Origin of the sequence: Roseibium album, assembly GCF_965233825.1 — a bacterium.
Classification (GTDB): domain Bacteria; phylum Pseudomonadota; class Alphaproteobacteria; order Rhizobiales; family Stappiaceae; genus Roseibium; species Roseibium album.
In genome coordinates this window covers 5321355-5375935 of sequence record NZ_OZ247583.1, presented here as the reverse complement: position 1 = coordinate 5375935, position 54581 = coordinate 5321355, and the positions used below count along the sequence as shown (strand labels likewise).

The following is a 54581-nucleotide window of genomic DNA, read 5'->3' as shown; positions in this document are numbered from 1 at the left end:
GCCTCGGCAATCGGTGTGAAGTGAGCCTTCAGCTCCGCGTCCTTGTCCTGGGCGGCAAGCGCCTTTGCCCAATAGAGCGCGATGTAGAAATGACTGCCCCGGTTGTCGAGGCCGCCGACGCGGCGCGCGGGCGACTTGCCGTTGTCGAGCAGGCCTTCAATCGCCGTATCGAGAGCATCTGCCAGGACCTGTGCCTTGGCGTTGTCCTTGGCATTGGCGAGATGTTCGAGCGACGCGCCAAGGGCACAGAATTCACCGAGTGAATCCCAGCGGAGGTAATTTTCCTCCTGAAGCTGCTGGACGTGCTTGGGTGCGGAGCCACCGGCACCGGTCTCGAACAGGCCACCACCGTTCATCAGCGGGACGATCGACAACATCTTCGCCGACGTGCCGACTTCCAGGATCGGATAAAGGTCGGTCAGGTAATCGCGCAGGACATTGCCGGTAATTGCAATCGTGTCCTCGCCGCGGGCAATGCGTTCGGTGGTGTATTTTGCCGCTTCCGTCGGAGCCATGATTTTCAGGTCCAGACCGGACGTGTCGTGCTCCGGCAGGTAGGTGTTGACCTTCTTGATCAGCTCCGCGTCATGGGCGCGGTTCTCGTTGAGCCAGAAGATGCCCGGCATGCCGGAAAGACGCGAGCGGGAGACGCCGAGCTTGACCCAGTCACGGATCGGCGCATCCTTTGTGCGGCACGCGCGCCAGACATCACCTTCCTCGACTTCGTGTGAAATCAGCGTGTTGCCGGCTTCATCAACAATGCGGATGGTCCCGTCGGCAGGCGCCTTGAAGGTCTGCGGGTGAGAACCGTATTCCTCGGCCTTCTGGGCCATCAGGCCGACATTTGGCACTGTCCCCATCTTGGATGGATCCAGCGCACCGTTTTCACGGCAGAAATCGATGACGGCGGAATAGACGCCGGCGTAGGAGGAATCTGGAATGACGCATTTGGCGTCTTGTTCCTTGCCGTCCGGGCCCCAGCCCTTGCCACCGGCGCGGATCAGCGCCGGCATGGAAGCGTCGATGATGACGTCAGAAGACACATGCAGGTTGGTGATGCCCTTGTCGGAGTTCACCATGTAGAGGTCCGGGCCGTTGTCGAGTGCTGCCTTGATATCGGCTTCAACCTCGGCGCGCTTGTCCGCCGGCAGCGTCGCGACCTTGGCTTCCAGGTCGCCGACACCGAGATCCGGGTTGACACCGAGTTCGGCAAAGGTGGCGGCGTGTTTTTCAAAGACGTCCTTCAGGAAGGCCTTGACGCAATGGCCGAAGAGGATCGGGTCGGAGACCTTCATCATGGTGGCCTTGAGGTGCAGCGAGAACAGGACACCCTGGTCCCGGGCGTCCTCGATTTCCTTTTCAAGAAACGCTTTCAGCGCCTTGACGCTCATGTAGGTCGCGTCGATGACGTCGCCTTCTTCCAGCGGCCAGTCTGTTTTCAGTACCGTCAGGTCGCCACCTTTTGCGTCGAACTCGATCTTGGCGGCACCGGTGGAAACGGCCGGGACCGTGACCGACTTTTCGTTCGAGCGGAAGTCATTTTCGCCCATCGTGGCGACATGTGTTTTTGAAGATGTCGCCCATGACCCCATGCGGTGGGGGTTCTTCTTGGCATATTCCTTGACTGCCTTGGGTGCGCGGCGGTCGGAATTGCCTTCGCGCAGAACCGGGTTAACGGCGGAGCCCTTGATGGCGTCGTATTTCGACTTGATCGTCTTTTCTTCCTCGTTCGCCGGGTCAGACGGATAATCGGGCAGCTTATAGCCTTGCGACTGGAGTTCGGCGATCGCGGCATTCAGCTGAGGCTGGGAAGCGGAGATGTTCGGCAGCTTGATGACGTTGGCGTCCGGCTGCTTCACCATCTGGCCAAGTTCCGCAAGAGCATCGGACTGTTTCTGAGTGTCGGTCAGATACTCGGGGAAATTCGCCAGGATGCGGCCTGCGAGAGAAATGTCCCGGGTGCCGATAGTGAGCCCGGCCGCCTTGGTGAAGGTGCGGATGATGGGCAGGAACGAGGCGCTTGCCAGTTCGGGCGCTTCGTCGACCTTGGTGTAGATGATATCGGCCATGGTGCTCACATTTCCCAGTGTTCGAAGTGGGGTCGGCGAGGACTTTTCGGCGTCCCCGGACGGAATTTCGACCAGCGTATACAATTGTACGCAATCAAAAGCCAGCCCTTCTAAAGACAAAGGCCGTTGATCGGGCACGTTCTAGCAAACGGGCGGGAAATGTCTATCGACAACGTTCAGAGCGGATGGCTGCATGTTGTCTGGCGGGTGGCGCCAAGCGGATGAATATTGATCAAGAAGAAAACCTAACTTTTCGCGATCAAAGGCCAACCCGTCGAGCGGATAAGAACCACTGGCACCAGGCCCTTGATTGAACCACGTTTTGAACAGTATCCGGTAGCGCGGAAGAAGATAAATCCTATCGGTTACTTCGATAAAAAGGGCACCAAAAAATCCAAACTCATCAACACGTATTTCAGTTATTTCGTGCCAGGGAACTGCTTTCTCGAATACGCGCTTATCGAAAAAACCGGCCGGGCCGATCATGATGACTGGTCTGTCCGCATTCCACAGTTGCGTAATACTGAAAAAAGCAATCGCACCAAAAAAGAGAGTTCCAAACGCCGTAGACAGTCCTCCTTTGGTTAGAAATTCTCCTGTTGCAATTGAGTGATAACAAGCAAACGCACACAGTATTGATAAAGGCAACGATATTACAAAGCCAAGTAAGAGATATCTGACTGAACGTCTGATCTTGATGGTCTCGCTGGGATCAATTTGCATTTTCGGAGTTCATGTTGGGGCGATTGTGGTCGATGTGCCATATAAACTCCAAGTTTTAATTGTGCGTTACGGTCTCGTGGAACGAATCCAAAATGGTTTTGCCGTCAATTTGCTTAGATAGTCTTCCTACAGCATTTACAGTATGAAAGCGCCAAACTCCGGACGCGATTTTTCAATGCCAACTTCATGGTTTGGTGTCTACTGGATCCCTGCCTGCGCAGGGATGACAAATTGGAGAGAGTTGTTGTCTTGAATTGGAGCAAATAGTCTTTTCGATTGTTGTCATCCCGGCCAAGCGCAGCGCGAGCCGGGAACCAGTAATCTCAGTAACCCGCAGAGTTTTGGTTCGAAGCGATTTGTGTTTACTCGATGCCTGCTTTCGCAGGGATGACAAATCTGGGTATTCTGAGACATTCTGGCGAAGAAGCGAGGCAGGCTTGCATCTCGATCAGCAGTACTAAGTTTACATTCTGGCGAGCGACCTTGGCGGAACGCTTTATGTTGGTGTTACCAATGCCTTGTTAAAGCGCCTTTATGAGCATCGTGAAGGAAGAGGCAGCGCGTTTACCGCGAAATACGGTGCCCATAGGCTCGTTTATTTCGAAATCCATGAGGAGATCGAGCAGGCGATCAAGCGTGAAAAGCAGATCAAGCGCTGGAAACGGGCTTGGAAGATAAGCCTGATCGAAGAACGCAATCCCAACTGGGATGATCTTTCATTAGGGCTTTCGTGAAAGTCCTTGTCATACCGGGAACAGTGTTTTTTAGACGCGGTCCTTTATCGGGCCAAATCCTTGATGAGCCTTGAGGTTGGTGTCTTCTGGATTCCTGCCTTCGCAGGGGTGACAAGATTGGGTCCAGGGGCATTCCTGAACTCAAGGGAACGGCTCCTTCCCGGGTTGTCATCCCGGCCAGGCGCAGTGCGAACCAGTAAATCGACGGGATTTGGTTCGAAACGAAGGGTCCATGTCTTCTGGATTCCTGCTTTTGCAGGGGTGACAAGATTGGGTCCAGGGGCATTCCTGAACTCAAGGAAACGGCTTTTTCCCCGGTCGTCCTGGCCAATCACAACGCAAGCCGGGAACCAGTGACCCGTGAGGTTTCGGTCTGAAAAGGAGGTTCTGCGTCTACTGGACCCCTGCCTGCGCAGGGATGACAAGACAGGATCTTGTTTTTTTGCTGGAGTATTTCGACCTCGCGATTGTTGTCATCCCGGCCAAGCGCAGCGCGAGCCGGGAACCAGTATTCCGTGGGGTTTCGGATTGAAACGGTGAATCCGTATTTAGTTGACCCTAGCCTTCGCGGCGAAGACAAGCTTGGTGAAGGTTATTTTATCAAACTGAAGACAAAAATGCCGACCCTTTTCCCTTCGGGCACAGCAGTGCAGTGATGCTTGGTCCGGGAAATACCGGTGTCGCCGGCCAGAGGCGGGTGCTGCGCGTTTCGGTTTTCGGCCTTGGCATCGCTGCGCCGGGATGACTAAATGAGTTTCGCGGAGGTTGCGTCACCTGGAGCCGTCGATGCCAGACACACAAAAACTCGAAGATCTGTTCTTGTGGATGCTCGATGGTGCGCGGCCGAGTGCGGATGCGCGGGAGATCGTCTCCGGGATCTGTGAAGGGTTGCTGGCGGCCGGTGTACCCGTCGAGCGGTTTGCGCTTTTTATCTATACGCTCCATCCCAACCTTCAGGGACGCCGGTTCCGATGGCTGAAAGGCGAGGGGGTTGACCAGTCCGATGCGGACCTCAAGGCCTTTGACGGGGCCGAATACCACGACAACCCGCTACCGACAGTTCTGCGAACGGGCAAGCCCTTGCGGCGAAAACTCTGCGATCCGGGCAGTCCGGATGATTTTCTCATTCTGAAGCAGTTCCGCGAGGAAGGCGTTACCGACTATGTCGTTCAGCCGCTCTTCTTCACGACCGGTGAAACGCATCTGGTCAGTTGGGCGACAAAGGCCGATGGCGGCTTTGACGAAGAGATGATAGCGGCGCTCGAAAAGGTCCGCCTGCCACTCGCCCGTCTGGCCGAAACCTACATGCTGCGTCTCAACGCCGCCAACCTCCTGTCCGCCTATGTGGGCCGGGACAGCGGCAACAGGATCCTGTCGGGCCGCGTGCATCGCGGCGACATAGAGGAGATTTCCGCCTGCGTCGTCTTTGCCGACCTGGTCTCGTTCACGCGTTTCTCCAACGATGCGTCTGCCGAAGAGGTCCTTGCACGTCTCAATCTCTTCTACGACTGTCTTGTACCGCCGATTGTCGAAGGTGGTGGCGAGATCCTGAAATTCATGGGCGACGGCCTGCTCGCGATTTTTCCGATTTCCGATGAGGTTGACGAGAAAACGGCTTGCGAACGTGCCCTGGAGGCGCTCAGCGTTGCCTCTGGCGGTGCGTGGACGCCGGTCTTTTCCGAGACCGTTCCTCCTTTCCGGGCTGCCGTCCATATCGGACCGCTGCAATACGGCAATATCGGAGCGTCCGACCGGCTGGATTTCACGGCCATAGGGCCGACGGTGAACCTTGCCGCGCGCTTGCTCGCCTCTGCGGTCCTTGTCGATGGTCAAACAGTTGTCTCTGAGCGGGTTGCGGATCTGGCCGGACTATCAAAGGCCGGAGCGCCGTCCTTCGAACTAAAGGGTTTCGACAGGACGCAGGTGATCGTGCCGGTCCGGGAGATGCCGAAATCATGAAAGCCGAGCCCGGCAAGACGTATGGGTGTCTTGCCGGACGGTCTACAGGTTCGGAAAGCGGCCGGTTCTAGCGCCCGCTGACGGCGTCGCTCAGGGCTGGGAAACGGACAATCCGGTAGGTCCCGAGCGAGGCGTCCTCGCCGCCGTTCAATACCGGCGAGCGGTGCAGTTCGTTGATGGTCGCATAGACATAGCCGTCCGCACCGATCGAGAACCCGTCCGGCCAGGGCAGGTCTTCGTCGGACTGGAACAGTACCTCGTAGCTGCCATCCGGCTTGGTCACGCCGATAGCGTTGTCGGTCATAGCCGTGATGTAAACATTGCCTCCAGTGTCGACCGTGGAGCCATCGGAGATCGGCTTGTCACCATACCGTTCGACGCGCGCGGCAAGGTCCTCATCGCCCAACTCTTCATTGAGAAGATCGGATGTCCTGACCCGGTACATCGCACTTGCGGTCATCGGCGCGAAATAGACCCAGGTATTGGTCGGGTCGACCGTGATCGGGTTCACGCCGATCTTTGCCGGATTGCCGCCGAGCAGGATTTCACGTCCGTCGATCACCATGGGTGTGTCTTCAGGCGTTGTGAATTCGGAGCCCTCCAGAACACGACGGGCGCGGCCCGTTTGAAGGTCGACGACGATGAGCGCGGAATTCACGCCGTCTCCGGTGTCGGAAATGTAGATCGCCTCATGATCCCGGTCGACGGCCAGATCGTTCAGGAAGGAGGTCGGCCGGGAAACCGGTGCACCGATATAGTGGATTGCGTGCAGCTGTTCAGTTTTCGTGTTCCAGCCGACGATGCGGCCCGTTTGGTTCTCGCCCTGGCCGTCGAGCATCCATAATATGCCGTCACGGTCCGCACGCAGGCCGAGAACCCCGTTGAGGCCATTGCCGTCTTCCTTTGGCGCATGTGCCCAGCTTTCATTTGGATAGGGCCGGGTCGACCCATCCTTCAGGACTTCGACGACGCGCAGTTCTGGGCCATAGAATTCATGGACGGACATGAACATGCGGCCGTCCGGAGCAATCGCCAGGTTTCCCGGCGGCATTGACTTGTCAAAGCTGAGATAGGTTTCCAGTCCGTCTGCGGTTGCTGGAAAAGCCAGCGCGGTGCTGATGCCGACTGCAGCCAAAAAGCGTTTCATGGGGTCCTCCGGATGTTGATCAGGAGGGTTTAGTTGTTCTAGATTTCGAACAGAACTCCCTGAAATTCGAAAGCAGCGTTAGAAAAATTCGAATGTACAGTATTCCGGATCTGCAGACCTTTGTCTCTGTTGCCAAAACCGGTGGCATCACGTCCGCCGCAAGACATCTCGGTATCTCGACAGCAACGACCAGTCACCGGATCGCAAAGCTGGAACGGGTTCTGAAAGTGACCCTCTTTCACCGCAACAGCCGCACGTTTCGCCTGACGGACGAGGGGCAGGTATTCCTGGAGCGCGTGGATACCGTTCTGGAGGACCTGCAACAGGCGGAACTCGATGTCGGCAGTGGAACTGCATCCTTACGCGGCCATCTGCGTGTGACGATGTCGCCCTGGATCCTGTCGCGCTTCATCATGCCGGAGATGCGCGAATTTCGTGAGCACCATCCTGATCTCACAATCGAGTTCCTGGCGGTCGATCGGTTTGTGCCGCTGGTTGAGGAGGGTCAGGATTGCGCAATCAGGGTTGGCCAGCTGGATGACAGTTCCCTGGTTGCCCAGAAGCTCAGCGACAACGAGCGGATCATCTGCGCATCCCCGGATCTTTTGTCGAGCTCGGGAGACCCGAAATCCGTGGAGGACCTCAAAGATGCACCCTGGGTCTGCCTTCCCTGGCAGACACGTTTCGATGTCAACGACGCAAGAGGCCGAAAGCGTTCCTTTTCGGTTGGCCGGAGTGTTGCCGTTTCCAATTCAGACATGCTGACAGCCGGTGCGGTCGAAGGACTCGGTCTTGCGATCAAATCCCGCATGGCCGTCAAGGACGAACTCGACAAGGGTATCCTGGTCGAAATTCTGCCCGGATGCCTTCATTCTCCCGAAGCACCTGTCTGGTTTGTCTTTGCGCCGGAAAGCCGGGCGGGGCGCAAGACGAAAGCGTTTCGGGATGTGGCAAGGCGTTCATTCCGGCGTTGAAATCGAACGCGGCCAGCTTTTCATTTTCAGGAAGACGGGCTAAACCCCGGCATTATGAGCAAAAACGCAAAAATCAGGGACGAAGCCAGGACGGTGACTGCCCGGCCGCCAGCAGTGATCCTGTGCGAGCCGCAGCTGGGTGAAAACATCGGAACCGCAGCGCGGGCAATGGCGAATTTCGGTCTGGTCGACCTTCGAATTGTCAACCCGCGCGATGGCTGGCCGAGTGAAAAGGCGCGTGCTGCGGCAAGCCGGGCAGACCATGTGATCGACAAGGTGCAGGTGTTTGACAGCGTTGAGGCGGCGATTGCGGACCTGCAGTTCGTCTTTGCAACGACCGCGCGGTCTCGCGAAGTGCCGAAACCCGTTCGCGGCCCTGATGATTCTGCAAGGAAATCGGTCGAGTTCGGAGAAAAGGGTCAGGCTACAGGCTATCTCTTCGGACGCGAGCGTTGGGGTCTCAACAATGAGGAAGTTGCGCTGGCCGACGAGATTGTCACGCTGCCCGTTGACCCCGATTTCGCGTCTCTGAACATTGCCCAGGCTGTGCTGGTGTGCGCCTACGAATGGCGCAAGACGGCAACGTCCGGCGCGTTGCCTTTCATCCTGTCGAAGGATGAACATCCGCCGGCGAAAAAAGACGATCTCCTGAGGTTTTTCGAGCATCTGGAAGGTGCGCTCGACGAAGCGACATTTTTTCGTCCACCGGAGCGGCGCCCGCATATGGTGCGCACGCTTCGAAACATTTTCCAGAAGGCGGAGCTGACGGAACAGGAGGTCCGGGCGTTGCGAGGTGTTGTCGCGTCCCTGGAAAAACGGCAAACCCGGGTGCGCAAGGAGCGCAGCACTGACGGCGGCGAAGAGTAGGAGAGGGCATTTGGGCTCGAACGGTCCGGTTCTGATTTTCGATTCCGGCCTTGGCGGGCTCACGGTGCTGCGCGAAGCGCGCTATCTGCTTCCCTACGAAACCCTGCTTTATGTCGCCGATGACGCGGCCTTTCCGATCGGCCGCTGGCCGGAAGCGGACCTCAGGGACCGCATGCTGTCGCTTTTCGGTGAGCTTATCGCCATCCAACGGCCCAAGGCGATCGTCATTGCCTGCAATACGGCCTTTACGCTGGCAGGCGATGCGCTTCGCAAAGCCTACCCGGATGTGCCCTTTGTCGGCACAGTGCCTGCGATCAAGCCGGCGGCAGAACGAACGTCTTCAGGTCTCATTTCGGTGCTGGCAACACCTGGAACCGTGCGCAGGACGTATACCAGGAGCCTGATCGACAGCTTTGCCAAGCAATGCCACGTGCGTCTTGTCGGTTCGGATAACCTCGCGGAACTTTCTGAACGTCATTTGCGCGGCGAGACTGTTTCCAACGAGGAGCTGCTCACCGAGATTTCGGGTTGTTTCCTGGAACGCGACGGGCGGCGGACCGACATTGTCGTGCTGGCCTGCACGCATTATCCGTTTCTGGCAAACCGTTTCCGCAGGATCGCGCCCTGGCCGGTCGACTGGCTTGATCCCGCAGAAGCAATCGCGCGTCAGCTTGTTCGTGTGCTTGGAGCAAAGGCTGCAAGCAGCCCGTCGAGTGATCCGGATCGCGCTCTGTTCACATCAAATCCCGATGATCCGGGGCTTTCGCGGTTGCTGGCAGGTTTCGGCCTGATGCTCAGCGCGGCAAACGGAGCTTAGGCGGCCAGTTTCTTGACGACTATTCCGTCGTCGGCCCGCTTTGCTTCCAGTTTCAATTCGCTGATCTCGTCGTTCAGCGTGTCGGGGTGAATGACCATGCCTCTTGGCAGGCTCAGGATCGAAATCGAGCATTGCAACAGTGGAAACTGGCGGGTCGTTCCGAAGCGGTCCTGCGCCTCGATGTAACCCAGTTCCCTGTGCCCCGTTTCGTAAAAGCTCTCCACATCGACACGAAAGGCACGTTTGAGGGCGAGCATGCGGGTGGCCACATCCGTCTGGTCGGTGTTTTGAAATCCGGCGAAGAAATCGTCGCCACCGATATGCCCGTGAAATGTTCCGGACCCGGAGACATGGCGCTGCAGCAATTCACTGAACAGGATAATCGCCCGGTCCCCCTGGCGATAGCCGTAGGTATCGTTGAACGGCTTGAAGTTGTCGAAGTCCAGGTAACACAGATGACGGTCGTGTGTGCCTTTCCGGGCGGTTTCCGAAATATAACGCGAGATTGCGCCGTTGCCCGGCATACGGGTCAGCGGGTTCTGGTCCTGGGCTTCCTGAAGGCGTTTTTCGTGAATGATCTTCAGCAGAGACGTGGCTGAAAGGAAACCGGCGTAGCGGAAATTCTCCGTTATGATGATGCCATCGGAGTTGATCGAGGAGGCAAAGGTTACCAGCAGCATGTCGGCGTTGGAATCTATGTCGGCGATCGGGCAGGCGCGTACGAATGAGCGCAAGGGGAAATCGAGTGCGATCCGCGTATCGGTGTCGTCATCCTTGCCACCGGCATAAAGATACGCCTTCAGATCGCGTTCGTGGATCAGGCCGCGCGGTTCCTGGTTTTCGTCCAGGACGGGAATGACGTTTCCTTCCTGGTTGTGAACGACCATGTCGAGCAGTTCGGTCATGGTTGCGCCGAAGCCGATGGTGGGAAGCTGCAGCAATTCGTTCCGAATCCTGTCCTGTTCCGCGCGCCGTTTGTGTCCGGCGCCCGGCTCCCGGACATGATCGTAGAACAGCTTTGCCGACGCCGCCTTGTGAAAGGGCCGGGCAACGAAGGAGCCCTGGACCAGGTCACAGCCAATATTCCTGCAGGCCTTGAATTCCCGCTCGGTCTCCACCCCTGAAGCAATCACGCGTGCACCAAGAACATGCGCAAGATTGGCAACGGTTGTGACGAACAGGTTCCGGCGCGGATCGCTGTCGACGCCGTTCAGGAAAAACCGGCCGATCTTGACGTAGTCCGGAGAGACGTCGTGCAACAGGCGCAGCTCCGACGATCCACGTCCGAAATTGTCCAATGCGACGAGAAAACCCATCTGGCGCAGATCGCTGATGGCGTGCTGCGTTGCGTCGGCGATGGAGTGCTGATTGCGTTCGGAAAATTCGATGCAGACCTGGTTGTTCTGCAAACCGGCCGCTGCAACGAGCTCTGTCAGGTGCATGCGTGGATCCGCCTGCAGTCCGAGATCGCGTCCGTCAATTCTGAAAAAAAGCTTGGTTCCCTGTGCCGTGCGGAGCTTCCCGAAACGGCTCAGAGCCTTTGCGAACAGACTTGCTTCGAGATCGGGCAGGAATCCTTCCGCATAGGCATCATCAAGCAGTTCATCAATCGTGGGTGCGTCTTCACAGTCGCCATTATCAAGCTGTGCTTCATAACCATAGACGACGCCTGTACCAATGTCGGTAATCGGCTGAAGCGCGTAATCCAGACCTTCAAGAATGGCGTCGCGAGACCGCGGAAACGGTTTCACACTGTCCTTGCCAGTCTCTGGTTCTGAATTGCGTTGTGATGACATGCTTGATCCTTAGTCCAAGTCGGGCTTCCATTTTGATGCTGAATGGATGGGAATAATGCTCACTATGGCCACTGGTATTATTATCCATAGTTGTGGCGCGGATTGCATAGTGAAAAGCTGCAATTAACATTTTCTAAATGTATGCATTGTTTTTCCGCAAATGTGAACTTTTGAAGCAATTCGTGTGGTGAGTCCGCCAAATTTCGTGCAAATTTGGCGAATTTCTGCCAATTCTTACGTGTTTTCACTTAGGCTATGGGATTGGTGCCGAGCAAAGCGCAGCAGTCCGAATCGCAACTGCCACACACGCGGAGTTGCCGGAAACCCGTTTCTGATAAGATCGGTCACGAGTTGTCCGGCACTTGGTTGTGTCGTCCGATTGCCCGAAATGGCCGGTTTCTATTGCTGACGCTGGCGCAAAAGGAGATGCCGGCGTTGACATTCTGAAGTGCACGCTGTATCTCCGCGCGATCCGGCAGGCTCAGGCCTTCCGGGTCTACGCACCCGTGGGTATTCAGCCGGCGCCGTCTAGCTGGGTCCCTGTCGATCCGAGCAGGAGCTTAATCACTTCTGCAACGATAAAGGAGGGCGCGTTTCCTTTTAGAACAACAACGCGAATTCAAAGGAAACCGCGATGTCAAAGCGCCACAGCGTTAAGTACAAAATCGACCGCCGGATGGGCGAAAACATCTGGGGTCGTCCGAAGAGCCCGGCCAACAAGCGTGAATACGGCCCGGGCCAGCATGGCCAGCGCCGCAAGGGCAAACTGTCCGACTTCGGTGTTCAGCTCCGCGCCAAGCAGAAGCTGAAGGGTTATTACGGCAACATCTCCGAAAAGCAGTTCCGCAAGGTTTATTCCGAAGCATCGCGCCTGAAAGGTGATACTTCCGAAAACCTGATCGGCCTGCTGGAGCGTCGCCTCGACGCGGTTATCTACCGTGCCAAGTTCGTTCCAACCGTGTTTGCGGCCCGTCAGTTCATCAACCACGGCCACATCAAGGTCAACGGCAAGCGCGTGAACATCCCGAGCTACCAGTTGCGCCCGGGCGATGTCATCGAAGTTCGCGAAAAGTCCAAGCAGCTCGGACTGGTGCTGGAAGCTATCCAGTCAGCAGAACGTGACGTGCCGGACTATGTCGACGCCGATCATTCCAAAATGTCCGCGACCTACAACCGTATCCCGGGTTTTTCCGATGTGCCCTATCCGGTACAGATGGAACCGAACCTGGTTGTCGAGTTCTATTCGCGCTAATCAGCGTCGAATATTGTTCAAGGAAGGCCCGCCATTCGGCGGGCCTTTTCTTTTTCTGGGCAATTTTCGCAACGGGCGCGTTTCGACGAAGTGGTCAGATGCGCAAAAGACGTTTCAGAAAGGAACGCCGGCGCTTGGGTTGTGTTTCCCTGAAAATGTCGGACCGGCTTTCAAATTGCTCAAATTTGTCCGAAAGCAGGCATGAGACGATACGCTCGGCAAAATCAACTATTTCGCCATTTTCACTGCTTGCGAGCTCTTTGTAGATTGCAATGTCGTCTACAAAAGCTGAATGGAGCGCGTTTCGCCATTTCAGATCATTTGCAGCTGTAACGGGTACATCGGGCATTGAACAAATCGCGAAACCTAGAAGTATGTCGAGGATTTCGACTTTTAGCGTGTCGCAAGCGTCGGCCAGAAACTCGACGAGAAACGGATAGGCAGGCATGGCTGCCGAAGAAACGGATGCATGCTGATGACAAAGTCCACACCATAAATCGTGCGACGCATCCATCGCCGCATGGTGATTAGCCGAGTTTAGGGCCAGAAGCTGCGAACCGACTCTCTCAGCTCATCCGTAGGCTGTTTAGTAACCGGCCCAATCGACGCTCATTACTCTATCGTAAAATGAATCTGTCACGTGGCAAAACTCGATTGGGGGATTGGCATAAGGCATGAACTGCGAACTTAGCAATCACTTTCCGGTCATGCTATCACTGATTGCATTCCGATTTGTAAATGGATTCTGAACGTGACAAAAGATGATTATGCAGCTCTAAGAAAGAGGATGCTGCGCTATTCCGAAGCAAATGGCTATCCCATTTCCCGCTACGAAAATATTCGCTGCAAATGCGGCCAATCGGAGCTGCGGCTTTTCAGCGACGACACGCAAGGCGGAGCCTATGCAGAGTGTCCAACATGTCAAACGCAGATCGATATAATGGACAGTCGTGAGTATGTGGAAGATCTCTTTCACAATGTGTGTAGCTGTTGCCAAAAGGAATTGTTGCTCAACATTGGCGTCGCCGTCTACGACGACGGTTCTGATGATGTCAGATGGGTTTATATCGGCGGGTTATGTAGGAAATGCAATCTTGCCGGCGTCTATGTTGACTGGCATGAAAGATAAAAAACCTTCGGCGTCAGTCCCTTATCGGATTACCCTTCTCTCTCCACCCGGTTCATCAATCAGGACAGAAGAGGCGCCGCGTTCTCCGGCTTTCTTTTGCTGAATTTCGCCAGTGAACAGGTGCTGGAATTCAAGAACCGTATAGGGGCGTTGCCAGAGCCATTCGCGGTTTTCGACAGCATTGACGTCTGTGTCCGGTGGTGTGTCTTCTGTATAGGCAAGGAAATAGAGGCAAAATCCAAGATCGGCCAGGTCCTGCCGGGACAGATACCTCATGCCGAGTGTGTCGTGGCAGTTCATGAGCTCCGAATCGATGTCATCAGTCCGCAGAGTGATCAGTCCAATGCGGGGCCCTCCGCCGAGGGGAAGTTCCACATTGCCTTGTTTCGTCTTTGGTTTTCCGTGAAAGGTGTGCTGGATCAGCTCGATGACATGACCTTCAGGGTCGGCGAGATGGCTCATATAGGCGATGTCGCGAAACTGCGCCGGTTCAGTGAGGTCGATACCGGTGCTGCGCAGCTGGGCAAATGCAACGTCAAGGTCCGGCAGCGTGATGGCAATCTTCCAATAGCGGTCGTTCCGGTCCGGTTGATAGGGAGTGGACTGGTCGCGGCGCACCAATTCCAGTCGAGCGTCTTCGCCTGCGTATCCAAGTGAGACAGCTCCTCCGGCATTCGCGAGCAAGTTCATGCCGAGGACATCACAATAGAACCGGGAAAGACCTGATGGGTCGGAAACATTGAGGGACAGGGCAGATATCCGGGGCAGGGGCATGGGATCATGTTTTCCTGGAATATGATGACGCGGTGTCTCAGTCAGAGTTGCAATCGCCACACACAGACGCTTTGCTCTGATAGCCGACAATGTTTCCACGGCTATCAAGTGAAAAGTCGCAGCAATTCTGAAACAATGCCAAAAGCTTGGCACGGCTGCTTTGAACGCGGGACTTGAGAGTGGAATAGCTGATCCCGAGCTGTTCGGCGGTGTCCTTCTGGGAAACACCTTCCAGTTCGATCTTGCGCAGCAGCTGTCCCGCCTCTTCGGGCAGCGCGTCGATGAAGGGCGCCACACAATCTTCAAGAATGTGCCGTTCGTCATCCTCCATGGCTTCGTACCAGAGGTCCACAGTCGGCAATGATCGATCGTTCTTCTTCATGCGATAAAAATCGATGATGGCGTTGTTGGCGATCTGGAACAGCCAGGATTTCAGGCTGCTTCCGTCCTTGAGTGTGCCCAGGCTGCCGTGGGTCTTGAGAAGGATCTCCTGGAGCACTTCTTCCGCGTCAGAGGGATTTGAAATCCTCGAGTGAAGAAATGCGGAAAGTACTGAACGATAATCGGTCCACACGGCATTGAAATCCGGGGAGGATTCCGGGTCAGCGCGGTCCGTGACTGCCGTCATGATCATCTCCGAAGTCAAATTTTAATGTTGTTTTCCAATGAGTTGTAATTTTTTTGCCCAGCAGCTTCGTCTTTTTTCCACTCTCAACGTCTAACAGGTCGAACACCTCAAGAAAAGGATCGACACCATGATCAAGATTGTCAGTTTCAAAATCTGTCCCTTTGTGCAGCGGGTCACTGCCATGCTCGAAGCGAAAGAAATGCCTTACGAGATTGAATATATAGATCTCAAAAACAAACCGGACTGGTTCCTGGAAATTTCGCCGGTCGGGCAGGTCCCGCTCCTGATTACGGAGGAGGGGATACCCCTTTTTGAATCCGATGCAATCGTAGAATATATCGACGAAATCTCCGAAGCGCTGCAGGATGGCCTTTCCCCGGAAACGCGGGCGATCCACCGGGCGTGGAGTTATCAGGCTTCCAAGCACTATCTGGTCCAGTGCAGCACAATGCAGAGCGTCGACCGGAATGTGTTGAATGAACGGATTTCGAAACTCGACAAATCATTCGATCGTGCGGAAAAGCAGTTAAGCGACGGCCCTTATTTCGCCGGCGACACTGTGGGAAATGTCGATCTGGCCTGGCTGCCGTTGCTGCACCGTTCGGCAATCTTGGAAAAGGCCAGCGGTTACGACATGCTGGAAGGTTTTCCGAAGGTCAAGGCCTGGCAAACAGCGCTGCTGAAGACTGGCATCGCAGAAAAGTCCGTTCCTGAGGATTTCGTCGAAAGGTTTTCCGATTTCTACCTCTCGGAGCGAACCTGGCTCGGACGGGGAGCGAATGAAAACGAGGAAGATGCAGACGCTTCAAATTCGAAGAGCGGTGGCTGCTGCGGCTGACGCGGACGGACGAAGCCCGACCGATAGAGATCGGTCGGGTTGCTGTCGCAACAGCAGGTCAGATGTCGTTTCGCGGGATGCGAAGCAGTTGGCCGGGGAAGATCACGTTCGGATCACTCAGGATATGCCGGTTGGCCTCGAAAATCGGCTGATAGTCTGAGTTGCCGTATTGTTGTTGCGCAATCTGGCTCAAAGTATCGCCGGACTTGACCGTGTAGGGCTGCCAGCCACCGTAACCTGGCAGGATCCGGGGACCAAAGAGAACCGGGATCACGACGGATGGACCGTTCTCGTTGCCTGAATCGTCTGCCAGTGTCAGGAATAGCCGATTCAGCTGGAATGTGTTGGTGTCCGGAATATCTATTGAGGCCTGAAATTGCTTCAATCCAAGGGATCCGACATTTGTAAAGGAAGCGTATTCATCGTGACCTTCAGAAACGCGAATGCTCAATGTTCCTTCGAATGCTGCAGCGTTTCCGGCGATCATGATTGTCGACCCGACCAGATCGAAAGGCTGGGGCTGCTGTATGTCCAGTGTAATCGTCATTGCGAACGTCCTCTTGTGCGCGACCGACCTCGGATATGAGTTCGAGGTGGACTATCTAAAGACCGCATTGTCCTGACTGGATAAAAAATGTTGCAACTTATTATGCAATCTGTCGTTGTTTAATTCGGATTTGAATTTCTATTACACCTTCTAGTTATTCCTATTATTGACGTTTTGGCTATCGTTTTATAAAGTTTAGATGATTAAACTAATATTCCTCTGCGTCATCTTCCGGTTGTTGTTTAGGTTGAATTTGATTTTTTTGCCATTTTTCTGCCTTGTTGATCGAACTTCCGCCACAAAGTTGACGCCGACTTGAGCGCTTGTCGTTCGTTGATTTCAGAAAGTTTCTTCATTGACTGAAGTCGTTGTCCTCATGTCTGCCCTGCTTTTTTCCGACTTGCAAAAAAGCGATCCGTCAGAAAGCACGGGCTCGGTGCTGGCAGCAAAAAGCCGGGATTTTAACGCGCGTTCCAATATTGATCTGGCAACGCCCAATTCCGATGCGAGCGGCAGTTTTTTTGTGACGTTCATTTTAGACGAGCGGGCCGGTGAATTTGCTGAGAGTGTTAAGTCAATCGACGGAGTTTTATCCGTTGATGTGAAGCCGGAACTCGGGCTTCCATAATATTACCGGTCGGCGCGTCTCCTATTCAGGAGGAAAGCCAATGGCCCGGAAGACCAGGAAAGTAACTGCACCACAATCACGTCAGCCGGAACTCATCGCTGTCGCGAAATCCGATGTGGGTTTGCGCATGGCAGGCGTTGCGATGCGCTCGCTTGCCGGGGCAAAAACCACAAAGGCTGAAAAAGCCCTGAAGAAGCACAATTGCATCGCTACACCTCTGTTCGGCCCTTCGGAAGAAAGGGTGGAAGCAGCAGTAGCCGCTCAGGCTCCCTTTGCGATGGCTCCTCTGGAAAACCTCTCCGGTTTTTACAAGCTGTCGGCGCCGGACGCAGATATTGAAGATCTTCAAAAGGAGCTTCTGGACAACGATCTTTTTGACGGGGTGTTCGTGAAACCCCCGGTCGAGTTGCCGGAAGAGGCTGTCGATGTTGCCTCGCTGAATGAGATGGTGGCGGTGCCGGATGTTCCACCACCAGCAACTCCGGACTTTGTCGCAAGGCAGATCTATCTGGATCCCGCACCTGCGGGTATCGATGCGCGCTGGGCCTGGAACCAGGCTGGCGGACGTGGAACCGGCATTCATATTACGGATATCGAAGGCGCCTGGCGCTTCAGCCATGAGGACCTGATCGAACGGCAGGGCGGGGTTGTTGGCGGTGTGGAATTCAACGACGTTGGCTGGCGTAACCACGGGACGGCGGTTCTGGGCGAATACGGAGGTGACGTCAATCCCTTCGGCGTGACAGGCATTTCACCGGAGGCGATCTGTACGGCGGTGTCGCACAGAACACTGGGATCGGCGGGTGCGATCAATCATGCTGCTGCCCGGTTGAACGCCGGGGATATCCTGCTTCTGGAAATGCACAGACCGGGACCACGGCACAATTTCCGGCTGAGGCCTGATCAGCGAGGTTACATCGCGGTCGAGTGGTGGCCGGATGATTTCGCTGCCATTTTGAATGCCTCCAGGCGTGGCATCATCATTGTGGAAGCGGCCGGGAACGGGGCCGAAGATCTTGACGACGCGCTTTATGAAACGCCCGGCTTCGGTTTTCCGGCAGCATGGACCAATCCTTTCCGGCGGGCCAATCGTGATTCGGGAGCGATTGTGGTAGGAGCCGGTGCACCTCCTCCCGGCACACACGGGCGCAACCACGGTCCTGACAGATCCAGGCTCGGCTTTTCCAACTACGGGTCGATCGTCGATGCCCAGGGGTGGGGGCGCGAAGTCACGACGTGCGGCTACGGTGACCTGCAGGGAGGTGGTGACGAGGACCTGTGGTACACGGACACCTTTTCAGGAACCTCGAGCGCATCACCGATCGTGACCGGCGCCCTTGCTTGTCTTCAAGGCATGGCGCGCGCCCGCAACCTGCCTGTCTTCACACCGGATGAGTTGCGCAACGCGCTCAGAACGACCGGTTCTCCTCAGCAGGATGCTCCGGGTCGTCCGGCAACACAGCGCATCGGGAATCGGCCGGACTTACCGGCTTTGTCAGGGGCATTGTTCGGAGTGGGCGGCAACAGGCGGTCTGTTGCCTTCCGGCGCGAAGTGGAACGGTGGCGGCCGCTCGAAGTCAGGGCACTCATTGATATCAGTCCTGAGCTGGTCGCCTCTCATTCGACATTTACCTTGCAGCAGGCCCTGGTATCGGCGCAGCCGGTAAGAGCCGATGCGGACGGGATCTTGTCGAAAATGGCGATCATGTTCCGTATCTCGTCGCTTGCCGGTCAGGCAATCGAGATTGCCGGCCCGGTTGGCGGCTCACGATATCGCTGGTGGGGCAGCATCGCGGCGGACGGACTTGGCCAGCTTTACGTCGATGAAGGCTATTCCTCAACCGGCAGCGACAATTTCGATCTGATTGCGGAAATCAGGGGAGTCGATACGCGGTTCGCATTTGACACGGTCGCACAACGATATCGCGCGGTCTGAGCAAAGGGAGCGGCGCGAGGTGGCCTGTCCAGCCAGAAACTCGCGCCGCGCCCGTGCAAGATACGGATCAAGCCGCAAGCCGCAATGCATTTTTTTGCTCGCCCCCACTCATTGGAACTTCGCTCCGGGCTGGTGAAAAGGGCTCGGAACTGATTGTGAATTGTCATCCCGGTTTGGCGGAGCCTGGACGGGATCGGCGAAACACAAGCGCTATAGATCAAGTGGAAACATCAGTGTTTGCTGGTTCTAGGATCTCCCAATGGTGGTCCGGGATGACTAAAGGTGAACAATTGCTTCTTTTGCGACCCTGACGAGTGAAGATGTCACGAGTCTTGCTGGAGCAGCAAAGTTCAAGAAATTCAGCGTTTGCGACGTTCCTACCGATTTCTGGATTCTTGCGTGCGGAAAGGCAGTAAATTTGGTCGTGTAAAAGGGGAAGGCGTCGGGGTGCAGATTTCAGCAAATACCGGACTCCTGAAACTGTCAGGTCTTTTCAATTCCGGCCCGTTCAGCTGCAGGCAATCACCAGCACCTCTCGAACCCGGACCCGCCGAGTGAACGACATTGCCGACAGTACCGATAGGGATGTTCCGGCGCTCCCGCGCAATGTATTCTCCAGCGTCGAGTTCAGGAAACTGCTTGGTCGATTGTTGTGCCAGGCGCATGAGGCAATTGAAGATTTCGGCATGCTGCCGGAAAGTGCGACACACGAAATCAGGCACAAATAGCTGGTGTGTTTGTCGGGCGGCAAAGACAGCAACACGCTGCAGGCTGAGTTGACCGACGGGGATTGACGTGGCCCCTTGCCGATCAGCCTGAACCGCATCTGAAATCCGTACCCGGATCGCGATTTAAGTTTCGCGCTTGTTGAAAAAGCCACGGATCTTCGTGCTCAACGAAGTTCAGGGACAGGAAACTCCAGTGGTGATCCCAGCCCCTTCCATCAATATGAAGCAACAGATAAGGGCGCTTGATCTGTTCGTGCCGGTTTCCGAAAAGCAGATCATATTGCAATCAATAAAACGAGCGCACCTATGTAAGCTGGCAATATCATTAGGTGCATGATTGGATGTGTGGTTGGTTTAATTGTGGCGCTGCGGGCAACTTCGAGTGATTTTGGTATTGCCCCGGTTTCCGCAGGTGGCCGTGCTAAACATCCGAATTTGTTTGATCGGTGGATGTGCGGCGCGTTCGCGGTGCGGCGGCAGACCTTTTCAAACCCTTTAGGTTCCTTTAAACCCTCGCGTCGATGCGAAGACAATTTGAACTGGGTTAATTGTGTGAACGATATCGCCGACAGCACCGATACGGACGTACCGGCTCTTCTGCGCAATGCGCCTTCCAGCGTCGAATTCAAGAAGCTGCGCAAGCGTCTTTTGCGGCAATCTCGCGAGGCGATTGGCGACTACGGCATGATGCCCGGTGATGCGTCGCCTGAAAGCAGGCCGAAATGGCTGGTCTGTCTGTCCGGAGGCAAGGACAGCTACACACTTCTGTCGGTCCTGATCGAGCTGAAATGGCGCGGGCTTCTGCCGGTTGAACTGATCGCCTGCAATCTGGACCAGGCACAACCGGGTTTTCCGACCGACATTCTGCCGAAATTCTTCGAAGACAACGGCATCGAGCACATCATTGTGCGCGAGGACACCTATTCCATTGTCACCGACAAGATCCCGGAGCACCGGACCTATTGTTCGCTATGTTCTCGGTTACGCCGGGGAATTCTCTACCGGATTGCCCGGGAGCAGGGCTGTGAGGCGATTGTGCTCGGCCATCACCGGGAAGACATTCTGGAAACCTTCTTCATGAACCTCTTCCACGGCGGCCGTCTGGCGTCGATGCCGCCGAAGCTGATCAATGACGAAGGCGATCTTCTGGTGCTGCGTCCGCTGGCCTATTGCGCCGAGAGTGACATCGCCCGATTTGCCAGTGGTATGCAGTTTCCGATCATTCCCTGCAATCTCTGCGGTTCCCAGGACGGGCTGCAGCGTGAGGAGGTCAAGCGCATGCTCCAAGGCTGGGAAAAGGCGTCGCCCGGACGCCTCGGCGTCATGGCACGTGCTCTCGGCCATACGAGACCTTCTCATCTCCTGGACAGGTCACTTTACGACTTCGCCAACCTGCGGCCTGCGGAAAGCGCGGCAGAAGACCCTGGCGGGGAGGCAGAGGAACCCTGCGGCGCCAGCCTTGCGATGACGGCGAAGCTGTTCGCGGCGGAATGAGACTGGTTCGCCTTCAAAACGCTATTCGGGGGTCGCAAACAGCTGTCTCAGCCACACCTCAACCGTCTGTGCCGCCGGTTTCTGAGGCCCCGAAGTTTCCCGGTGCAGAAGAAAGTGTGTCTGGGCGGATGGAATTTTCGTCTCAAACGGGATGGTCAGGCGTCCATTTGAAACCAGCCTCGAGGCAACACGCTCGAGCAGCAAGGCAACGCCGCCTTGCGAGGATGCCCATTCCACTGCCGCTAGGGAAGTGTCAACAGTGATGCTGGTGGACAGGCGTGGTGTATCGAGACCGAGCGCTTCAAAATACCTTGCCCAATGGTCGTCAAAACCGAGCGTGTGAATACGGGCAACGTCGGTCAGGTCTTTCGGCTTCTTGAGTCTCTTCGCGAGAGTGGGATGGCACACCGGCACAATGAACTCCGATCCGAGAGATTCGCTGCGAACGCCAGGCCAGTTGCCCGACCCAAGCCGGATTTCGATATCGATCCCTGTTTCCAAAACCGTGTCGGCCCAGATAGCAGAGAGCAGCCTGACATTGACCCCCGGATGCTCCCGCTGAAAATCGGCGAGGGCGGGGCCAATGATCAACGTCCCTTCGGAGATCGGTGCGCGGATTGTGACCGATCCTGAGCTGCGGTTGCCGAACAGTCCCTCCGTCGAGACAGCCAGGTCCTGGAGCGCCTTTCTGACGGCGGGCAGATAGGCACGCCCGCTTGCTGTCAGATCCACCTTGCGCGTGGTTCGTTCAAAGAGCTGATGGCCAAGTTGTTGTTCGAGTGCGCTGATGTGATTGCTGACGGCTGCCTGGGTCAGTCCGAGCTCGTTGCCGGCAGCGGTGAAGCTGCCCAATCGGCTGGAGGCTTCGAAGCTTCTGAGCCAGAGCAGGTTGGGTAGAGCTTGCATTGCTCCAATTAATAAAAAAAATCACGTAATGTCCACTTATTATATCGTTTCTCTTCTCTTTCAGTGAGGCGCAAAGTGATGTGAGTGAAACAATTCGCGTCTCGGGAGGAGCTTGCGATGCATATCGGATTCATCGGTCTTGGAAATGTCGGCGGAAAACTGGCGGGCAGCATCCTGCGCAACGGCTACGACCTGACAGTTCTGGATCTCGATCCGGGTTTGATGGACCATTTCGTGGCCTCAGGTGCCAATCGTGGCCAGAGCCCTAGGCAATTGACGCAGGTCTGTGACATCGTCATAACCTGCCTGCCCAGCCCGGCGGCCTGTTCGGCCGTGGTCGAGGGACACGACGGGATCCTGGAAGGCATGGGTCCCGGCAAGATCTGGGCTGAAATGTCGACCACCGATTCAAACGAAACGCGGCGGCTGGCCGAGCTTGTCATCGCGCGGGGCGGCGAGGCGATCGAATGCCCGGTATCGGGCGGTTGTCATCGCGCGGCAACCGGCAACATCTCCATTTTTGCCGGCTGCACCCGCGCTACGTTCGAAAAGGCCCTGCCACTGCTGACGGTTCTCGGGCGCCGCGTATTGCACACCGGGGAAATCGGCTCCGCTTCTGTCTTGAAAGTGGTGACCAACTATCTTGCGACAGCAAACCTGGTTTCGCTCGCCGAGGCGCTGGTTACCTGCAAGGCTGCGGGTATGGATCTCAACACTTCCTACGAGGCGATCCGCATTTCGTCGGGGAATTCCTTCGTCCATGAAACCGAAAGCCAGGTGATCCTCAACGGTTCGCGCGACATATCCTTCACGATGGATCTGGTCGCCAAGGACATCGGCCTGTTCCAGTCACTCGCCGAAGCGCATGACGTTCCGCTGGAACTGTCGCCCTTACTCAACAAGCTGTTTGCGGACGCCATCGGGCGCTACGGTCCGCGTGAGCTGTCTCCAAACATTATCCGAAGGCTGGAGGAAGCGACCGGTCTGCTTGTCCGTGCTCCCGGTTTCCCGCCGGAAATGTCTGACGACGAACCGGAAGAAGCCGGATATGAAGTCGTTCCGAAGCGCGATGACGCCATCGTGCCGGGGATTCGGGAAGCGACAGGCCGATGATCGAAAAACGGAAATTCCATATCGGCGGACATTGGGTCGATCCGGTGGAAGCGCGGGACCACCAGGTGATCAATCCGGCGACGGAGGAACCCGTCGCAGTCATTTCTCTTGGAAGTGCCGCCGATGTGGACAGGGCAGTCGACGCGGCGACAGCTGCGTTTCGCTCGTGGTCGGAAACGTGTGTCGACGAGCGGGCCACGTTGCTGGAGCGGATCATCGAAATCTACGAACGCCGTTCGGATGAGATGGACGAAGCCATCCGGTTGGAAATGGGCGCGCCAGTCGATTTCGCAAGGGAACAGCAGACCCCCTCGGGAACCGGCCATCTGCAGGCGACACTTGAAGCATTGAAAACGCATGAATTCGAGCGTCCGAGTCCGCGCGGAGGAAGTCTGCTCCGGCACGAGCCTATCGGGGTTTGCGGTCTGATCACCCCATGGAACTGGCCGATCAACCAGGTTGCCGCAAAGGTCGCACCTGCGCTTGCCGCCGGATGCACCATGGTGCTGAAACCGAGCGAGATCGCTCCTCTTTCAGCGTTGCTCTTTGCCGAGATACTGCACGAGGCGGGATGCCCCGCGGGTGTTTTCAATCTGGTCAATGGTGATGGCCCGGGCGTCGGTGCGGCGATGTCCGCTCATCCAGGCATTGACATGATGTCCTTTACCGGGTCGACGCGGGCGGGTGTTGCGGTGACGCAGAACGCGGCTGCGACTGTCAAGCGAGTGGCGCTGGAACTTGGAGGCAAGTCACCCAACCTGCTCTTTGCCGATGCGGATCTTGAAACGGCGATCCGGTTTTCTCTGGAAAGCTGCTTTTCCAATTCCGGCCAATCCTGCGATGCACCGACCCGGCTGCTGGTCGAAAGGAGTGCTTATGAGGGCGCGGTTACAGCAGCGGAGCGGATTGCAGCGGAAACCACGGTCGGCGATCCGGCCGAGGAGGGAGATCATATCGGCCCGGTGATCAGCAACCTGCAATATGAGCGTATCCAGGGGCATATCGAACGAGGCATCGCCGACGGTGCGCGTCTTGTGGCCGGAGGACCCGGCAGGCCGGCGGGATTTGAAAAGGGTTACTTCGTCAAGCCGACGGTCTTTGCGGATGTCACCAACCAGATGTCCGTGGCTCGCAATGAAATCTTCGGACCAGTGCTGGTGATGATCCCGTTCGAAACGGAAGATGAGGCCATTGAAATGGCCAACGACACACCTTACGGCCTGGCTGCCTACATTCAGACCGGAAGTCCCGAGCGTGCCAAACGCGTCTCCCGGAAACTGCGCGCGGGCAGTGTTTACATCAACGGGGCAGCTCCGGACTGGGATGTTCCCTTCGGCGGATACAAGCAATCTGGCAATGGACGCGAATATGGCGAATTCGGCCTGGAGGACTTCCTCGAACTGAAGTCCATCACAGGATGAAATGAGTAACGAATGCGTTGCAGGAGATATGCTGCCAGAAATTTTAAAGCCGCGCTAACACAATAATTTTGCACGCAGACTGGACCTGCCGCTCATATCAGGTGAGGTTAGACCGAATGAATTCTGGGAGAACTTCATGCGGGATCTTCGCATCTGCTTCGTCGGCGACAGCTACATCAATGGAACAGGGGATGAACGCTGTCTTGGATGGACCGGCCGCCTGTGCGAGCGACGGTTTTCCTGGGACTACCGATTGTCCTTCTATGATCTCGGCATCCGCGGAGAAACGACGGCGGAGGTTCGCGCCCGCTGGAAAGCAGAATGTGAAGCCCGCTTTCCCGAGACTGCCGACAACCGGGTCGTCGTCCAGTTCGGCATAAACGATATTGGTGTTGTGACCGGGGAAGGCCGTCAGATCGAGGAAGATGAAACGGTGGAAGAAGCGGAAGCCTTCTTGAAGGAAGTTTCAGATCTCTATCCGGTCCTGTGGGTCGGTCTGCCTCCGGCAAACGAGGCTTGTTCGCCCATGAAACCGAGTGAGGGGCTGGAGATTTCGTTTTCGCAAGATGCCGCCACAGCACTGAACGAACGGTTCAAGACATGTGCCGAAAAACTGAATGTTCCCTATTTCGATCTTCAGGCGCCGCTGCTGGCCAATCGGGATTACATGAGCAGTCTGACCCGGGGCGACCGGATGCACTGCGACGGAACCGGGTATGCGATGATTGCCAATCTTGTGAATAACTGGGAGGCTTGGGACGGCTGGTTTTCCGAATAGGCCCTTCAACCGCCGAAAGCCTTTCGATCCGGCATCGATGTCAATCGGCTGGACAGTTGCCGTCCGTTTACCTATCTCTTCGCCATGACCGTGCGCGTACAACAGACCTCGAACGACTACGGGATCGTGGTGGAGCCACTGTCGGGCGAAGTGATCGCCTGGCGGGGCGACCAGATGATTGCACGTTCAACGAGAGCGCGTGTCATGTACGAGACCCGGCTCTCCCCTGTGGTCTATTTTCCAGTAGAAGACATTCTGGCCGAACTTGAACCGGCTCCGGCGCACAAAACCTTCTGCCCGTTCAAGGGGACGGCTTCCTATAGCCATGTTCGCCTTGGCGAAGACCTGTCGGAAAACGGCGCCTGGCATTATCCCAAGGCCTTGCCGGAAGGGCAGGCCGTTGATGGGTGCTTTGCTTTCATGCCGGGGGTCGCGACGCGGATCGAGCACCAGGGCGCCGCGATCGATGATCTTCCCGCCGGCAATATATCCGGACCGGTCGTCGACTGGCTGCTTCGGGAAGCCTGGTTGGCAAAATCTCCCGAAGAGCTTTTGGCCGCTCTGGGCAGCAAGCTGGTTGAAGACGGCATTGCGGTCAGCCGGATGAGCATTCTCATCTGGTCCCTTCATCCGATGATTGCCGGACAGAACTGCCTCTGGCTCCGGGACGAAGACGAGGTAACCAGCCGCTACCCCTCTTATGAAATCCTGGAAAGCCCGATCTTCAAGGAAAGCCCATTCCAGCATGTTGCCGACGGACTGGGAGGTGTGCGGCAGAAACTCGATACCAATCCGGATGAGTTCAATTTCCCGATCATGGAAGATCTGAAGGAGCAGGGTGTCACCGACTATGTAGCGATGCCGCTGCCCTTTTCCGACGGACGCATTAACGTATTGACGCTGGCCTCCGATCACCCCAACGGGTTTACCACGGCCAATCTCGGCCTGATATTCGAATGCTCCGCGCTGATCAGCCGATTGTTTGAGGTTTTCGCGCTGACCTCCAACGCAACGACGCTGCTGGAGACCTATCTTGGCAAGCGCACCGGCGCACGTGTCCTGGGCGGCGAAATCCGTCGCGGTGACGGGGATGTCATCGATGCGGCGATCCTGTTTTGCGATCTGCGCCATTCAACGCGGCTGGAAACCGAACTCGGGCGGGACAGGTATGTCGCCGTGCTCAACCGCTTCTTTGAAACTTCGACCGATATCGTCAATGCTCACGATGGTGAAGTCCTGAAATTTATCGGTGATGCGGTGCTCGCCATATTCCCTGCCAGTGCAGGGCATGCGCAGGCCTGCAGTCAGGCGGTTGCGAGCGCGGAGGAAATTGTCGCTGCGCTGGCGGAGCCTGACCCGGAAATGGAGGACACGTCGCTCTCCTGCGCGATCGGCGTTGCTTACGGCGACGTGACCTACGGCAATGTCGGCTCTAAGGAGAGGCTGGATTTTACGGTGATCGGCAGTGCCGCCAACGTTGCCGCCCGTCTGGGCGACCACGGCAAGATCAACGGCAAATCAATTGTCGTCTCCGAAGAGGTGGCAAAGGTTACCGATTTTCCCGCGGAGAGTCTCGGCAGTTTAAGTCTGCGCAATGTATCGGAACCGATCGAAGCGTTCGCAATCACTCCGGAAACGACCGAGCGTCAATAAGCGCTGGCAAGACAGCCAGCCTAGCGAACAGTTTTTTCTCCCAGGAAACCACCCATGGGCTGATTTCGAACCAGGATCACCAGGCCGGACTTGCTCGGCTCAGCCCCGGTTTCGGCCACGCCGCCATAGTTGGCGCAAAGCTCTTCGGCACTCTTTCTCTGGGCTGGTGTGAACATGGTGATCGCCTGACAATCGACGCGGCGCAATTCGCTGTCGGTTCCGGGGCCGCCGGATACGACGATTCCAAAACCGGCCAGAGCCAGAGCGAAAGTAGAGGTGGTTGCAATAGCAAACTTGTTCATTGTCCCCGGTCCCATTTCCCGGCCCGTCTTCATGTCGGGCCCTGCGATATGGTCGGAGAATGGCGGAACGCACCTGTACTGACTCTGAAATCCGCATTCACCTGCTATTCATGTTAGGCGATTCGCAGTGAATTGCCGAGCCCGTGCCCCATTTCAGCCAGAATTGATTCGGCTTAACGTTGGATAACCGCAAATTCTGGCCGATTTTGACATCGCGAGTATCTCGTTCGCTCGTGATCACGCGGAAACAGAGAGTGTCAAATTCAGGGTGCCCTGGACCACGAGGCAGGGCGGGAACGAGGCATTTGATCTTCGGTTCGGGTCAAATCAGGCACAGCATTCAAATATCCCGTGCCTGTTTTCGACTGCAGTGCCGGCCACGCGTATCCCGGGCCTGGGGGCAGGACTTTGAAAATTGTTCCTTTGGAACACCTGTTTGGGACTACTGCATGCCTGCTGTTGTGAAGATGTTCATCTGAAAACCGAAAAGGGGCGGAAAAACCGCCCCTTAACGTCAAATGTTCAAAAATTGAGTCCGCGCGTCAGGCGGATTGCTGAGCGGTCTCGATACCCTTGTCGGTGAGCAGGCCCTGCAATTCCTTGTTCTGGAACATTTCGCGGATGATGTCACAGCCGCCGACAAACTCACCCTTCACGTACAGCTGGGGAATGGTCGGCCAGTTGGTGAATTCCTTGATGCCATTCCGCAACTCGTCGTCTTCCAGGACGTTGATACCCTTATAGGGCGCGCCGACATAGTCGAGTATCTGGATTACCTGTCCGGAGAACCCGCATTGCGGAAAATTCGGTGTGCCCTTCATGAACAGCACCACGTCGTTGGTGTCGACTTCGTTCTTGATCCAGTCCTGGATGCTCATGGATTTCTGTCCTTGTGTTTCGCGGGCGCGAGTGAGTTGCGGCCGGTGCGATAAATCAGGTTTGCCACAGCCCTCCAGATGCGCAGTTCCATGACCAGCATGATCACCAAAACCGTGAAGAGAAGCCAAACCATCCAATTTCCTGTTTCTTTGACCGCATATGTGTTTCAAAGCGGCGGAAGTTCAAGAGGCCGTGCGATATGCGCGGCAATGTGACAATCGTGTCAGATCAGTCAGGGGCCTTTGTCTGCAGGGCAAGAGCATGCAGGGCGCCGCCCATGTTGCCCTTCAAGGCTTCATAAACCATCTGATGCTGCTGCACGCGGCTTTTGCCACGGAAGGATTCCGAGACGACATTTGCCGCATAGTGATCGCCGTCGCCAGCCAAATCCCGGATCTCCACCTGAGCGTCGGGCAGCGCCTCCTTGATCAGGGTCTCGATCTCGTTCGCGTTCATTGGCATTGTACGTCAGTCCTCATTTCAAGTTTCTCCAAGGCACCTGCCTCAGGCAACAGCCATATAACTCGGGAACCAATCTTCGTGTGCTTTGCGCAAGTTTGCAACGGATATGGTGAGAATGCCTTCAACATTCAAATCCTTGCCGCCCGTTTTGCCAATTTGTTGAACGTCGATTCCGGCGTCCAGAACGTCTTCCATCACGGCATCGACCTTGTCGGGAGAAACGGTCAGAACGTAGCGGCCCTGATCTTCGCCGAAGAGCGCTGCATGGGCCGGGCCGTCGATTGCGACATGCGCGCCGATATCGCCCGCCATTGCCATTTCAGCCAGGGCAACGCCCAGACCACCGGAGGATATGTCGTGGACACCGGTTAGCCGGGCTGCGCCGATCAACTGACGCACGATTGTTCCCCGGCGTTTTTCGGCAGCCAGATCAACCGGCGGCGGGGCACCTTCCTCGCGGCCGAGGATATCGACAAGATACTGGGACGCACCCAGATGTGTACCAGGACCGCCGATCAGCAAGATCGCATCACCTTCCTGTGCAAAGGCCGCGCCCGCGCGCACCGTCACATCCGGAAGCAACCCGACGCCGCCGATCGCAGGGGTCGGCAGGATCGCTTCGCCGTGTGTCTCATTGTAAAGCGACACATTGCCTGACACGATCGGGAAATCGAGCGCGCTGCAGGCTTCACCGATGCCTTTGATACAGCCGACGAACTGACCCATGATCTCGGGTTTTTCAGGGTTGCCGAAGTTGAGGTTGTCGGTTGCCGCAAGCGGTTCCGATCCCACGGCTGTCAGGTTGCGCCAAACCTCGGCAACCGCCTGTTTGCCGCCCTCGAACGGATCTGCTTCGCAGTAACGCGGTGTCACGTCAACGGAAAAGGCGAGGCCCTTGCGCGTGCCGTCAACGCGAATGACACCGGCGTCGCCGCCGGGTGTCGCTGCGGAGTTGCCCTGGATCAGCGTGTCATATTGTTCATAGACCCAGCGGCGGGACGCGCCATTTGCGCTGCTGACAAGCGTTTTCAGCGCATTGGCATAGTCGGCAGGCTCTTCAACGTCGCTCGCAGCAAGAACGGGCAATTTCCGGGGTTCTGTCCACGGCCGATCGTATTCGGGCGCCTCGTCTCCGAGTTTCTTGATCGGCAGGTCGGCGACGACATCGCCCTGATGTTTGACGACGAACTGAAGTGTGTCCGTGGTCACGCCGACGATGGCGAAGTCGAGGCCCCATTTCCTGAAGATTGCTTCCGCCTCGTTTTCCATGGCCGGACGCAGCACCATCAGCATGCGTTCCTGGCTTTCGGACAGCATCATCTCGTAGGCGCTCATGTGATCCTCGCGGACCGGGACCTTGTCGAGGTCGAGCTCTATGCCAAGGCCACCCTTTGCACCCATCTCGACAGCGGAGCAGGTGAGGCCGGCGGCGCCCATGTCCTGGATCGCGATTACGGCGCCTGTCTCCATCAGTTCCAGGCAGGCTTCAAGAAGGCATTTTTCCGTGAAAGGATCGCCAACCTGAACCGTGGGGCGTTTTTCCTCGATCGTGTCGTCGAATTCGGCGGAGGCCATGGTCGCGCCGCCGACACCATCACGGCCGGTCTTTGCGCCGAGGTAAACCACCGGCAGGCCGATGCCCTTTGCCTCCGACAGGAAGATGGCGTCCGATTTGGCAAGTCCGGCAGCAAAGGCATTCACCAGGCAGTTGCCGTTGTAGCGGGCATGAAACTCAACTTCGCCGCCGACGGTCGGAACACCAAAGGAATTGCCATAACCACCGACACCGGAAACGACGCCGGAAACGAGATGCCGTGTGCGAGGATGATCCGGCTCACCGAATCGCAAAGCGTTCATTGCCGCAACCGGTCTGGCGCCCATTGTGAAGACATCGCGAAGGATGCCACCGACACCGGTCGCTGCACCCTGGTATGGCTCGATATAGGACGGGTGGTTGTGGCTCTCCATCTTGAAGACGACTGCCTGGCCGTCTCCGATGTCGACGACACCGGCATTCTCGCCCGGTCCCTGCAGCACGCGCGGTCCCTCAGTAGGCAAGGTTTTCAGCCATTTCTTGGAAGATTTATACGAGCAGTGCTCGTTCCACATGGCGGAGAATATACCGAGTTCGGTAAAGGTCGGCTCCCTGCCGATCAATTCCAGAATGCGCTCGTATTCATCCGGTTTCAGGCCATGGGAAGCAATCAGGTCGGGCGTGATCTTGATGTCGTTCGGGATCATGACGTTCCAGTGTTTTGGGCTGCTGTCTCAGGGCCGAGCAGCCGCGGTCGGGCAATGTTGCCGCCGTTTAGCAGATTGCGTGCCGAATTGGGAGAGGAACGGGGAAAGTTTGTCTCAAAGAATACGCGAACAGGCCGCTTCGATCTTACGAGCAGCCAGCCAACGGTGAAAACCGCTTTCGTCGAGGTATGTCAGGGTTGATTGGAAACCCGCGACTGGATTTTCAAGGTGATCTGCTGCCATTCGCGGACGCGGCTTTCAAGTCGCCTGATTTCCTTGTCCTTGAAGGTGCTTTGCTGCCTGAGTTCCTGAACGGTGTGCTCAAGCTTCATGATGCGCAACAGTAACCGTTCCGCCGTCAATTCTTTTGATGCTGAAATTTGATCATTCGGTTGCATAGGAGAACTTCGTTTCTCTAAATTCTTGCCTTGAGAGCTGAGTATTTTCTTAAATAAAACAATGACTTCATCATGGGGTTCCATTGTATTCACATGGCGCTGTTTTGATAAGTTTGTCGAAATAAGTTTTTCAAAATGAACTTGGCGTAGAGTAATTGGTTGTATCTGGGTTGTAAAGGTAATCATTGTCAAAATAACTAAAAGTTTAACTATGCTTAAGAACAGGGGCACGTAGCGGTATTCGGTTGGCTCCGGGAATTGTCCAATGACCGGATATTCGCGGTTTGACGGCGATGTAGTTTGATCGGAATTCAGACGTGTCTGCGGCTCAAGAACAGCGAAAGGCTGAATGCGTCCAGGACTTGGTAAAGGGCCTGTCTATTCAAAACTGTCGTAACCGGCACCGCTGTCTTCCAGAAGATTTCTCAGTATTTCAAGGCCCTTGGCCGTTTCTTCCCGAGTGAGTGGATTTGTAATGCCGACCCGCACACGATGATAGACCCTGCCGGAGCGTCCCGACTTGAATTCGTCCTCGTCGTCAACAAGCGTGTTGAAGGCTGCGGCCGCAGCCTTGAAGGTGCCCGAAAGCCAGGGCTCGGGAACCTTGAGCCAGAAAAACGGGGCATCGGCCGCCGAAGCATGCTCGAATGGATCAAGTAGTTGCTGAACCAGACCGTGACGGGCGGCAATTTCCTCCAGCACGCCCTTGCGCAAGGTGCCGGCGGTTCCGCTGAGGACAAGGCGCGCTGACAGTTCCGAGAGCAGAAACGATATGCCGCCTGTCAGCATCTTGTGCGCCGTGTAGATCCGCTGGGCGTGAGAAACGGGACTGGAGACCCAGCCGCCGCGCACTCCTGCCGTGACGGCCTTGGACAGGGACCCGACATGAAAAGTGCGCTCCGGAGCGAGTTCCGCAAATGGAGCCAGTCCGGTATTGCGCAATGATCCGTAGACTTCGTCCTCGATGATCCAGAGATTGTGCCGGCGGGCGACCTCCACCAGTTCGATGCGTCTTTCAACGCCCATCAGCCTGGTTGTCGGATTGTGCATTGTCGGCATGACGAACAGTATCTTCGGGTGGCGCTGTGCGCAGACGCTGGCGAGATCATCCGGAAGAGGACCCTCCTCATCACTTGTGATCTGCACGGGTCTGCGTCCGGTAAGTGCCGAACCACGGGCAATCGAGCTGTAGGTAAGGTCTTCGAAGGCGACCTGGTCTCCAGGTGCTGTTGTGGCCGTTATGATCGCCATGATCGCCGCCTGGGCGCCCGTTGTCGGCACGATAGAGCCTTCCGGTGGCTGCCAGTCGCCCCGGGACAACCAGACACGTCCAGCCTCCCGCCAGCGTTCAGGTACGGACCGCGTGTAACTGGCAATATCATAAGGCGCATCGCGGGTGATCTCGGCAGTCAGTTCACGGATCGCCCGTGCCTGACCGACCTCCGGTGCGGATGTACTGTCAAAACGGATGGCTTCTGGGGACGGCACCGAAACACGTGTGCCTGCGAACGCAATGTCCTTGGGAGTTTTCATCGCGCCCTGAACCCAGGAAACCTCTGCCGGTACGGCAGATCCGATGCCGTTGCCCGGGTTTGAAAGGGAGTTGATTGCAGGCTTGGTCCCTTCTGCGAGCGCTTCACCTTCATGGGTGCCGAGGACGTATGTACCCCGGCCGACTTCTCCGCTGACCAGTCCACGTTGACGAACGACCGCATAGGCGCGGCCGACTGTGCCGACGGTTACACCAAGATCATACGCCAGGTTTCGCTGGGGCGGCAGCTTTGCACCTGCAGCGAGTTTACCTGTCGCGATTTCCTCGGCGATGCAGTCGGCAAGACGAATGTAGAGCGGGCCGTGGCCCTCGGGGATGCTCGGCAACCAATTTGTCATGGTGACAATTTAGTATATTGCACCCGTTCAAGAGTCAATTCATATAATTGAGCCGAAACAATTCTTCAATTTCAGCAAATTGTACCCGAAAATCAGGTGTCAAAATGAATTCAATGGTGACAATACGAGTCAGCGAGTTTCCTGTGCAGCGGCGGCGGCGCCGATTTGGCCGGATTGTCTGGAGCAAGCTGGTGTCCTGGGCACAATTGTACCGGACGCGCAGGCAACTGCTGGAATTGACGGACAGGGAACTGGATGATCTCAATCTGACACTGGAGGCAGCGCGCCGGGAAGGCTGCCGGCCGTTCTGGGACAGTAGCCGCTGACCTGTGTCGGTGGTGTGCCTAGGCCGGAATGTTCTGATCTCTGCAAAAAATCTGCTTCAAGCCGGTATTTTCATTTCCCGGACCGGGAGTGGGATCCCGGTCCGGGATACGATACTCAGACCGCGCCGGTATATTCGCCGCGGGCCGGGTAGTCGTTCTTTTGGACGAAGTCGAGCGCACCGATCATTTCCTGGAAATGCGGGCGGACGAAAGGCATTGTCTGTACGGAAGCGAAGTAAAGAGTGCCGTCACCCCTCACCAGGAAAACACCCGGTTCTGAGAAGAGGGCAGGTTCCTCGATACCGATGGACGTGGTGCCTCGGCTCGTCGAAATGTAAAGGCCCCATTCCTTGGCGGCCGAAAGGGACAGACCATATCCGAAGCGCAGCGCTTCGTGTCCGACCTTCTCGGCCATCTGCTGGGCGCGATCCTTGGTGTCGGAAGAAATTGCGACCGTCTTGACACCCTTGGCTGCAAAATCCGGTGTCAGCCGGCCAAGTTCTTTCAGGTATGTGGCACAGATCGGGCAATGCAGGCCGCGATAAAACACGACGAGCGTGGCAAACTCCGCGCCGTCCTGCGCGAGATCAAATGTGCCTGAATCAAGGGTTTCAACGGTCAGGCCGGGAACCTGCTGGCGTGGGACTAGCATCTTTTTCCTCATACTGATTGGAGCAAGGCTTCACTTTTGCCTTTCGATGCGCTTAAAATAGCGAACGAACGAAGAAGAAACATCCCGAAAAGATGATCAGGAGTACGGAAGTGCCGGTTGCCTATCGAACGTCATTCAGCGGTAAACTCGACCGGTTGTCCTCCCTCATCGACAGACTGCGGGTGCAGGTCGCCAATGCAATGACGGACGAACCGGGTGGGGGCATGGCCAATCTGGTCATCTATGCAGACCCTTCAGGCGAACACAGGCTGGTGTATTGCCCCTTGCTGGAAGAAGAGGAAACACAGCATTTTCCCGAAACCGCGCCCGTTATGGGCGAAGCACCTTTGGTGGCCGCCAACATCGCGATATCGGGGATCGGCAAGCAACTGATCAACGCGCTGCCGGCCTGTATTTCCGTTCCCCTGTCGGAAGAGCCTTATCTGACAGCCGTAGTGACGCCCTTGATCGAAGAAGCCACCATGCCCCGCTGCGGTGGACAGGCGGCTTTCCAACGCCTGTGCGAGGTGGTGGTGATCCGGTTGTTGCGGCACGCCATGGAAGAAGGCAAGGCCAATACGGGACTGTTGAACGGGCTGGCGCATCCGCGGGTGGCCGCAGCCCTGGTGGCAATCCATGAAGCGCCGGGCGAGGCCTGGACACTTGAAAGGCTGGCGGAAACGGCAGGCATGTCCCGGACCCAGTTCGCCGTGACATTCAAGGATCTGGTCGGCGCAACACCGATGGGATACCTGTCAAACTGGCGGCTGGACATTGCCCGCGCGGAACTTGAAGGGGGCCGTCAGGTCAAATCGGTCGCAACGATTTGCGGCTTTTCGAGCCCGGCAGCGTTTTCGAGGGCCTTTTCCAGACGCTTCGGCTATCCTCCGAAGCAGAAAAGAAAGCAGGCCGCCGCCTGATGTCTCACTGCCGGTCTTCGACCTTGCGTTCCAAAGCGTAAATTTCGTCGGTGATGTCGTCGGCCTTGCGGGAGAAAAGTGCCTGCGCGTCCTTCAGGCCGAGATTGTAGAAGTGAGCGCCGAGCGAGCCGCTCAGGAAGTCGATCAGGAACTCCGCATCCATGTTGCCGACTTCGATCTCGAGTTCCTCGTCCATGTAGTTCCGGATCTGTGTGGTGAGACGAGACCTGACTTCCTTGTCCAGCTTGAGTTCCTTCAAAGTCTCCTCCCAGTGCAATAAATTCAGGCTGCCCGCGTGGCGAGGCTTTCAAACAGCAGCCGCCCGTCAAGGCCACCGTGGAGCGCTTCCACCAGGTTTTCCGGATGGGGCATCATGCCAAGGACGTTACCCTTTTCATTGGTGATCCCGGCAATGTCGTTGAGCGAGCCGTTTGGATTGGTGCCGTCGGCATAGCGGAAGACGACCTGGCCGTTGTCCTCGATGCGGTCGAGTGTTTCGTCATCGGCGAAGTAGTTGCCGTCATGGTGGGCAACCGGGCAGCGCCAGACCTGTCCCCTGGTGAATTTGGAGGAGAAACGGGTTGCGTTGTTGACTGTTTCCATCAGCACTTCCTTGCAGACGAAAGTGAGGCCCGCATTACGCATCAAAGCACCTGGCAACAGTCCGGCTTCAGTCAGGATCTGGAAGCCGTTGCACACGCCAAGAACGGAAACACCATTGTCGGCCTTGGCGACGAGGTCCTTCAAAATGGGCGAGCGCGCGGCAATGGCACCGGACCGCAGATAGTCGCCGTAGGAAAAACCGCCGGGAACGACCACCAGATCGACATCAGGCAAGGTGCTTTCAGCGTGCCATACACTTTGGGGACGCGAGCCGGTGATCAGTTCCAGGGCGTGAAACATGTCATGGTCACGGTTGGAACCTGGGAAAACGATAACGGCGGTCTTCATGGGGTGATCCCGTTTTTCTACAGCAGGACAAGAACGGCAACTAGCGCCGCAAGGGCCGGTACCAGGATGAAGATCGCCGCCTTGATCGCCATGAAGGTTATGGCCTTGCGGGTGTCCTCGTCCATTGTCCGGACCCCGAACTCAGTCGATTTCGATCGCGTAGTTTTCAATAACCGTATTGGCCAGCAGCTTTTCGCACATCTGTTCCAGTTTCTCTTTGGCGGTGCTCATGTCTGCACCGGCCAGTTCGACGTCGAACACCTTTCCCTGGCGGACGGAGCCAACATCGCCGAAACCGAGGCCGCCGAGCGCTCCCTCAATGGCCTTCCCCTGGGGATCGAGTACGCCGTTTTTCAAGGTGACGATGACGCGTGCTTTCATGATTGGCTTCCCGCAATGGTCTGCACAAGGTGCAGCGACAAACAGTTTGGGGCTCCCCATACACGAGGAGCCCCTGAAGCGAAAGAGCAATGCGCACAAAAGCCGTGGTTTACGGCAGCCGGCGGATCGTCGTCTGGTTCAGGAAGCGGCGCAAATTGCTTCGAGCCCTTGCGCGACTTGTCGCAAAAGATGCCACCATGCTACCCCTGTCGTTCTGGATGATTACCCTAGCGGCAGCATATACGTAACGGCCGTTCCGGTCCTTCAGCCGAGCGCTCATGTCGAAACCCGAAAAATTCTTTTTCACAATCCGGCGGTCCGTCGACATCCTGAAATCGCCCTTCGCGGCAATGTTCACCACTTTGTCCATTGCTTTGAGGAGTTCCGTGGAAAGAATGTCTTCGCGGATTGCAGCTTCCGCGTCGCCGCGAACTTTCATTGGTCCGATTACGACGCCTTGAGGAGAGCCGCATACAGAAGGCATGCAGAAGTAGATTGTTTTGCCACCACGGGATTCCGACTGCCATCCGCTTGGCGCGAAGCTGGAGTCTATGCTGCCGGGTTTCAACCCGCTTGTCTGGCAGGCCGCCAGCAACCCGCAAAACAGGATCATCAGTCCTGTCTTCGTAAAGTTCCGTAATTTCATAAAGATAACGCCCCCTTGATTTCCAAGGAGGCGTCTTAATCAGCATTTTTGACCATTACAATCAGGCCGCGCAATTCGCCTTCTGATTGTGCTGCTGTTGTGTCTTTACTGCACCAATGTCGGGCCCGAGTTGGGTGGGCGTTCGTTGCCGATCATGATGCCGAGACGCTTGGCAACTTCCTGGTAGGCTTCAAGCATACCGCCGAGATCCCGGCGAAAACGGTCCTTGTCCATCTTGTCGTTGGTCTCGATATCCCACAGCCGGCAGCTGTCGGGAGAAATCTCGTCCGCGACGACGATGCGCATCATGTCGCCTTCAAAAAGACGGCCGCACTCGATCTTGAAGTCGACGAGGCGGATACCGACGCCCAGAAAAAGACCGGACAGGAAATCGTTGACGCGGATGGCGAGTGCCATCATGTCATCGAGCTCCTGCGGTGTGGCCCAGCCGAAGGCGGTTATGTGTTCCTCGGCAACCATCGGATCGTCGAGTTCGTCGTTCTTGTAGTAGAACTCGATGATGGACCGCGGCAATTGTGTGCCTTCTTCCAGGCCCAGACGCTTGGCGATTGAACCGGCGGCAACGTTGCGCACGACGACTTCCAGCGGAATGATTTCAACTTCCCGGATCAGCTGCTCGCGCATGTTCATGCGACGGATGAAGTGAGTCGGGATGCCGATGGCATTCAGGTGGTTGAAAATGTATTCGGATATGCGGTTGTTGAGCACACCCTTGCCGTCAATTATTTCGTGTTTCTTGTTGTTGAAGGCGGTCGCATCATCCTTGAAGTGCTGGACCAGGGTTCCCGGTTCCGGACCTTCATAGAGAATCTTGCCTTTACCTTCATAAATGCGCCGGCGGCGGTTCATGAGCTATACCGTGTTTTTCGTGAAACCTTGGGACGGGACTTGCCAACCTAGTCAAATTTCCTGCGGGACCATTTCCCGTCAACCGGCAGGTGTCAAGAAGGCTGCATTCCCCGATTTGCGGCGCGGAACTTACCCGAAGCGCGGCAAAAGTACAATCTTATGTTTTTTTGGGCGACCGACGCGTGCAAGACCCGGTCATATTCGTGTGTCCAACCTCCGATAAACGCAGCTTTATCATGCTTTTGACGCAAGTGTGTATCTACTGCGTTGATTTGGCGGGCTGGCGGGGATATGCAAGAGGCCAAAGAATCCCCATATGGGGTGCAGTGCATAAGCGCAGTTCAGGAGACGAAGAGTATGAGCACATTCGACAAGCGCGAACAGGGATTTGAAAGCAAATTCGCGCATGACGAGGAGCTGCGGTTCAAGGCGACCGCGCGCCGCAACAAGCTTTTGGGCCAGTGGGCCGCCGGACTGCTGGGCTATGAAGGCGAAAAAGCCGAGGAATACGCCAAGGAAGTTGTCCGGGCGGATTTCGAAGAGCCGGGCGATGAGGATGTCTTTCGCAAGATCCGCGGAGACTTCGATACTAACAACATCGACCAGTCCGACCATCAGATTCGCCGCAACATGGATGAACTGATGGCAACCGCCATCGAACAGCTCCAGAACGAAGGCTGATACGGCCCTCGATCGTCATTTTGGAATTCGAACGCCCGCCGGAAACGGTGGGCGTTTTTGCTAAGCGCAGGAAATTCGCTCTTCCGCTGCAGAACGAAAAACTGCGAAATCAATCAATGAACCAGCGTGTCAATGGTACATTGAGTTTTGAAACAAGCATTTGGTCAATCGTTCCACTTCGACAATGAACGAACGGAATTGATGACACGCACACTTGCGACTTGCGTTCGCTGCCGATTTGATGGCGGCAGACTGAGGGAGATCGATCGTGACAGACAAATCCATTCTTGCTGACAAGCTGCGTTCCGGACAACCGGTCGTGACAGGGTGGTGCCTGTTGTCCGCGCCCATGGTTCCGGAGCTGTTTGCGCGTGCAGGATACGAGGCGGTCACGCTGGATCTGCAACACGGCATGTTCGATTTCGAAGCGGCCGTCGATTCCCTCGGGCTGATCGCACTGGGCGGAGCGCACCGGATTGCCCGCATTCCGGTCGCGGACAATGCGCTTGCCGGCCGTCTAATCGACATGGGGGCGGAATGCATTATCGCCCCGATGATCAATTCCAGGGAAGAGGCAGAGCAGTTTGCCCGGGCAATGAAATACCCGCCAATGGGCGAGCGGAGCTGGTCACCACGCCGTGCCGCAATGCTTTCAGGACAGACCGATCACGAGTATCTGACGAATTCAAATTCCCAGACGCTTGCCCTTGCCATGATCGAAACGCAAGAGGCGATCGAGGCACTTGACGATATCCTGTCAGTGCCGGAGCTGGATGGTATCTTTGTCGGCCCAAGCGATCTGTCGCTGTCACTTTCGAAGGGAACTGCCCTCGATCCGAACGGGCCGGAGACTGCCCGCGTGTGCGCTGATATTGCCAGCAAAGCTAAGGCAGCCGGCAAGATCGCCGGGATTTTCTGTCTCAGTGCCGAAAAGGTTGAAGAGGCTGTCGCGCAGGGATACAGGCTGTTGTCCTACGGGATCGACACCGTCTTTATCGACGGGGCCGCACGCACCGCTCTTGGTGAAACCGCCTGGACGAAGGACAAGGCTGGCACCGGGATCGGCTACTGATTTGCCCTTTGATGCGGAATGCTTGATTTACGTCAATGTGACAGGTTTCGAAACTTCGCAAACAGGTAATCATCCCTTGCGACGGTTTTGGAAACTGGCGTAACGCCAAGCTTCCGGACGGAAGGCCGCCGCTTTCCCGGAAGGAAGGCATCATGTGGAAACTGTCGATTATCCTGTTCATCATTATCGGCCCGACATTGGCGGGTATCGGTGCGCTGGTGCCGCTCAGCATCTTTGGGGCCGCTGATTTCGACCCGCTCCTGCTGATCAGCGCAGCGGCTGCCGGAGGGCTGGTTGCAATGCCTGTCAGCTACCTTGTCGCAAAACGCATTGGCAACCTGATGAATTCAAGCCCCTCGACGCAGTGGTAGTCGGAGGCATTCAAGCTTGGGGCCGTTTGCTGCGGCAAGAGGGCACACTTGGATTCCGCCAATGTGCCATGCATGTGAGTGTACAGACAATCATATCAATGAATTCGCGAGGTTGAATGACCGCTTGGGAACAAGCGGGTCTTCGGGAGGGAGCCGCCGCCATTTTCCAAGGGAGTTCATCATGAGAAATCCGGCGTTCTATCTGTTTGTCATCTGGGCAGGTCTGGTGGCCATTGCCGCTTTTGCCGTGTCAGGTATCTATCGTGTCGATGAAGTCATTGCGCTTGCCGTTGTCGCCGGCACGACGGGCGCGGTGTTTCTCGCCGGATCCATCTTCCAGCGGACAACCGGAAGCACCCGGCATCCGGAGGCAGATGGCGCTTCGGCAGCGTTTTGAAGGCGATCACACGGAATTCCCACCTGTCGATTGCTACAGGCGATGTTTCATTCAGCCCAGACGCTTCATGAAATGGGCGAAGGACATCATGCCTTCTGGCCAGGGACCGTGGCCGCTTTCCAGATTGATGTGACCTGCTTCGCCGGCGTCCTGAAAGGTCGCACCCCATGCGGTTGCCAGTTCCTGAGCACGCTCATGGTCACAATAGGGATCGTTCCTGCTGGCAACGACGTGGGCAGGGAAGGGCAGCGGTTCGCGCGGGACAGGCTTGAAGTCACCGCCGTCGAATTCCTTGACCAGTCCGTCGCGGTCCCAGTCTGAAGGTGCCACGAGATAGGCCCCCTTGACCTTGTCCTTGAGCACGTGCGTTCCGTGAGCAACCAGGATGCAGCCCAGAGAATGGGCCACCAGAACGACGGGACGCTCGGCGGCTTCGACTTCTTTGACAAGGGTTTCCAGCCACTCGTTTTTTTCGGGAGCGTGGAGTTCCGCCTGCTTGACGACACGGGCAGTCGCCATCTTGTCGCTCCAGCGCAGGATCCAGTGCCCCGGAAGAGGTTTGCCGTAGCCGGGGATAAGCAGGATGTCCGTCTCAGAAATTTTCATGATGAACCCTTGATATTGTCCGGTCAGGAGAGCGGGCCGAAAAAACCGAGCTTCAGTGCCCGGGCCCATCCGGGACGTCCGTTCCTGTCGGCCTCCCGGCTTGCCGTCTCCCAGTCATAGTCAACCATCTTGTCTTCAAAGGTCCAGTTTTCCGCCGCTCTTGTCATAATTGCATAGCGTGCCTGTGGATTTCCCATGGCCATGGTTTTTCGAAGAGGATGGTTTTCGTCATAAGATGGAAAGCCGACGCTTCCGGGATTGACGACAGTCTGGCCAGTGGATGGTAGCCGGATAACCCGCGGAATGTGTGTATGTCCGCAACAGATGATCGGAGAGTTCTCTCCTTTGAGCTCTTCAAGAAGCGTCGCTTCACGCGGTAGATGTCCCTTCGGACCCTCGACCATTTCGCTCAGGTAACGGTCATCATCATCCGGGGTCCCATGACACAGGAAGACTTCTTCCGTCAGTCGGATCGTTGGTTGGGCCGTTTTGAGCCAGGCCATGTTTTCCGGCGACAACCTTTCGGCGGCAAACCGGTCAGTCGGACCCATTGTTTCTATCGGGTCGTCGGTAACGAACCTGTCGTGGTTGCCACGCACTGTCGGCCAGTTCGTCTCCCTCAGGATCGTGGCTGTTTCTTCCGGCCAGAGCGGCCCGGCAACACAATCGCCGAGATTGACGACCACGTCCGGGCTTTCCCGCTTGAGGTTGTCCAGAACGGCCTCCAGTGCCGGGAGATTGCCGTGAATGTCGGACACAACTGCGATCTTCATCAAATGCTCCGGCCAACTAACGTCTAAATCACTGAAGAATCGGCCCAGGCAATCGGGGCAAAACCGGATTTCCAGCGCAATTCCGATCTCGACCCTGGACTTTTTTCCAGTCGCCGCTGTTGCTTCCGGATCTGGTCATGGACGGGTCCGGGCAAGACAACACGGAGACACCGGGAACGCTTCAGCTCTCACCAAATACACGATTGAAAATCACGTCCACGTTCTTGGTGTGATAGCCAAGATCGAAACGGTCGCGGATTTCCTGTTCGGACAGATATTTACGCACATCCTCGTCTGCGAGCAGTTCGGTCAGGAAATCCACTGAAGCCGAGCCGGCGACCTGGTAACTGTCCCAGACCTTCATGGCATTGCGCTGGACGAGCCGGTAGGCGTCCTCACGCGAGGAGCCTGCCTGCGTCAGAGCCAGCAGGATGCGCTGCGAGTGAACAAGACCTCCCAGACGGTCCATGTTGCCGACCATACGCTCCGGATAGACCATCAGCTTGTCGATAACACCCGTCAGCCGGACGAGGGCAAAGTCCAGCGTCACCGTGGCGTCAGGGCCGATCATGCGTTCGACGGAGGAATGCGAGATATCACGTTCATGCCAGAGGGCGACATTTTCCATGGCAGGGATCGCATAACCGCGCACGAGACGCGCCAGGCCTGTCAGGTTCTCGGTCAGGATCGGGTTCCGTTTGTGGGGCATTGCAGAAGATCCTTTCTGGCCCTTGGAGAAAAACTCCTCGGCTTCAAGGACTTCCGTGCGCTGAAGGTGGCGAACTTCTGTCGCAACCCGCTCGATGGAGGATGCGATGACGCCAAGCGTTGCAAAGTACATCGCGTGCCGATCGCGCGGGATCACCTGGGTGGAGACGGGCTCGGCGGCAAGGCCCATGGCTTTGGCGACATGTTCTTCAACACGCGGGTCGATATTCGCAAACGTGCCGACGGCACCGGAAATCGCGCAGGTTGCGATTTCCTCGCGCGCAGCAAGCAAACGGGTTCTGCAGCGATCGAACTCGGCATAGGCCTCGGCCATCTTCAGTCCGAAAGTGACCGGCTCGGCGTGAATGCCATGGGACCGTCCGATGCAGACGGTGTCCTTGTGTTCCATCGCGCGCCGTTTGAGCGCTGCCAACAAAGCGTCCATGTCGTCGAGAAGAAGATCGGTGGCCTTGACCAGCTGAACATTGAAGCAAGTGTCAAGAACATCCGATGACGTCATGCCCTGGTGGACAAAGCGGGCGTCCGGACCGACGATTTCAGCCAGATGCGTCAAAAAGGCGATGACATCATGCTTGGTCTCACGTTCGATCTCGTCGATGCGATCGATGTCGAAAGTGGCATTGCCGCCCTTTTCCCAGATCGTCGCCGCCGCTTCCTTCGGGATGACGCCGAGCTCGGCAAGCGCATCGCAGGCATGGGCCTCGATCTCGAACCAGATGCGGAATTTGGATTCCGGAGACCAGATGGAAACCATGTCGGGGCGGGAATAGCGCGGAATCATCGCGGGCAGAACCTCTTTTTCAGGGAATTTCTGGCTGCGGAATAGCAGAGGGGCGCGCGGCCTTCAATGCGGCGAAGCGCTTTTTGCTTGCGAGCAGCACAAACAACGTGAAATTTATGTCGACGGTTCCCGGAACACAGCCTTCACGGAGATCTTTATGCCGATCTGGCGTCCCGCAAACACAATTCGGGTCAAGGCGCTTGCCCTGATCTGGCAGGATGATGCGTTGCTCCTGTCCGACGTCCAGGATGACACCGGTCGCGTGACCGGAATGCGACCGCTTGGTGGAACCATCGAGTTCGGTGAGCCCTGGCGAGATGCCCTGCAAAGGGAATTTCTGGAAGAACTCGGTGCGCGGCTGACGCTGCTCGAAAACTATTTCGTCCTTGAAAATCTCTATGAGCACCATGGCGTGCAGGGGCATGAGATCGTCTTCCTGTGTCATGCCCATTTCGCCGATAACAGCTTTTACCGAAGGGACAGTATGGCCTTTGAGGAAAGCGACGAGACGGATGGACTGGCCAAATGGGTGTCATTGGCAGAGCTTGAGGCCAAGGGACTGGATCTTTATCCCGGCGGTTTGAGAGAAAAACTCTCGATTGCTGATGTCGTCTCGCGCCCGACAGCCTATCTCAGCTAGAGTTTGTCGAGTTTCATCTGGCCTGGACAGGACAAATTCGCCAAAGGGGATCTTCACCGGTTCAATCCCGTTTAAATTCCGGCTTTTCCACGGGAGCGTCTTCGACGGTGTCATACTCGCCGATCTCATCGAGCTCCTCTTCCGCAAGATAGCGGTCGAACTTGCCTTTTGGCAGACTGAGACGGTTTGCCAAGTAATAGACACCCGTGGCAAGGACAGCCACGGCAAGAATATCCGGCCCGAGCGGGATAACGTCGGACCCACCGCCAAAGGATCCGAGGTAGGACAGAAGAACGAGACCGCCAAGATAGGGCGCAAGCCACATCGCCTCGCGCCAGTCCAGGCTGTCAAAGCCGCCCTGGGAATTCCTCACCACCAGAGGACAAGCCCGACAAGAAGACAAATCCCGAGGTGGATCATCGTGTCCCAGCCACTCCAGTAGATGATCAGACTGGCGACGACGAATGCAAGACAGCCGGTCACTGGAGCTGCAGGCAATACAAAGGCTCTTGGCGTGTCCGGCAGCAGGCGCCGGAATGCGAGAACCGCGATGGGACCGACAACAAAAGACAGCACGATGGACGACGTGTTCAGCGCAAGCACTTCCTTGAAGGGCAGCAGCACAAAGAAAATGGCGGCGACCACGAAATTCACGAAGAGAGCGAACAGGGGCACGCCACGCTCAGACAGCGTTTCCATGAATTTCGGGAAGAGACCATTTTGTGCCATTGCCAGTCCGAGGCGGGCATTTGAGCCGACGGAGACCAGGCCAGAAGCAAAGCTGGATATCCGGGCGCTGGTGTCCAGAATGCTGACAATCCAGAGCGCGCCGACGGCGGTTGCAAGCGAGGCCATCGGGCCGAGATCGCCGGAAAAATGAAGTTCCGGCCAGCCTTTTTCCAGATCGGAGTGATCCAGGGCCCCCAAGAAGGCCAGTTGCAGCCCCCCGTAGATGATCAGGCTGATAACGAGACTGAGAACAAGGGCGAGCGGCACATTGACTTTCGGATTGCGGGCTTCTCCGGCCATGTCGATAACGTGCCGGAAGCCGATGAGGGCGAATATCACGCCTCCGGTGGAAATGGCCGACAATATGCCCTTTAAGCCCTCCGGCGCGAAACCGCCGTAGTCGCTGAAATTGGCGTAGCGGAATTCGGATGTGAGGATAACGGCAGCAAGCAGCGCCGGAACGACGATTTTCACCCACGTCAGTGCCGTGTTGATGCGCGCAAAGAATTTCACGCCGAAAGCATTCACCACTGTGAACACCAGTAGCAGCAGGCAGGCGACTGCCAGCCCGCCGGCGGACATCTTGCCGTCCGGTAGATAGAGCCAGGGGGCGAGGGTCTTTGAATATCGCAGAACCGCTTCGACTTCGATGGTCGCGGTGGTGTTGTAACCGATCCAGGCCGTCCAGCCCATTGTCATTGAGACTACCGAACCGTGCGAGAAATGCGGCACGCGCCCGATACCTCCCGCAACCGGCAGGATCGCTGCTATTTCAGCGAAGGTTGCTGCCAGAAGCAGCATGGCAAAGCCGCCGATCACCCATGCGACCAGGGCGGAGGGACCTGCCGCCTGGGCCGCGAGAAGGGGGGCGAACAGCCAACCGGAGCCGAGAATGCCGCTAATGGCGACAAAGGTCAGACTCAGCAATCCGATACTGCGATGCATATGTGCCAATGTGTCCCCCACAACCTGTTCCCGAGCATCAGGCCAGACCTTAGCCGAGTGAGGGTCTTTACGGGAAGACGGGATTTGGCTTTGTGAAGGGGAAGTTCATTGGATCAGCAGGGACAACAGGACAAGCACCGGTTTAAGGCGACCAGTGTGAAACAGTATTGTCGCGTACTAGGTCGCCAGCACAAGTGCAGCCTTGTCTGATTTCGACAGATCCAGTTTTTCGCGCCGAACGGTCGTTGAAAACACATTCCTTATGTCGCGTTTGAATATTTCGAATTTGACGTAACCCAGATTTTCAAGAAAGGAGATCAATTCAATCCCCTTGCTGTCGCTGAGTATTTCACAGAGCAAGGGTATCCTGAATTCAGAAAGCGTCGACGCGCCGCCTTTGATGACGCTTGTCTCGTGGCCCTCGACATCAATCTTGATCAACCTGATGTTCCTGGCATTGATATCGTGGGATTTTACGAAGGAATCCAGCGTTGTGCATTCTATGTCGGTTCGGTCTACCGCGATGTCATGATGCTGCGCATCGAGTGTTGCCCAGCCCAGGTTGCCGTTTTGCGGGACAAAGATCGGCACCTGTCCCTCTTCGCTCGAGAGCGCCTTGTTTATTGCGTTGATGTTTCTTGCCCCTGTCAGCACGAAATTCGCCTTCAGTATTTCGTAGGTCACGGGGTTCGGTTCAAACGAGTAGACCTGCGCGAAATAGTCCCGAAGCAGAATGGAATACACGCCGATGTTGCCACCAACGTCGAGAAAAATTGCGTTCGGGTCGGGAGGGAAATCGTCAAGATAATCAAGGACGCCATCCAACTGCGTTTGTTCAAAACTTCCGGTGCTGAACAAACGCATTCCGATGACGTCGTTGATTGGAATACATATGTGCGTGAAGCCGTTTCTACGCAATGCACGGTTCCGCATGGCTTCGGCTATCGAATAAAGGCCGCGATCGATCAGAAGGCTGGATAAATTTCTCTTGCGCAACATTTTCGCCCGGCGTCTGTCTCGAAGTATCGAGGTGTCAAGCGCGCGAGCTTGTCTGAACAGGCTTTCAAAACCTATAAACGGAAAGAATAATTCCAGTCCTTGCCCGAAATGGTCACCAAAGTCTTAAATCTGTCTGTCGAGACAATTGTCGTTCGTCACGTTGCAACAGCGCTGCGGATGGCCGAAATGTTGGATGCGTAGCTCTCGACTGTACTGCCCTTGAAGATGGCGGAGCCAGCTACAAGCACGTTGGCGCCGGCGGCAGCGACCAGCGGTGCCGTTTCCGGTGTTACACCACCATCGATCTCGAGATCGATCGGGCGATCGCCGATCATGTCGCGGATACGACGTGTCTTTTCGATCTGCGAATGAATGAATTTCTGGCCACCGAAGCCCGGATTGACCGTCATCACAAGGATCAGGTCCAGGCGGTCCATCACGTATTCCAGAACCGTTTCGGGGGTTGAGGGATTGAGTGACACGCCGGCCTTTTTTCCCAGGTTGCGTATGGCCTGCAGGGTCCGGTCCAGATGAGTTGTGGCCTCTGCGTGGATCGTAATGATGTCTGATCCGGCCCTGGCAAAAGCCTCCAGGTAAGGATCGCAGGGCTCGATCATCAAGTGTGTGTCGAAAACTCGGTCAGTGTGAGGACGGAGCTTCGAAATGACGTCTGCACCGAATGTGATGTTCGGGACAAAGTGACCGTCCATGACGTCGAGGTGGATCCAGTCGGCGCCGGCTTCAATCACATCGCGAATTTCCTGGCCCAGTTTTGAAAAGTCCGAGGCGAGGATGGAGGGGGCGATTTTGATGTCGCGCGGCATGAGAGGCTCCCGAAAATGTGCTGCCGGAGCGACAGAGAAACCGCGCCGGCCAAGTTGCCTGCGCGGCTAACATGGCCGGGCGACAGTTTCAATTGTTTTCCGGCGTTGAACGGAAGGTGGCCACCTGTCAATGGCGTTGTCCCGGGATTTGAAGAGAACCTTGGCCAACGTGCCACTCTGGCCTCGCTACGGGGTCACCTGCTTGGGAACGTACTTGCGATCGGAAATCCGTTCAGGAAACGGAGCGTTTTCACAGTCGTCCGGTGATTGCCAGATATCTCCGGTCCGGTCCTTCAAAGCCGAGGCTTTCCATCTGAATCAAAATGGCGAACACCGGCGGGGCCTGGTCAGGATAGTAGGTGAAAAAACGCTCGATCCGGTAGGCAAAGGGGCAGCGGCGGCTGTCGGGTACGGATGTATCGTCGTTCAGAGTTCGGGTAACTCCGTTATTCACCATTGTCAGCCGGAAACCCTTTGTGTTGACGTCATACCCGGCACATTCGGAGTTTTTCAACGGATATTCGGTCAGCGTCAGTTCGATCGAGGTTTCACCGGAAACGAGTGGAAGTCTGGGTGCGACAACCATCTTGTAAGGATTGGCGGTCAACTCGGTCGGTGGATTGAATGCGACTGTTTTTCCCTTGCCGAATATACCCTTGTCCTGCAGCAGCGACCGGGCGGCTTCCTGGTTGCGTTCCCGTGTTTCATTCAGAACCTGCTCTTCGTCGTACCCGTTGGTCTCGTCCACTTCGTCAAGGCGGCGAAAGGGGGAAGGCTTGACCCAGGTGTCACCGATAACATCGAGGACAAAAATTTCGGAATAAGGAAAACCGGATCCATCCTGCGTTCCATATTGCTCGAAGGCAAAAAACTCGCCGTGACTGGAAAACCCGTAGATCTCCGCCTCGGCGGTGTCTCCCGCAAGGGCAGGATTGGCAAGCGAGCCGGCAAGAACCAGAGCGGGAAGCAGGCCCGGGATCGACCTGATGGCAATTCTTGCAAGCGAAGACAGTAGTGGCATTGCGTTCTCCTTCGGCAACCGACCTGTTTGCCGAGACTAAAACACAACTTTCAGTGAATTCAGGTCTGTGATGTCACAGAATTCACGTTCAGGCGGCAGTACACGCGAACAAATGGTTTGAGGATCATCGGCAGCAGGTAAATCGGGAATTGTCCGACCGCGAACCAAAGCCACGTGAATTCCGGCAGCGTGCCGCCAAAGGCGGCTACCATCAAGCCCATGTTGCGCGTGCCGCATGTATGGGCGATCGCGTAGGCATCTTCCCGGGTTGCCGGTGCGAACAGGACAAGGGAAAGCCCAATCTGAACAAGTGCAAGACAGAATGTGAGTGCGGTGATGGCAAGTGTGTAGAGCGGCTTGGAGGCAAAACTCGCAGCAACACCGTCCATGGCGGCAATTGCAAAAAAGAGCAGGAGAAGAACATTCAAGCCGCCGATGTGATGCGCACCGCGCATCAGGCGGTCCTTTCCAACAAGTTTTCTCACTATCGCGGAAACAATGAACGCACCGGTAAGCAACAAGGACAGCTGCACGGCAAGACTTGCGACACTCAGGGGAAGGGCCTGGCCGAGCATCAGGCTTCCGACGAAAGGGGCAGTGAGTGGCGTGACTATCACGGCGGCGACTGAAACCGCCAGGCTCAGCGTCCCGTCCAGGCCGAGCAGGTAAATGAAGGCAGGGGCGGCCATCACCGGGGGAGCTGCGGTCGAGATGTAAAGCGCCAGGGCGACGTCAGGACCAAGGGCCGACAGGCCGGTGTATTTTATCAGGAGATACGTCAGGAGAGGCGCTCCGAGCATCATCCACAACAGAGCGGCGATCAGAATCGTGGGCCGTTTCAATCGACTCCTGATGGCGACCTGGTCGACGCGCAGGAACGCGAGCGTCAGGAGCAGGAATACGGCAACTGCCAGATAAGGTCGCAGATAGGCCGACAACGCCGGAAGGGCCATGCCGACAAAGACAGTCACGGCAAGGGCAGCGGTTCCGTGACGGCCAGTGAATGCCAAACCTGCCCCTAGCAGTCGAATCATCTAGTGTTACTCCCGAAACTGCGAGGTGAGGCAGGTGCCTTGCGCTACTTATAGGAACCGGGACGCCGATGCCAGACACATTGGCCGCCCGACAAGTCGCTGGCACGGGCATGACAAGACAGGCAGGTCAACTCAGATCATTCGACGTTCTGGTTCTGGGTGCCGGAATAGTCGGGGTTTCGACGGCCATTCATTTGCGCCGGCTGGGTCTTGATGTCGCCCTGATCGACCGGAAGCATCCCGGTGTGGAAGCATCGTTCGGGAATGCTGGTATCGTCCAGTGCAATGGATTTGTCCCGCATGCGATCCCGTCTCGCCCCTCGCAGCTGATCGGAATAATGCTTGGGCAATCGAGTGCCGTTTCCTATGATTTTTCCACACTCGTCAGACTGTTTCCCTGGCTGCGCCAGTACCACGCCGCAAGCAGTGGCCGCGGTATCGAAACCTATTCGAGAGCGATTGCTCCGCTGAGAGCACTTGCCGCGCAGGATCATCTTGACCTGGCCGCTTCGACGCTGGCCGACAGATATTACCGCAAGGGCGGCTGGCTGCATCTCTACAGAGGTGAAGGCTCCTTTCGCCAAAGCGAGATAGAACGCCACTATGCGCGCGTGTTCGGGGTTGCTTACGAGGAACTTACAACAGAAGACACCAATGTGCTCGAGCCGGGCCTGAGCAACATGATTTTCAAGGCCGTCCACTGGACGGAGAGCTGCTCCGTTTCCAACCCGGGAGCAGTTGTCGACGCGTTCTGGCGCGGCTTTGTTCAGGACGGCGGGCATTCCATACGCGGCGACGCACGAAAACTGCAAAAGGGGCGAGGAGAGTGGAGCCTGGACAGCGAGCGCGGGACCATTACCGCACCCAATGTCGTTGTCGCGCTGGGCGCCTGGTCGTCGGACCTGCTTGCGGAACTGGGAGAACATTATCCGCTCGTCTCGAAGCGTGGCTACCACATGCATTTTCAGCCACGAACCGGAGCCTCACTTTCCAGGCCCGTCGTTGATGTCGAAAACGGATTCGCCCTGACACCGACCGACAACGGAATTCGACTGACAACCGGCGTGGAACTGGTTGACCGCGATGCGCCGCCAAATCCGAATATTATCAGACTGACGAAGCGGCGGGCTTCTGAACTGTTTCCGCTTGGACAGGCGCTTCAAGACCAGCCCTGGCTGGGATCCCGTCCTTGTCTGCCGGACTCGCTTCCCGTCTGCGGGCAGTCGTCGCAAACGTCCGGCCTCTGGTTGAATTTCGGTCATGGCCATGACGGTTTCACACTCGGCCCCGTAACCGGCCGGCTTCTGGCGGAGCAGATTGCCGGCAAGGAGAGTGTGCAGGACTTGACCGCGTTTTCACCGGCGCGGTTTCCGGTCTGAGCCTGAACGGGCGGCCTAAACCCGCCATGCGCCCCCGGTTTATGCGCATAAACTTTGGTTCATTCCGGGGTTTATAAGCCTTAGGGCAATGGCGAAATCAACATTCCCGGATCCAAATCGGGTCAAGCCGGTGAGTGGTTTGCCGGTGATCTGATCTCCAATCAGGACAAGGAATGTACACGATGAAAAAGACCTTCACCTCTTCAGCTCTCACGATTTTTTCCGTCTCGGGCCTGCTCGCCAGCATGGGTGTTGCCGCGGCTGCCGTTTCCCTTGGTGACAATCTCGGCACCACGGAAGATGACGTTCGCTCGGCTCTGACAAGCCAGGGCTACACCGTTGAGGAAGTCGAAACGGAAGACGGTAGACTGGAGGCGGAAGTCACTCTGGATGGCCAGGAGATGGAAGTTGTTGTCGACGCCAGTTCCGGCTTGGTTCTGGAAGTGGAACTTGAGGACGATGAAGACGGCGACAAAGACGACGACTGATCTCTGACTAGCATTCGTATCGGCCCCGACCGGACCAGCCTGGTTCCACCGGTCGGGGCACTTGCAAACCTGCATTCAAAGAAATTGGTATAGTACTAACCGGTGAACAGGTTCTGTCCGGAAACAAAAGCGAAAGGGAATGTGCATGCCATCCTCGGAACGTTTGAAAACCACTTGGCCATGGCTGCTCGTCGGCTTGCAGGCGGTTTGCGTCCTGTTCCTGGTGGGTGAAGAATTTGCCGATCTGTTCTGGGGGGAAACCCCGGGCGGGGTCATCAATACCGACATTCTCGAAAATCTGGTTATTTCGGTGTTGCTTGTCAGTCTCGTTGCATCCGGTCTGGAAGTCAGAAGGGTGATGACCAGGCAAAAGCGCCTGGAAAACCAGGTAAAGGCGGCGTCCGGCGAATTTGCCGGCATGCTTGAAGAACACTTCGAGGAATGGGCGCTGACACCGTCCGAATGTGACGTTGCAATGCTATGCCTCAAGGGTTTTTCCATCGCCGAAATTGCAGGCATTCGAAAGACGGCCGAAGGGACTGTGAAGGCGCAATGCAACGCCATTTACCGGAAGGCAGGCGTGAGCGGGCGTCCGCAACTCCTGTCCCTTTTCCTGGACGAGCTTCTCTATGGAGCCGTTCTGGCCGATGGAATGACGAACAACGGGCAAAGTGAACGCAGATCCCGGCTTCTTCAGGTTCAGGCCTGAGACAGTCACGTCCGCCTTTTTTGTGCCAAGCGCTCGCGATTGATGGAAAATCTTTAATTTGCAAGTCTCCTTCAAATACCCATTTCGCTTTGGGTAGCCGGCATTTTGCCGTCACGATCCTGGAGAAGAAAATGACCCATTCAAAAACCTGTCGCAGTGTGCAAACCGGTCTTCTGGCGTCTTCCATCCTGATTGGAACCGGCGCTGTCGCGATTGCACAAATCCAGACCGGGGACACGGTCGGTACCTCCGTTTCGCAAATAGCGCACAAGCTTGAGACCAGCGGCTACGACATTCGCGAGATCGAAGTGAAGAACAACCGCATCGAAGTCGACGTTCTGCTGGATGGCACCAAACTGGAAATCAAGGTCGATCCCCGATCCGGCGAAGTGATCAGGGTCGAAATCGACTGAGCATGCTTTCACGGGCATCGTCTCATCGAATGTGAAACGATGCCGGCCGTCCGGCAGGGATGTCCCTAGTTTTCCCTGAGCGGCAGCGCAACGGTATCCTTGACCGTATTGACGACGATCCGTGACTGCACGTCCGATACCAGCGTGTTGTCCAGCAGCTTCAATCTCAGAAAGTTGTCATAGGTCTTGATGTCGTCGGTCACGACCTTGATCAGATAGTCAACAGCTCCCGTGATCCGTTCGCAGGTCACGACTTCAGGCCAGTGATGCACCAGCTTGTCGAAGGTTTCCATGTTGTCCCGGCTGGGAACCGCGAGCTTGACGAAGGAATAGGCGACAAAACCAAGGCCAACCGACTCCCGGTCGATAATCGCCGTGATCTGCCGGATGATTCCTTGTTCTTTCAGCCGTTTGATCCTGCGCCAGCAAGGCGTCTGGCTCATTCCGGCTTCTTTTGCCACTTCCGCAATCGACAGCGATGCATCCCGCTGCAAGACTCGGAGAACACGTATGTCAGACGGGTCGAGAAGATATTTGTCGGTCATTGCCTATTTGGGGAAATTTTATGCGGTCTCTGGGTGATTACCCGTGACGATAGCACAGAATTTGCCCAAGAAAAGGATGATATTTATCTGACAGAGGCTGCAGCGGGGACGTGGCCGTCAGAATCGACGTTTCAGGAGGACGCCGGATGAATGTACATATGCCAACCGTTTCGCTGGAAGACAAATATGTTGCGAGCGAAGGACAGGTGTATCTGACAGGAATTCAGGCGCTGGTCAGACTCGCGCTCGACCAGGCGCGCCTGGACCATCGGGCAGGTCTGAAGACCGGAGGCTTCATTTCCGGTTATCGAGGTTCTCCGCTTGCCGGATACGATACCGAACTGATGCGAGCCCAACGCCATCTCGACGCGTCCGACGTGGTCTTCAAACCCGGCGTCAATGAGGAACTCGGGGCGACCGCGGTCTGGGGTAGCCAGAAACTTCGGGGCGAGGGTGGTGTTGGCAGGCCGACTGAATATGACGGTGTCTTCGGCATCTGGTACGGAAAGGCCCCCGGTGTGGACCGGGCCGGCGATGTCCTGCGCCAGGCGAATGCATCTGGAACGGACCGGAATGGCGGCGTCCTTGCGCTTGCCGGAGACGATCATCTTGCCAAGTCGTCGATCCTTCCGGCTCAGAGTGAATTTTTCTTCGAACATGCCGAAATTCCGGTTCTCAATCCCGCAGATATTCAGGATGTGCTGGATTACGGCCTTCATGGACTGGAAATGTCGAGATTTACCAGTCTGTGGACCGCACTGATCTGTGTTGCCGACACAATGGACGCTTCTGCGACAATCAATGTTTCACCGGACCGGTTGCGGCTTATGCGTCCGCTGGACGATGATCCACGCAAGGACTATCGCCAGAATCGCGATCTGTTGCTTGGCAATCGTTTGGAAACCGAGCGCTTGGTCCGGGACCTCCGCATTCCGGCAGCCCAGAATTATGTTCGTACCAACGGCCTCGACCGCGTGACCTTCGGCACACGAGGCCAGGTCAAACTTGGCATCGTTGCCGCCGGCAAGGCTTACCGCGACCTGTTGCAGGCCCTTCACCTGATGGGCATCACTGAAGACTTCGCCAGGTCTCTTGGTCTGGCAGTTTACAAGGTTGCGATGACCTGGCCGCTTGAACCATTTGGGCTACGGGAGTTTGCGCGCGGCGCAGAACGCTTGCTTGTCGTTGAACACAAGCGCGCCTTCATGGAAACCCAGATCAAGGATATCTCCTATCACTGGCCGGAAATGAGCCGTCCGGAAGTCTGGGGCAAACGGCGCCCGGACGGTGCACCGTTCCTGTCCGATGTGCTGGAACTTTCGGTGGCCGAATTGATCAAGGGGCTTATGACCTGGTTGCCCCAGGAAGTTGTTTCGGAAGAAATGGGCGCCGTCGCCAACCGGATGACCAAGCAGGTCATGTGGGCGCAGGGGCATGCCGAACGGGCTGCCCGTATCCCGTATTTCTGCTCGGGATGTCCGCATTCAACATCGACCAAGACACCCGAGGGATCGCGCTCCATGCCCGGCATCGGCTGTCACGCGATGACCGAAATGGCTGGCCGGACGACGGAAGGTCAGATCGCAATGGGCGGTGAGGGCGTTCTGTGGGTCGGG

61 protein-coding genes (2 of these 61 cut by a window edge) are annotated in these 54581 nt (G+C 56.5%); 28 read left to right on the top strand and 33 right to left on the bottom strand.

Annotation, left to right across the window (positions count from 1 at the left end):
* Together ACO6TI_RS24735 and ACO6TI_RS24730 are read right to left on the bottom strand one after the other, a co-directional pair.
* On the bottom strand, window positions 1–2078 hold the 5' portion of the coding sequence (locus ACO6TI_RS24735) for an NADP-dependent isocitrate dehydrogenase (protein WP_422383572.1). The gene continues 148 nt to the left of window position 1, outside the view; only the first 2078 of its 2226 coding nucleotides appear in the window; its start codon is at window positions 2076–2078; its stop codon lies beyond the left edge, outside the window.
* A gap of 132 nt (window positions 2079–2210) precedes the next feature.
* Window positions 2211–2792 carry a hypothetical protein gene (locus tag ACO6TI_RS24730; protein ID WP_422383571.1) on the bottom strand — a complete coding sequence of 194 codons (582 nt, stop codon included), beginning with the start codon at window positions 2790–2792 and terminating at the stop codon, window positions 2211–2213.
* Between the two features lie 467 nt (window positions 2793–3259).
* Here ACO6TI_RS24730 and ACO6TI_RS24725 point away from each other — a divergent pair, with 467 nt between their 5' ends.
* Window positions 3260–3526: a GIY-YIG nuclease family protein gene (locus ACO6TI_RS24725; protein WP_422385331.1), complete on the top strand. Its 267-nt coding sequence runs from the start codon at window positions 3260–3262 to the stop codon at window positions 3524–3526.
* 786 nt (window positions 3527–4312) lie between these two features.
* Window positions 4313–5485, top strand: a complete 1173-nt coding sequence (locus tag ACO6TI_RS24720) for an adenylate/guanylate cyclase domain-containing protein (protein WP_108873857.1) — start codon at window positions 4313–4315, stop codon at window positions 5483–5485.
* A gap of 67 nt (window positions 5486–5552) precedes the next feature.
* On the opposite strand, the gene ACO6TI_RS24715 is transcribed toward ACO6TI_RS24720, so the two are convergent.
* On the bottom strand, window positions 5553–6632 hold the full coding sequence (locus ACO6TI_RS24715) for an L-dopachrome tautomerase-related protein (RefSeq protein WP_422383570.1): 1080 nt from the start codon (window positions 6630–6632) through the stop codon (window positions 5553–5555).
* A gap of 92 nt (window positions 6633–6724) precedes the next feature.
* On the opposite strand from ACO6TI_RS24715, the gene ACO6TI_RS24710 reads away from it, so the two are divergent.
* Genes ACO6TI_RS24710 through murI form a run of 3 tightly spaced genes read left to right on the top strand, consistent with a single transcriptional unit; the run spans window position 6725 to window position 9290 of the window.
* Window positions 6725–7606, top strand: coding sequence for a LysR family transcriptional regulator (locus ACO6TI_RS24710; protein WP_104702094.1), 882 nt, complete (start codon window positions 6725–6727; stop codon window positions 7604–7606).
* Between the two features lie 54 nt (window positions 7607–7660).
* The gene (locus ACO6TI_RS24705; protein ID WP_422383569.1) at window positions 7661–8473 is read left to right on the top strand and encodes an RNA methyltransferase; all 813 of its coding nucleotides are present in this window, start codon (window positions 7661–7663) and stop codon (window positions 8471–8473) included.
* 10 nt (window positions 8474–8483) lie between these two features.
* On the top strand, window positions 8484–9290 hold the full coding sequence (gene murI, locus ACO6TI_RS24700; RefSeq protein ID WP_422383568.1) for a glutamate racemase: 807 nt from the start codon (window positions 8484–8486) through the stop codon (window positions 9288–9290).
* Here murI and ACO6TI_RS24695 read toward each other — a convergent pair.
* A complete protein-coding gene (locus tag ACO6TI_RS24695; RefSeq protein ID WP_196876895.1) occupies window positions 9287–11086 on the bottom strand; it encodes an EAL domain-containing protein in 1800 nt (599 codons plus the stop codon). The two genes, murI and ACO6TI_RS24695, sit on opposite strands and share 4 nt — an antisense overlap.
* Window positions 11087–11720: 634 nt before the next feature.
* Between ACO6TI_RS24695 and rpsD the strand changes: the two genes are divergently transcribed.
* Window positions 11721–12338: a 30S ribosomal protein S4 gene (rpsD, locus tag ACO6TI_RS24690; RefSeq protein ID WP_055116414.1), complete on the top strand. Its 618-nt coding sequence runs from the start codon at window positions 11721–11723 to the stop codon at window positions 12336–12338.
* 94 nt (window positions 12339–12432) lie between these two features.
* On the opposite strand, the gene ACO6TI_RS24685 is transcribed toward rpsD, so the two are convergent.
* A complete protein-coding gene (locus ACO6TI_RS24685) occupies window positions 12433–12786 on the bottom strand; it encodes a hypothetical protein (RefSeq protein ID WP_422383567.1) in 354 nt (117 codons plus the stop codon).
* A 303-nt stretch (window positions 12787–13089) separates the two neighbouring features.
* Between ACO6TI_RS24685 and ACO6TI_RS24680 the strand changes: the two genes are divergently transcribed.
* The gene (locus tag ACO6TI_RS24680) at window positions 13090–13467 is read left to right on the top strand and encodes a hypothetical protein (RefSeq protein WP_197000334.1); all 378 of its coding nucleotides are present in this window, start codon (window positions 13090–13092) and stop codon (window positions 13465–13467) included.
* Between the two features lie 21 nt (window positions 13468–13488).
* On the opposite strand, the gene ACO6TI_RS24675 is transcribed toward ACO6TI_RS24680, so the two are convergent.
* The gene (locus ACO6TI_RS24675) at window positions 13489–14241 is read right to left on the bottom strand and encodes a VOC family protein (RefSeq protein WP_422383566.1); all 753 of its coding nucleotides are present in this window, start codon (window positions 14239–14241) and stop codon (window positions 13489–13491) included.
* Between the two features lie 37 nt (window positions 14242–14278).
* Window positions 14279–14869: an RNA polymerase sigma factor SigZ gene (gene sigZ, locus ACO6TI_RS24670; protein ID WP_422383565.1), complete on the bottom strand. Its 591-nt coding sequence runs from the start codon at window positions 14867–14869 to the stop codon at window positions 14279–14281.
* A gap of 127 nt (window positions 14870–14996) precedes the next feature.
* Between sigZ and ACO6TI_RS24665 the strand changes: the two genes are divergently transcribed.
* The gene (locus ACO6TI_RS24665) at window positions 14997–15707 is read left to right on the top strand and encodes a glutathione S-transferase family protein (protein WP_422383564.1); all 711 of its coding nucleotides are present in this window, start codon (window positions 14997–14999) and stop codon (window positions 15705–15707) included.
* Between the two features lie 58 nt (window positions 15708–15765).
* Here ACO6TI_RS24665 and ACO6TI_RS24660 read toward each other — a convergent pair whose 3' ends face one another.
* Window positions 15766–16254: a LysM peptidoglycan-binding domain-containing protein gene (locus ACO6TI_RS24660; protein ID WP_422383563.1), complete on the bottom strand. Its 489-nt coding sequence runs from the start codon at window positions 16252–16254 to the stop codon at window positions 15766–15768.
* Between the two features lie 355 nt (window positions 16255–16609).
* Here ACO6TI_RS24660 and ACO6TI_RS24655 point away from each other — a divergent pair, with 355 nt between their 5' ends.
* The 4 genes from ACO6TI_RS24655 to ttcA all read left to right on the top strand — a co-directional run bounded on the left by ACO6TI_RS24655 (window position 16610) and on the right by ttcA (window position 21040).
* Window positions 16610–16882, top strand: a complete 273-nt coding sequence (locus ACO6TI_RS24655) for a hypothetical protein (RefSeq protein ID WP_055116409.1) — start codon at window positions 16610–16612, stop codon at window positions 16880–16882.
* Window positions 16883–16922: 40 nt separating this feature from the next.
* Window positions 16923–18818 carry a S8 family peptidase gene (locus tag ACO6TI_RS24650; RefSeq protein WP_422383562.1) on the top strand — a complete coding sequence of 632 codons (1896 nt, stop codon included), beginning with the start codon at window positions 16923–16925 and terminating at the stop codon, window positions 18816–18818.
* Between the two features lie 554 nt (window positions 18819–19372).
* The gene (locus tag ACO6TI_RS24645; RefSeq protein ID WP_158510385.1) at window positions 19373–19546 is read left to right on the top strand and encodes a hypothetical protein; all 174 of its coding nucleotides are present in this window, start codon (window positions 19373–19375) and stop codon (window positions 19544–19546) included.
* Between the two features lie 552 nt (window positions 19547–20098).
* Window positions 20099–21040: a tRNA 2-thiocytidine(32) synthetase TtcA gene (ttcA, locus tag ACO6TI_RS24640; RefSeq protein ID WP_104702085.1), complete on the top strand. Its 942-nt coding sequence runs from the start codon at window positions 20099–20101 to the stop codon at window positions 21038–21040.
* A 21-nt stretch (window positions 21041–21061) separates the two neighbouring features.
* Here the strand turns inward: ttcA and ACO6TI_RS24635 are convergent, their stop codons facing one another.
* Window positions 21062–21946 carry a LysR substrate-binding domain-containing protein gene (locus tag ACO6TI_RS24635; RefSeq protein ID WP_108873868.1) on the bottom strand — a complete coding sequence of 295 codons (885 nt, stop codon included), beginning with the start codon at window positions 21944–21946 and terminating at the stop codon, window positions 21062–21064.
* Window positions 21947–22063: 117 nt separating this feature from the next.
* Between ACO6TI_RS24635 and ACO6TI_RS24630 the strand changes: the two genes are divergently transcribed.
* From ACO6TI_RS24630 to ACO6TI_RS24615, 4 genes are all read left to right on the top strand, one after another.
* A complete protein-coding gene (locus tag ACO6TI_RS24630; RefSeq protein ID WP_422383561.1) occupies window positions 22064–23059 on the top strand; it encodes an NAD(P)-dependent oxidoreductase in 996 nt (331 codons plus the stop codon).
* A complete protein-coding gene (locus tag ACO6TI_RS24625; RefSeq protein ID WP_104702082.1) occupies window positions 23056–24480 on the top strand; it encodes an aldehyde dehydrogenase family protein in 1425 nt (474 codons plus the stop codon). Before ACO6TI_RS24630 ends, ACO6TI_RS24625 begins: the two co-directional genes overlap by 4 nt.
* A 136-nt stretch (window positions 24481–24616) precedes the next feature.
* Window positions 24617–25258: a GDSL-type esterase/lipase family protein gene (locus ACO6TI_RS24620; protein ID WP_055116399.1), complete on the top strand. Its 642-nt coding sequence runs from the start codon at window positions 24617–24619 to the stop codon at window positions 25256–25258.
* Window positions 25259–25342: 84 nt separating this feature from the next.
* On the top strand, window positions 25343–26911 hold the full coding sequence (locus ACO6TI_RS24615; RefSeq protein ID WP_422383560.1) for a DUF427 domain-containing protein: 1569 nt from the start codon (window positions 25343–25345) through the stop codon (window positions 26909–26911).
* 20 nt (window positions 26912–26931) lie between these two features.
* Here the strand turns inward: ACO6TI_RS24615 and ACO6TI_RS24610 are convergent, their stop codons facing one another.
* The 7 genes from ACO6TI_RS24610 to ACO6TI_RS24580 all read right to left on the bottom strand — a co-directional run bounded on the left by ACO6TI_RS24610 (window position 26932) and on the right by ACO6TI_RS24580 (window position 33083).
* The gene (locus ACO6TI_RS24610; protein WP_055116942.1) at window positions 26932–27213 is read right to left on the bottom strand and encodes a hypothetical protein; all 282 of its coding nucleotides are present in this window, start codon (window positions 27211–27213) and stop codon (window positions 26932–26934) included.
* 542 nt (window positions 27214–27755) lie between these two features.
* Window positions 27756–28091, bottom strand: coding sequence for a Grx4 family monothiol glutaredoxin (gene grxD, locus ACO6TI_RS24605; RefSeq protein WP_055116396.1), 336 nt, complete (start codon window positions 28089–28091; stop codon window positions 27756–27758).
* A complete protein-coding gene (locus ACO6TI_RS24600; protein WP_156958871.1) occupies window positions 28088–28225 on the bottom strand; it encodes a hypothetical protein in 138 nt (45 codons plus the stop codon). Before ACO6TI_RS24600 ends, grxD begins: the two co-directional genes overlap by 4 nt.
* Window positions 28226–28320: 95 nt before the next feature.
* A complete protein-coding gene (locus ACO6TI_RS24595) occupies window positions 28321–28554 on the bottom strand; it encodes a BolA family protein (RefSeq protein WP_008196307.1) in 234 nt (77 codons plus the stop codon).
* A 42-nt stretch (window positions 28555–28596) separates the two neighbouring features.
* On the bottom strand, window positions 28597–30795 hold the full coding sequence (gene purL, locus ACO6TI_RS24590) for a phosphoribosylformylglycinamidine synthase subunit PurL (RefSeq protein ID WP_055116393.1): 2199 nt from the start codon (window positions 30793–30795) through the stop codon (window positions 28597–28599).
* 191 nt (window positions 30796–30986) lie between these two features.
* Window positions 30987–31277: a hypothetical protein gene (locus ACO6TI_RS24585; protein WP_144436006.1), complete on the bottom strand. Its 291-nt coding sequence runs from the start codon at window positions 31275–31277 to the stop codon at window positions 30987–30989.
* Between the two features lie 294 nt (window positions 31278–31571).
* Window positions 31572–33083: a PLP-dependent aminotransferase family protein gene (locus ACO6TI_RS24580; protein WP_422383559.1), complete on the bottom strand. Its 1512-nt coding sequence runs from the start codon at window positions 33081–33083 to the stop codon at window positions 31572–31574.
* 113 nt (window positions 33084–33196) lie between these two features.
* On the opposite strand from ACO6TI_RS24580, the gene ACO6TI_RS24575 reads away from it, so the two are divergent.
* Entirely contained in the window at window positions 33197–33409 is a 213-nt protein-coding gene (locus ACO6TI_RS24575) for a DUF1127 domain-containing protein (RefSeq protein WP_209016499.1), read from the top strand.
* Between the two features lie 115 nt (window positions 33410–33524).
* On the opposite strand, the gene ACO6TI_RS24570 is transcribed toward ACO6TI_RS24575, so the two are convergent.
* Window positions 33525–34061, bottom strand: coding sequence for a peroxiredoxin-like family protein (locus tag ACO6TI_RS24570; RefSeq protein WP_055116940.1), 537 nt, complete (start codon window positions 34059–34061; stop codon window positions 33525–33527).
* 92 nt (window positions 34062–34153) lie between these two features.
* Between ACO6TI_RS24570 and ACO6TI_RS24565 the strand changes: the two genes are divergently transcribed.
* On the top strand, window positions 34154–34981 hold the full coding sequence (locus tag ACO6TI_RS24565) for an AraC family transcriptional regulator (RefSeq protein ID WP_209012471.1): 828 nt from the start codon (window positions 34154–34156) through the stop codon (window positions 34979–34981).
* Between the two features lie 4 nt (window positions 34982–34985).
* Here the strand turns inward: ACO6TI_RS24565 and ACO6TI_RS24560 are convergent, their stop codons facing one another.
* The 6 genes from ACO6TI_RS24560 to purC all read right to left on the bottom strand — a co-directional run bounded on the left by ACO6TI_RS24560 (window position 34986) and on the right by purC (window position 37829).
* The gene (locus ACO6TI_RS24560; protein ID WP_104702379.1) at window positions 34986–35240 is read right to left on the bottom strand and encodes a DUF2164 domain-containing protein; all 255 of its coding nucleotides are present in this window, start codon (window positions 35238–35240) and stop codon (window positions 34986–34988) included.
* Between the two features lie 23 nt (window positions 35241–35263).
* Complete coding sequence (gene purQ, locus ACO6TI_RS24555) at window positions 35264–35932, bottom strand: phosphoribosylformylglycinamidine synthase subunit PurQ (protein ID WP_422383558.1); 669 nt, start codon at window positions 35930–35932, stop codon at window positions 35264–35266.
* Between the two features lie 17 nt (window positions 35933–35949).
* Window positions 35950–36057 carry a phosphoribosylformylglycinamidine synthase-associated small membrane protein gene (locus tag ACO6TI_RS24550; RefSeq protein WP_104702077.1) on the bottom strand — a complete coding sequence of 36 codons (108 nt, stop codon included), beginning with the start codon at window positions 36055–36057 and terminating at the stop codon, window positions 35950–35952.
* A 16-nt stretch (window positions 36058–36073) separates the two neighbouring features.
* Window positions 36074–36316 (bottom strand): phosphoribosylformylglycinamidine synthase subunit PurS, encoded by a 243-nt coding sequence (gene purS / locus ACO6TI_RS24545; RefSeq protein WP_029064496.1) that lies wholly within the window; start codon window positions 36314–36316, stop codon window positions 36074–36076.
* Window positions 36317–36422: 106 nt separating this feature from the next.
* A complete protein-coding gene (locus ACO6TI_RS24540) occupies window positions 36423–36959 on the bottom strand; it encodes a hypothetical protein (RefSeq protein WP_159100724.1) in 537 nt (178 codons plus the stop codon).
* 105 nt (window positions 36960–37064) lie between these two features.
* On the bottom strand, window positions 37065–37829 hold the full coding sequence (purC, locus tag ACO6TI_RS24535) for a phosphoribosylaminoimidazolesuccinocarboxamide synthase (protein WP_029064498.1): 765 nt from the start codon (window positions 37827–37829) through the stop codon (window positions 37065–37067).
* A gap of 357 nt (window positions 37830–38186) precedes the next feature.
* Here purC and ACO6TI_RS24530 point away from each other — a divergent pair, with 357 nt between their 5' ends.
* From ACO6TI_RS24530 to ACO6TI_RS24515, 4 genes are all read left to right on the top strand, one after another.
* The gene (locus ACO6TI_RS24530; protein ID WP_196896951.1) at window positions 38187–38510 is read left to right on the top strand and encodes a DUF1476 domain-containing protein; all 324 of its coding nucleotides are present in this window, start codon (window positions 38187–38189) and stop codon (window positions 38508–38510) included.
* Window positions 38511–38778: 268 nt separating this feature from the next.
* The gene (locus ACO6TI_RS24525; protein WP_422383557.1) at window positions 38779–39582 is read left to right on the top strand and encodes an HpcH/HpaI aldolase family protein; all 804 of its coding nucleotides are present in this window, start codon (window positions 38779–38781) and stop codon (window positions 39580–39582) included.
* 152 nt (window positions 39583–39734) lie between these two features.
* Window positions 39735–39953, top strand: a complete 219-nt coding sequence (locus tag ACO6TI_RS24520; RefSeq protein WP_055116379.1) for a hypothetical protein — start codon at window positions 39735–39737, stop codon at window positions 39951–39953.
* A 181-nt stretch (window positions 39954–40134) separates the two neighbouring features.
* A complete protein-coding gene (locus tag ACO6TI_RS24515; RefSeq protein ID WP_422383556.1) occupies window positions 40135–40350 on the top strand; it encodes a hypothetical protein in 216 nt (71 codons plus the stop codon).
* A gap of 51 nt (window positions 40351–40401) precedes the next feature.
* Here ACO6TI_RS24515 and ACO6TI_RS24510 read toward each other — a convergent pair whose 3' ends face one another.
* From ACO6TI_RS24510 to purB, 3 genes are all read right to left on the bottom strand, one after another.
* A complete protein-coding gene (locus ACO6TI_RS24510; RefSeq protein ID WP_196876873.1) occupies window positions 40402–40956 on the bottom strand; it encodes an RBBP9/YdeN family alpha/beta hydrolase in 555 nt (184 codons plus the stop codon).
* A 23-nt stretch (window positions 40957–40979) separates the two neighbouring features.
* Window positions 40980–41729 carry a metallophosphoesterase family protein gene (locus ACO6TI_RS24505; protein WP_422383555.1) on the bottom strand — a complete coding sequence of 250 codons (750 nt, stop codon included), beginning with the start codon at window positions 41727–41729 and terminating at the stop codon, window positions 40980–40982.
* A gap of 181 nt (window positions 41730–41910) precedes the next feature.
* The gene (gene purB / locus ACO6TI_RS24500) at window positions 41911–43239 is read right to left on the bottom strand and encodes an adenylosuccinate lyase (RefSeq protein WP_196900667.1); all 1329 of its coding nucleotides are present in this window, start codon (window positions 43237–43239) and stop codon (window positions 41911–41913) included.
* A 157-nt stretch (window positions 43240–43396) separates the two neighbouring features.
* On the opposite strand from purB, the gene ACO6TI_RS24495 reads away from it, so the two are divergent.
* Window positions 43397–43879 (top strand): NUDIX domain-containing protein, encoded by a 483-nt coding sequence (locus ACO6TI_RS24495; RefSeq protein ID WP_196876871.1) that lies wholly within the window; start codon window positions 43397–43399, stop codon window positions 43877–43879.
* A 61-nt stretch (window positions 43880–43940) separates the two neighbouring features.
* On the opposite strand, the gene ACO6TI_RS24490 is transcribed toward ACO6TI_RS24495, so the two are convergent.
* From ACO6TI_RS24490 to ACO6TI_RS24465, 6 genes are all read right to left on the bottom strand, one after another.
* Window positions 43941–44255: a hypothetical protein gene (locus ACO6TI_RS24490; protein WP_422383554.1), complete on the bottom strand. Its 315-nt coding sequence runs from the start codon at window positions 44253–44255 to the stop codon at window positions 43941–43943.
* Window positions 44249–45553: an APC family permease gene (locus ACO6TI_RS24485; protein ID WP_422383553.1), complete on the bottom strand. Its 1305-nt coding sequence runs from the start codon at window positions 45551–45553 to the stop codon at window positions 44249–44251. The genes ACO6TI_RS24490 and ACO6TI_RS24485 overlap by 7 nt, the downstream gene beginning before the upstream one ends.
* A 177-nt stretch (window positions 45554–45730) precedes the next feature.
* Entirely contained in the window at window positions 45731–46552 is an 822-nt protein-coding gene (locus ACO6TI_RS24480) for an FkbM family methyltransferase (protein ID WP_422383552.1), read from the bottom strand.
* A gap of 155 nt (window positions 46553–46707) precedes the next feature.
* Window positions 46708–47376: a ribulose-phosphate 3-epimerase gene (rpe, locus tag ACO6TI_RS24475; RefSeq protein WP_422383551.1), complete on the bottom strand. Its 669-nt coding sequence runs from the start codon at window positions 47374–47376 to the stop codon at window positions 46708–46710.
* 250 nt (window positions 47377–47626) lie between these two features.
* The gene (locus tag ACO6TI_RS24470; RefSeq protein WP_108874075.1) at window positions 47627–48397 is read right to left on the bottom strand and encodes a DUF2259 domain-containing protein; all 771 of its coding nucleotides are present in this window, start codon (window positions 48395–48397) and stop codon (window positions 47627–47629) included.
* 59 nt (window positions 48398–48456) lie between these two features.
* Window positions 48457–49431 carry a sodium:proton symporter gene (locus ACO6TI_RS24465; RefSeq protein ID WP_422383550.1) on the bottom strand — a complete coding sequence of 325 codons (975 nt, stop codon included), beginning with the start codon at window positions 49429–49431 and terminating at the stop codon, window positions 48457–48459.
* A 68-nt stretch (window positions 49432–49499) separates the two neighbouring features.
* Here ACO6TI_RS24465 and ACO6TI_RS24460 point away from each other — a divergent pair, with 68 nt between their 5' ends.
* The 4 genes from ACO6TI_RS24460 to ACO6TI_RS24445 all read left to right on the top strand — a co-directional run bounded on the left by ACO6TI_RS24460 (window position 49500) and on the right by ACO6TI_RS24445 (window position 52420).
* Window positions 49500–50810: an NAD(P)/FAD-dependent oxidoreductase gene (locus ACO6TI_RS24460; protein ID WP_422383549.1), complete on the top strand. Its 1311-nt coding sequence runs from the start codon at window positions 49500–49502 to the stop codon at window positions 50808–50810.
* Window positions 50811–50992: 182 nt separating this feature from the next.
* Window positions 50993–51298, top strand: a complete 306-nt coding sequence (locus tag ACO6TI_RS24455; protein ID WP_422383548.1) for a PepSY domain-containing protein — start codon at window positions 50993–50995, stop codon at window positions 51296–51298.
* Between the two features lie 145 nt (window positions 51299–51443).
* Window positions 51444–52007, top strand: coding sequence for a helix-turn-helix transcriptional regulator (locus ACO6TI_RS24450; RefSeq protein ID WP_158510384.1), 564 nt, complete (start codon window positions 51444–51446; stop codon window positions 52005–52007).
* Between the two features lie 131 nt (window positions 52008–52138).
* On the top strand, window positions 52139–52420 hold the full coding sequence (locus tag ACO6TI_RS24445; protein ID WP_144436005.1) for a PepSY domain-containing protein: 282 nt from the start codon (window positions 52139–52141) through the stop codon (window positions 52418–52420).
* 65 nt (window positions 52421–52485) lie between these two features.
* Here ACO6TI_RS24445 and ACO6TI_RS24440 read toward each other — a convergent pair whose 3' ends face one another.
* Window positions 52486–52965 carry an Lrp/AsnC family transcriptional regulator gene (locus ACO6TI_RS24440; protein ID WP_029064513.1) on the bottom strand — a complete coding sequence of 160 codons (480 nt, stop codon included), beginning with the start codon at window positions 52963–52965 and terminating at the stop codon, window positions 52486–52488.
* Between the two features lie 146 nt (window positions 52966–53111).
* Here ACO6TI_RS24440 and ACO6TI_RS24435 point away from each other — a divergent pair, with 146 nt between their 5' ends.
* Window positions 53112–54581: the start of an indolepyruvate ferredoxin oxidoreductase family protein gene (locus ACO6TI_RS24435; RefSeq protein ID WP_055116352.1), read on the top strand. The gene runs 2052 nt beyond the window's last position; the window shows 1470 of its 3522 coding nt (coding positions 1–1470); it begins with the start codon at window positions 53112–53114; its stop codon lies off the right edge, out of view.

Bases quoted from the DNA above. Each gene is read 5' to 3' on its own strand.
- ACO6TI_RS24730 (WP_422383571.1), bottom strand. From the start codon at position 2,792: ATGCAAATTGATCCCAGCGAGACCATCAAGATCAGACGTTCAGTCAGA.
- ACO6TI_RS24720 (WP_108873857.1), top strand. From the start codon at position 4,313: ATGCCAGACACACAAAAACTCGAAGATCTGTTCTTGTGGATGCTCGAT.
- ACO6TI_RS24715 (WP_422383570.1), bottom strand. From the start codon at position 6,632: ATGAAACGCTTTTTGGCTGCAGTCGGCATCAGCACCGCGCTGGCTTTT.
- ACO6TI_RS24710 (WP_104702094.1), top strand. From the start codon at position 6,725: ATGTACAGTATTCCGGATCTGCAGACCTTTGTCTCTGTTGCCAAAACC.
- ACO6TI_RS24705 (WP_422383569.1), top strand. From the start codon at position 7,661: ATGAGCAAAAACGCAAAAATCAGGGACGAAGCCAGGACGGTGACTGCC.
- ACO6TI_RS24695 (WP_196876895.1), bottom strand. From the start codon at position 11,086: ATGTCATCACAACGCAATTCAGAACCAGAGACTGGCAAGGACAGTGTG.
- rpsD (WP_055116414.1), top strand. From the start codon at position 11,721: ATGTCAAAGCGCCACAGCGTTAAGTACAAAATCGACCGCCGGATGGGC.
- ACO6TI_RS24685 (WP_422383567.1), bottom strand. From the start codon at position 12,786: ATGCCTGCCTATCCGTTTCTCGTCGAGTTTCTGGCCGACGCTTGCGAC.
- ACO6TI_RS24675 (WP_422383566.1), bottom strand. From the start codon at position 14,241: ATGCCCCTGCCCCGGATATCTGCCCTGTCCCTCAATGTTTCCGACCCA.
- sigZ (WP_422383565.1), bottom strand. From the start codon at position 14,869: ATGACGGCAGTCACGGACCGCGCTGACCCGGAATCCTCCCCGGATTTC.
- ACO6TI_RS24665 (WP_422383564.1), top strand. From the start codon at position 14,997: ATGATCAAGATTGTCAGTTTCAAAATCTGTCCCTTTGTGCAGCGGGTC.
- ACO6TI_RS24660 (WP_422383563.1), bottom strand. From the start codon at position 16,254: ATGACGATTACACTGGACATACAGCAGCCCCAGCCTTTCGATCTGGTC.
- ACO6TI_RS24650 (WP_422383562.1), top strand. From the start codon at position 16,923: ATGGCCCGGAAGACCAGGAAAGTAACTGCACCACAATCACGTCAGCCG.
- ACO6TI_RS24635 (WP_108873868.1), bottom strand. From the start codon at position 21,946: ATGCAAGCTCTACCCAACCTGCTCTGGCTCAGAAGCTTCGAAGCCTCC.
- ACO6TI_RS24630 (WP_422383561.1), top strand. From the start codon at position 22,064: ATGCATATCGGATTCATCGGTCTTGGAAATGTCGGCGGAAAACTGGCG.
- ACO6TI_RS24625 (WP_104702082.1), top strand. From the start codon at position 23,056: ATGATCGAAAAACGGAAATTCCATATCGGCGGACATTGGGTCGATCCG.
- ACO6TI_RS24620 (WP_055116399.1), top strand. From the start codon at position 24,617: ATGCGGGATCTTCGCATCTGCTTCGTCGGCGACAGCTACATCAATGGA.
- ACO6TI_RS24615 (WP_422383560.1), top strand. From the start codon at position 25,343: ATGACCGTGCGCGTACAACAGACCTCGAACGACTACGGGATCGTGGTG.
- ACO6TI_RS24610 (WP_055116942.1), bottom strand. From the start codon at position 27,213: ATGAACAAGTTTGCTATTGCAACCACCTCTACTTTCGCTCTGGCTCTG.
- grxD (WP_055116396.1), bottom strand. From the start codon at position 28,091: ATGAGCATCCAGGACTGGATCAAGAACGAAGTCGACACCAACGACGTG.
- ACO6TI_RS24600 (WP_156958871.1), bottom strand. From the start codon at position 28,225: ATGGTTTGGCTTCTCTTCACGGTTTTGGTGATCATGCTGGTCATGGAA.
- ACO6TI_RS24595 (WP_008196307.1), bottom strand. From the start codon at position 28,554: ATGCCAATGAACGCGAACGAGATCGAGACCCTGATCAAGGAGGCGCTG.
- purL (WP_055116393.1), bottom strand. From the start codon at position 30,795: ATGATCCCGAACGACATCAAGATCACGCCCGACCTGATTGCTTCCCAT.
- ACO6TI_RS24585 (WP_144436006.1), bottom strand. From the start codon at position 31,277: ATGGAACCCCATGATGAAGTCATTGTTTTATTTAAGAAAATACTCAGC.
- ACO6TI_RS24580 (WP_422383559.1), bottom strand. From the start codon at position 33,083: ATGACAAATTGGTTGCCGAGCATCCCCGAGGGCCACGGCCCGCTCTAC.
- ACO6TI_RS24575 (WP_209016499.1), top strand. From the start codon at position 33,197: ATGGTGACAATACGAGTCAGCGAGTTTCCTGTGCAGCGGCGGCGGCGC.
- ACO6TI_RS24570 (WP_055116940.1), bottom strand. From the start codon at position 34,061: ATGCTAGTCCCACGCCAGCAGGTTCCCGGCCTGACCGTTGAAACCCTT.
- ACO6TI_RS24565 (WP_209012471.1), top strand. From the start codon at position 34,154: ATGATCAGGAGTACGGAAGTGCCGGTTGCCTATCGAACGTCATTCAGC.
- purQ (WP_422383558.1), bottom strand. From the start codon at position 35,932: ATGAAGACCGCCGTTATCGTTTTCCCAGGTTCCAACCGTGACCATGAC.
- ACO6TI_RS24550 (WP_104702077.1), bottom strand. From the start codon at position 36,057: ATGGACGAGGACACCCGCAAGGCCATAACCTTCATGGCGATCAAGGCG.
- ACO6TI_RS24540 (WP_159100724.1), bottom strand. From the start codon at position 36,959: ATGAAATTACGGAACTTTACGAAGACAGGACTGATGATCCTGTTTTGC.
- purC (WP_029064498.1), bottom strand. From the start codon at position 37,829: ATGAACCGCCGCCGGCGCATTTATGAAGGTAAAGGCAAGATTCTCTAT.
- ACO6TI_RS24530 (WP_196896951.1), top strand. From the start codon at position 38,187: ATGAGCACATTCGACAAGCGCGAACAGGGATTTGAAAGCAAATTCGCG.
- ACO6TI_RS24520 (WP_055116379.1), top strand. From the start codon at position 39,735: ATGTGGAAACTGTCGATTATCCTGTTCATCATTATCGGCCCGACATTG.
- ACO6TI_RS24515 (WP_422383556.1), top strand. From the start codon at position 40,135: ATGAGAAATCCGGCGTTCTATCTGTTTGTCATCTGGGCAGGTCTGGTG.
- ACO6TI_RS24510 (WP_196876873.1), bottom strand. From the start codon at position 40,956: ATGAAAATTTCTGAGACGGACATCCTGCTTATCCCCGGCTACGGCAAA.
- ACO6TI_RS24505 (WP_422383555.1), bottom strand. From the start codon at position 41,729: ATGAAGATCGCAGTTGTGTCCGACATTCACGGCAATCTCCCGGCACTG.
- purB (WP_196900667.1), bottom strand. From the start codon at position 43,239: ATGATTCCGCGCTATTCCCGCCCCGACATGGTTTCCATCTGGTCTCCG.
- ACO6TI_RS24495 (WP_196876871.1), top strand. From the start codon at position 43,397: ATGCCGATCTGGCGTCCCGCAAACACAATTCGGGTCAAGGCGCTTGCC.
- ACO6TI_RS24485 (WP_422383553.1), bottom strand. From the start codon at position 45,553: ATGCATCGCAGTATCGGATTGCTGAGTCTGACCTTTGTCGCCATTAGC.
- ACO6TI_RS24480 (WP_422383552.1), bottom strand. From the start codon at position 46,552: ATGTTGCGCAAGAGAAATTTATCCAGCCTTCTGATCGATCGCGGCCTT.
- rpe (WP_422383551.1), bottom strand. From the start codon at position 47,376: ATGCCGCGCGACATCAAAATCGCCCCCTCCATCCTCGCCTCGGACTTT.
- ACO6TI_RS24470 (WP_108874075.1), bottom strand. From the start codon at position 48,397: ATGCCACTACTGTCTTCGCTTGCAAGAATTGCCATCAGGTCGATCCCG.
- ACO6TI_RS24465 (WP_422383550.1), bottom strand. From the start codon at position 49,431: ATGATTCGACTGCTAGGGGCAGGTTTGGCATTCACTGGCCGTCACGGA.
- ACO6TI_RS24460 (WP_422383549.1), top strand. From the start codon at position 49,500: ATGCCAGACACATTGGCCGCCCGACAAGTCGCTGGCACGGGCATGACA.
- ACO6TI_RS24455 (WP_422383548.1), top strand. From the start codon at position 50,993: ATGAAAAAGACCTTCACCTCTTCAGCTCTCACGATTTTTTCCGTCTCG.
- ACO6TI_RS24450 (WP_158510384.1), top strand. From the start codon at position 51,444: ATGCCATCCTCGGAACGTTTGAAAACCACTTGGCCATGGCTGCTCGTC.
- ACO6TI_RS24445 (WP_144436005.1), top strand. From the start codon at position 52,139: ATGACCCATTCAAAAACCTGTCGCAGTGTGCAAACCGGTCTTCTGGCG.
- ACO6TI_RS24440 (WP_029064513.1), bottom strand. From the start codon at position 52,965: ATGACCGACAAATATCTTCTCGACCCGTCTGACATACGTGTTCTCCGA.